Here is a 55,528-nt window from a genome sequence, read left to right as displayed (position 1 = left end):
GCCTGAGCCGGCTGTTCGGCGACAGCACCCTCACCTGCGTCGAAGCGGGCGTGATGGCCCCACTGGTCGGCACTATCGGTACCCTGCAGGCGATGGAAGCCATTAAGCTGCTGGCAGACTATGGTCAGCCGCTGCACGGCAAGCTGTTGATGTTCGATGCGATGAGCATGCAGTTCCGCGAGATGAAACTGCCGAAGGATCCGCACTGCGAGGTGTGTGGCGGAGAATGACGGATAAAAAAAGGGCGGGATAATTCCCGCCCTGATGCGTTGCCGTGAGGGTTACACGATGCCCTGGCTGCGCAGATAGTCTTCGTAGTTGCCGGTAAAGTCGATCACCTTGTTCGGGGTGATTTCCAGAATGCGCGTCGCCAGCGAGCTGACGAACTCACGGTCGTGGGAGACGAAGATCAGCGTGCCTTCGTACATCTCCAGCGCCATGTTCAGCGATTCGATGGATTCCATATCCAGGTGGTTGGTCGGTTCGTCCATCACCAGAATATTCGGGCGCTGCATCATCAGCTTGCCGAACAGCATGCGGCCCTTCTCACCACCGGACAGCACCTTCACTTTCTTCTTGATGTCGTCCTGGCTGAACAGCAAACGGCCCAGCACGCTGCGCACCGCCTGCTCGTCGTCTTTTTCCTGCTTCCACTGGCTCATCCAGTCGAACACGGTCAGCGTATCGTCGAACTCGTATTCGTGATCCTGCGCGTAGTAACCGATACGGGCGTTTTCCGACCACTTCACGGTGCCGCTGTCCGGCTGCGTGTCACCCACCAGCGTTTTCAGCAGGGTGGTTTTACCGATGCCGTTGGCGCCCAGCACCGCAACCTTCTCACCCACTTCCACCATCAGGTTCAGCTTGCTGAACAGCGGGCCGTTGTCGAAGCCCTTGGTGAGCGCTTCCACTTCCAGCGCGTTACGGAACAGCTTCTTGTCCTGATCGAAACGGATGAACGGGTTCTGGCGGCTGGAGGCCTTCACTTCTTCCAGCTGGATCTTGTCGATCTGGCGGGCACGCGAGGTGGCCTGCTTGGATTTGGAGGCGTTGGCGCTGAAGCGGCTGACGAACGATTGCAGCTCGTTGATCTGCGCCTTCTTCTTGGCGTTGTCGGCCAGCAGACGCTCACGCGCCTGGGTGGCGGCGGTCATGTATTCGTCGTAGTTGCCCGGATAAACGCGCAGTTCGCCGTAGTCCAGATCCGCCATGTGGGTGCAGACCATGTTCAGGAAGTGACGGTCGTGCGAGATGATGATCATGGTGCTATTGCGTTCGTTCAGCACCTGCTCCAGCCAGCGAATGGTATCGATGTCCAGGTTGTTCGTCGGTTCGTCGAGCAGCAGAATCTCCGGATCGGAGAACAGCGCCTGCGCCAGCAACACGCGCAGCTTCCAGCCCGGCGCGATTTCGCTCATCGGGCCGTAGTGCTGTTCCACCGGAATGCCGACGCCAAGCAGCAGTTCGCCGGCGCGCGCTTCGGCGGTGTAACCGTCCATCTCGCCGTAGGCGACTTCCAGATCGGCCACTTTATAGCCGTCTTCTTCGCTCATCTCCGCCATGGCGTAGATGCGGTCGCGCTCTTCCTTCACCGCCCACAGCTCGGTGTGGCCCATTATCACGGTGTCCAGCACGCTGTATTGTTCGAAGGCGAACTGATCCTGACGCAGTTTACCCAGGCGCTCGTTCGGATCGAGGAACACGTTGCCGCCGGTCGGCGCCAAATCGCCGCCGAGGATTTTCATAAAGGTGGACTTGCCGCAGCCGTTGGCGCCGATCAGGCCATAACGGTTGCCGCCGCCGAATTTGACAGAGATGTTTTCAAACAACGGCTTGCTGCCGAACTGCATGGTGATGTTGTTGGTGCTTAACACAGCGCTCGCTCTTTATACATAGGGAATGTGATTTGGCGCGCATTATGCCACAACGGGGTGCAGAGATCGCGGGAAGTTTTGGTGACATTTTGAGCGGCGCCGACGGATGAATCATACCTGCGTTGGATAATACCGATGAAAGTCACGGGGAGGCTTCGCTCAGCAAACCGTACAATAGCTCGAACAAATTCACAAAACATATTAATTATCGGTATTAATTAAAATAAAAAATGAAATACATTCTCGCCAGATACCGCACCAGGTAAGAATAAATCGCACCTGAATACCTCTTGAGAATCATTGATACAGTCAACACACTTCTATTTAATTCTATTTCTTGCCGACTATCGCCACATATTCTGCTATACGCGACATTTTGTGACCCCCTTCTTAAATGCCAGGATTTTTTCGATGATTAATGCGCTACAGCTCACTAAATCGGCACTAAATCACCTCACTGCCACACGTTATAAATTCAAAAAAAACATATAAATACAAAATCTTAAAAAAATCAAACCCGCGTTATCCCGTTAACCGCCCTCATATTGCACAGGGTTGTACATACAAGTATATGTAAAGGAGACGTTGCCATTCTGTTGCCGCTTCGGGCGGCGGTTATCGCCGTCCCGGATAATGCCACCACGGCCAGAAAATAATAACAACACACCGTCCACCTATCGCGAGAGATAACGATGAACACTGCTGAAAAAACCTTGCCCAAAAGCCAAACGGCAGAGAAAGGCGCGGTAAATTACAAAGTCATTGTCGGCGCCAGCCTGGGCAACGGCCTGGAGATTTTCGACTTCACCGTATACAGCTTCTTTGCCGCCATCATCGGCAAACTCTATTTTCCCAGCGACAGCGCCTACGGCTCTTTGTTGATGTCGGTGGCGGTGTTCGGCGTCGGCTTTATCATGCGCCCGCTGGGCAGCATGGTGCTGGGCGCCTATGCCGACCGGGTCGGCCGCAAGGCCGCCATGCTGATGACCATCGTGCTGATGGGCGTCGGCACCGCCCTGATTGCCTTCGCGCCAACCCATGCGCAAATCGGCGTTCTGGCGCCGGTGCTGATCGTAGTCGGTCGCCTGATTCAGGGCTTCGCCGCCGGCGGTGAAGTGGGCTCAGCGACTACGCTACTGCTGGAGTCCGCCGGGGCCAATCAGCGCGGCTTTTTCGTCAGTTGGCAGGCGATCAGCCAGGGCGTCAGCGCCCTGCTCGGCGCCTCTTGCGGGCTGGCGCTCACCTATTTTCTGCCGGAAGACGCGCTGTATGCCTGGGGCTGGCGCGTGCCGTTCATCATCGGCTTGTTGATCATTCCCGTCGGCGTGTATATCCGTAAGCATCTGGAAGAGACCCACGGCGGTGAACAACCAAATCCTGCGCAACCGCCGCTGAATCCGGTATGGGATCTGGTGAGCAACCATGCCAAAGACCTGTTGCTGGGGGTGCTGGTCATCATGTCCGGCACCGTGATGGTCTACGTGGTGCTGCTGTATATGCCGACCTACATGATGCAGACCTACCACATTGCCGGCCCGACCGCCTATCTGTTCAGCTGCATCGCCTCTGTGGTACAGATCGTGGCGGTCTATTGCGCCGGGCGCTATGTTGATCGGATACAGAATTACAAAAGACCGCTGCTGTTCTCCATCTTTGCGGCGCTGATCCTGATTTACCCGACATTCTGGTTCCTCAGCACCACGCAAACTCTGTGGTTGGCGATCGTTTTCCGCATCCTGCTTATCGGCGCGCTGGGGATCAATATGCTGTCGAGCACCATGCTGATCGTCTCGGCGCTGCCGCGCCGCGTGCGCGCCACCGGCACCTCGATGATCTACGCCTTTGGCGTGACGCTGTTCGGCGGCTCGGCGCAGCTGATCGTCACTTGGTTGCTGGATGTCAGCGGCAACCCGCTGGCGCCGGCGTGGTACGTAACCGGCATGTTGACCGTCAGCCTGATAGCCACTCTGTTGTTCCGGGAGCGCCACACCAACTAGGGCCCATGGGTGGCCAGTCAGCGCAGTTGCTTCTCCAGCCACGCGCGCATGTCCGCCACCACCCGCTCCATCTCGCTGGCGCCATTTTCGCGCCGCATCACATGGTCCAATGCCGGATAATTCAGGTAGGTGATATTCGTTTTACCGTCGGCCCGCAGCTCGGCGATCATTTTCCCGACCGCTCCCGGCGAAACGGCGCGATCCTGGTCGCCCTGCACGATCAGCACCGGCGTCTTGATGCTGCGCAGGGTGGCGAGCTGATCGATGTTCAGCATGCCATGCCACCAGTCATAGCCATGATCGCTGGCGTTCAGGGCGAACGGCGGCGCCGTCATCACCTGCTGTAAAAATGCGTTCAGCCCGGCCACCTCTTCCTTCGGCGCGCCGGCAGCGCTGTGCCGCACGTCGTCGACAAACCAGCGCCCACCGCCGCTGAACGCGAGGGTGGCATCAACCAGGCCCGAGGAGGCCGTCACCAGATTGGCGATCACCGCCCCTTCGCTGCCCCCCAGCACCGCGACCTTTTGATAGCCGTTGCGCGCAATCACCGCCTTCAGCACCTGAGTGACATCACTCACCCGCCGCTGCGGCGTGTCATGCTGTACAAAAGCGTCCGGGCAATCCTGCCGCGGGACTTCTTCACGGTACGGCAACCGGTCGTCGATGCCGTATTTCTCCACCGTCAGCAGGTCTGCGGCGGGGAACACCTGCCGCAACGGCGCCAGCAGGCGGATATGCCGTACGCTGTTGCAATCCGATCCTTGCAGGATCACCAACAGCGCCGCCGACGATTGCCCGGGCACCGCGGCGTCCAGATAGTAATGAATACTCGAACCGTCTTCCCTGGGCAGCGTCAGCGCCGCAGGTTGCGCCATCGCCAGCCCGCTCCACAGCGCCAATGCGCTCAGCATACCCGTCGCCAGTCTCATTACTTGCTCCTCTTCCCTGTTACGTTCGGTTAATTCGCCTTTTCTGGTCTACGCTTCATGCCAACCACTTTTCTGACAGGGAAGCGCTACCATGCCGCACCTCTATAACACCGCGCTGCTGATCGGCGCCGCGCTGAGCGCCATCGCCGCGCTGCTGCATATCTGGGTGATCGCCGCCGGGCCGCGCGGCTACCGGCTATGCGGCGCCGGCGATCGCTTCATTAAGGCGGCGGAAGCGGGTAAAAAGTTCCCGGCCGTCGTCACCGCCGGTATCGCGCTGGTGCTGTTTATTTGGGCGCTGTATGCGCTTTCCGGCGCGGGCCTGATCGCGCCGCTGCCGCTGCTGCGGCCCGCGCTGTTTATCATTACCTTCATCTACCTGCTGCGCGGCGTCGCCGGCCCCTTCGCCCTGCGCGATACCGGCCGCAGCCAGCGCTTTATCGTCGTCAGCTCGCTGATTTGCCTCGGCTTCGGGCTGGTGCATCTGCTGGGGATGACGCAGCGCTGGGGGGCGTTGGCGTAACGCCCTGTTCCTGCAAGACGGCAATAAACGCCTGCGCGGCGGCGCTGCGGTAAGCGCCTTTGCGCTGCAGCCACACCGCCTGCCGCACCGGCATGGCGTTGGCCAATGCCACTTTTTTCAACTGCCGATTCTCGCGCGCAATGGCGGCCGGCAGCAGCGTGGCGAGCTGCCCGCGCTGCACGATCTCGACGATGGCGCCCAGCGCGTTGGCCTCCACCGCCACCTGCGGCCGAAATCCCAGCTGCGTGCAGTAGCGATCGATAAACTGCCGCGTGGCGAAGTCGCCGCTCAGCAAGGCCAGCGGCAGATGTTGCCACTCCGCCAGCGTCAGCGGCCGGCGATGAGACGCCAGGGGATGGTCGGCGCCGACCATCAGCTCCAGCGTCTCGCTGAACAACGCCGCCGCTTCCACCTCCGCCGACTGCGCCATCTCGAAGGCGATGCCCAGATCCAGCCTATCCTGCGCCAGCAGCGCCTCAATTCGCTCTTGCGCCATCTCCTCAATGCTCAGGGTAATCCCCGGGTAGCGGCGGTAGAACGCATCGATCGCCGGCCCCACCAGATAGGCGGTGAAGGTCGGCGTCATCGCCAGCCGCAAATGGCCGCGCGCCAGCGTCGCCACGTCATGGATCGCCCGCGCGCCGGCGTCCAGATCTTGCAACGCCAGCCGCGCATAGCGCATCCACGCCTCACCGGCGTCGGTCAGGCGCACGGCTCTGCCGCTGCGATCGAACAGCGGCGCCCCCAGAGTGTCTTCCAGCTGCTTGATCTGTTGAGACAGCGTCGGTTGCGAGACGTGCAGCGCTTCGGCGGCGCGGGTGAAGTTGCCCTGTTCGGCAACGGCCAGAAAATAACGGATGTGTCGCAGCAGCATAGCGCCCCAGCTATTAGTAAAACCTATAGCTGGCATTATAAATGGGTCTTAGACCCTATAGCCAGAAGCGTTCATCATGCCGCCATCGCATAACGACACCCAATGGAGAAACGGATGAAAGAGGTGATTGAAGGCTTCCTGAAGTTCCAGCGCGAAGCCTTTGTTGAACGCACGGCGCTGTTTCAGCAGTTGGCGACCCGCCAAAACCCGCGCACCCTGTTTATCTCATGTTCCGACAGCCGCCTGGTGCCGGAGCTGGTCACCCAGCGCGAGCCGGGGGATCTGTTCGTGATCCGCAACGCCGGTAACATCGTGCCTTCTTTCGGCCCCGAACCCGGCGGGGTTACCGCCTCGGTCGAGTACGCCGTCGCCGCGCTGGGCGTGGAGGATATCGTGATCTGCGGCCATTCCGACTGCGGCGCGATGACCGCCATCGCCACCTGCCAGTGTCTGGAGCACCTGCCGACGGTCGCCGGCTGGCTGCGTTACGCCGATTCCGCGAAGGCGGTCAATCAGGCTTATCCGCACGCCTCCGACGAGGCCCGGGTCGCGTCGATGGTGCGCGAAAACGTCATCGCCCAGCTCAACAACATCAAAACGCACCCTTCCGTCGCCCTGGCGCTGGATCAGGGCCGCCTGACGCTGCACGGCTGGGTCTATGACATCGCCAGCGGCGCTATCGAGGCGCTGGACGGCGAAACCCGCCGCTTCGTGCCGCTCGCCACCCATCCCGACGTGACCGCCACCCCGGCGATCGCCCGTTTTTAAGCCAACAAAAGGAGCTAACATGACACACTCTCTGCATAACGCCGCCCCGCGCGAAGCGCTCACCGACACCATTATGGTCGCCAAGATCCGCCATAACCTGACTTTCGACGCGCTGGCCGAGGGCACCGGTCTCAGCCTGGCGTTCGTCACCGCCGCGCTGCTGGGGCAGCATGCGCTGCCGGAACCGGCGGCGCGCACGGTAGCGGCCAAGCTGGGGCTGGACGAAGAGGCGGTGCTGTTGCTGCAAACCATCCCGCTGCGCGGCAGCATTCCCGGCGGCGTGCCGACCGATCCGACCATTTATCGCTTCTATGAAATGCTGCAGGTTTACGGCTCCACGCTGAAAGCGCTGGTGCACGAGCAGTTCGGCGACGGCATCATCAGCGCCATCAACTTCAAGCTGGATATCAAAAAGGTCGCCGATCCGGACGGTGGCGAACGCGCAGTGATCACCCTGGACGGCAAATACCTGCCGACCAAGCCTTTCTGATTGGCCTTGTGCCGGCGGCCCGCGCCGCCGGCAAATTGACAGCCAACCGGCCATTGGCTACATTAACTGCGCTGAAACGCCGCCCTGGCGTTTTTCACTGCCCGAGGCCTGTATGTTGGAGATTGTAACCACCCGATAGTCGCTTCCTTGCCGTATGGCGAGGGACTCTGACGTATCCGACGCGCGTTTGCGCGGGGATGCGCGTATCTGGGGTTATTACAGGATCTCCCAACATGAACATTTCCAAAGCGGAACAACGCGTGCTGCACGTGTTGGCCAAAGGCGGCTATATCGCCTTCACCCGCAACGACGCCGGTCGCGTCACCCACGTCGAATGCTACACCCGCGAAGGGCTCGGCCTGGCCGACTGCTCACTGGCCGTCTTCACCAAACTCAAAACCAAACGCCTGATCCTCTCTCGCCAGGGGCGCCCTTATCGCGTCACCTTCGCCGGGCTCAAGGCCGTGCGTGCGCAGCTGGATAACCGTTAATCATCGATACCGGCCGGGCAGGTAGCCCGGTCGGCTCAGCCTTATTTAATCAGGATACAACCATGAACATCACTTTACGCCACGAAACGCCGGCCGACGTCGACGCCATCGCCACCCTGACCGCCGCCGCGTTCCTGCATGCCGAACACAGCAGCCACACCGAGCAGTTTATCGTCAACGCGCTGCGCGCGGCAGGCGCTCTCACCCTGTCGCTGGTCGCTGAGCACAATGGCACACCGATCGGGCACGCGTCCGTCTCGCCGGTCATACTCAGCAACGGCACCGCCGGTTGGTACGGGCTGGCGCCGGTGTCGGTGCTGCCGGCCAGTCAGAGCCGGGGGATCGGCAGCCGGCTGATCCGCCAGCTATTGGCCGAGCTGCAGGAACGGCACGCCGCAGGCTGCGTGGTGCTGGGCGATCCGAACTATTACGGCCGTTTCGGCTTCCAGGCGCAGACCGCGCTGACCCTGCCGGGCGTGCCGCAAGACTACTTCCGCGCCATTGCCTTCCAGGGCACGCTGCCGTGTGCGGAAGTCGCCTTCCACAACGCGTTTAACGCCGAATCCTAACCCTGTTGCCGGCGCCGTCATGGCGCCGGTTTTCAGTTCTGTTCGCCATAACGCAAGACGGTCATCCCTTCCTCTTCCGCCGGGGGAACAAAGTACTGTGCCAGGCGCTCAAACTCCGCTTCGCTCAGTGTAAACGGGTGCTCACCGCGCGCGTTTCTCAGCGTTATCCGGCTCAGGCACTGCGCATGGCTGACGTCGAGAAAATGCAGGCAGTGCGCGACGCCGGCCTCCTCCGCCAACGCTTTGGCCCAGCGCCGCCTGTCCGGCGTATTCATCGGGAAATCGAGCGCCACGGACCAGCCGCCGCGCAGCAGCTGAACAAGGTGCCCGCCCAGCGCCCGCCGTAACCGTTCGGAACAGCGCGCATAGTCTTGCAGGCTGGCCATCTCCTGTTCATACAGCGTCGCCAGCCACGCATCTTCGACCAGCAACAGCGTTTGCGGTTGCTGCGCCAAACGCTGCGCCAGCGTCGATTTGCCTGCGCCGGCCTTGCCGCACATCAGGTGTAAAACTGCAGGGTAGGCTTTCATGCCGTTCTCCGGTCGTTGCCGGAAGGGGATAAAAAAACCCGCCTTGCCGGCGGGTTTTTTATTGGCGACACACGCGCTATCCCACCCTTTGGAGAAGGGTGATAATAATTTGCGCGAATGGGCGATAGGATCTTTTCATAACTAAGGAATATGACAACCGCGCGCCGTTGTCAATTCGCCGTCATCAATCCCTGTTCTCGCACAAACTCGGTGAATAAACTCACTTTCTGCTGCACATGCCGGCGCGTCGGGTAAACCGCGAAGACCTGATGCGCTTCGGCAATCTGTTCAGGGAACAGCCGCACCAGCCTGCCGGCGGCGATTTCGGGATCCGCCACGAACGACGGCAGCGAACCGATGCCCAGTCCCGCCACCAGCATGTCCCGCAGCATCAGGCTGTTGTTGGCGATCAACCGGGGAGTGAACGTCACGCTCAGGCTCTCCTCGCCGGCGGTGAACTGCAACTGCCCCGGCCTTTCCGCCAGGGAATAGGCCAGACAGCTGTGACGCGGCAAGTCATTCGGCGTTTGCGGCACGCCGTGCTGTGCCAAATAGTCGGGCGCGGCGCAAATTCGCTGGTGCACTTCACCCAGTGCCCGGGCGCTGAGGGAAGAATCCGGCAGCCGTCGGCGAATGCGCAAGGAAATATCGAAACCGGCCGCCACCACGTCCAATACCCTGTCGTCCAGCGTCAGTTCCACCTGCAGCTGCGGGTAGCGTTGCATAAACGGCGGCAGCAGCGGCGACAGCACCGTGAGGCCGAACGAGAGCGGTGCATTGACCCGCAGCGTGCCGGAGACCTGCTGCGCGCTGGCGGCAACCGTCTGCTCCAGCGCGTCGAACTCGCCGAGCAACCGGCAGGCTTCCTGGTAATAGAGCTGCCCGGCTTCGGTCAGGCTCATGCTGCGGGTGGTGCGCACCAGCAACAATGTCCCCAACCGGTTCTCCAACTGCTTAATCTGCTTGCTCAACGCCGCCGGCGTGATCGCCAAATCCTCCGCCGCCTTATAAAAACTGTTGCGCTCAACCACGCGGCGAAAGGCGCGCATCGTCAGTAGCACGTCCACATTATGTCCTATTGGTTAATTATAAATTCAATAAAACACAGATTATTAACCGCAACAACCTCAGTAGACTTTATTCAACCGCTTCCCTGAATGGGAAGTGAATTTAATTCACTGATAATCATGGAGTTAATAATGAAAAAGACCCTGTTCGCCCTGATGCTCGGCCTGAGCGCCGCCACCGCCCCCGTCGCCGCACTGGCGCAATCCCCCGCCGCCGACAGCCGCCAGGCGGGTTATGTGCAGCCGCTGACCGCCGAGAACAGTCTGCTGCTGCTGGTCGATCTGCAGGACATGTTCGGCATGACCATTTCCTCTATCGACCAAACCAATCTGGTGAATAACGCCGCCGGTATCGCCAAGGCCGCCAAGGTGTTTAACGTGCCGACCATTCTGGCCTCGGCCAACGCCAAAAGCTTCGCCGGGCCGGTATTCCAGCCGGTGACGCAGGCACGCCCGGACCTGCAGGTGTACGATCGCACCGCCATCAACGTCTGGCAGGATCGGCGCGTGGTGGATCTGATCAAACAATCCGGCCGCAAGAAAATCATCATCGGCGGGCTGTGGACCGCCAGCTGCGTGATGCTGCCGGCGCTGTCCGCCCTGGGCGAGGGATATGAGGTTTATATTCTGTCGGACGTCACCGGCGACATTACGCCAGACAGCCAAAACAACGCCATGCAGCGCCTGATACAGGCGGGCGCCACGCCCATCAACTGGGTGGCGTTGATGCTGGAATGGCAGCAGGACTGGAGCCGCAAAGCCACGGCGGGAGGCGTATTGCAGATCGCCCGCGACCACGGCGCTGCCTGGGGGATGGGCGCCAGCTACGCCGGGGCGATGAAGGTGGGCAGCGAAGCGAAATAACGGGCGAAGAAAGCCCGCCGGCGGCGGGCTTTCTTCAGGTGCGGTGATAGCCACGGCTATCCTGCGGCGCCTGGTCGCGTCTCTCCAGCCCGTAGTCCCGCACCACCTCCGCCACCCGCAGCCGATACTGCGCCAGCACCTCGCCACGGCCGCGCGCCTGCGCCGCCCGGTGCTGCTCGAGATTGCGCCACTGCTGCACCGCCGCCTCGTCGCGCCAGAAGGAGAGCGACAGCAGGCGCGCAGGATCGGCCAGGCTTTGAAAACGCTCGATGGAAATGAATCCATCGATCTGCGCCAGCAGCGGCTTCAGCTCCACCGCCAGCGCCAGATAGGTATCACGCTGCCCGTCTGCGGCCTGCAGTTCAAAAATCACGGCGATCATTATCGTTTCCTCTCAACGGTAAAACTCAGGTACGCGCGCATTGTAGGAATGGCGCCACCGCACCGATTCCAACGCCCGCTCATCAATATTCAGCGAACACAGATGCGCCACGCCGCAGCGCGCGATAATCCTCGCCCAGCGTTCGCCCGGGCAGCGGTGTGCCCCTGCGCCGAAGGCCAGTTCGCCGTCGGCGCCGAGCAACAGCAAGACGGTCTGCCCCACGCGCAGCGTACAACCGGCAAGCTGCGTCTCGCGTAAGACGAAACGGCGCGTGTTTTGGATAGGTGGCGTCAGCGCCCGCACCCGATCCAGCGCGGTGTCCACTTCGCCGTTCTGTCGTGCCAGCAAATACGCCTGCCCGAGCCAGCCCGCCGTCGCCTCACAGGCCTGAAACAGCAGGCCGAGTGCATTGGCCGACACAAGCCGGGCGTCGCCGATCTCCCGCACCAGGGCCTGGCGCAGCACGCCATTCCCCGTCCCCAGCCGGGCACAGAGCCGCTGCGCCGCCGCAATGCTGCGTGCCGCCGGGCGCGATACAGCGGACAAAATCCAGGCTGTCGTCGATAAGATGTTGCCACTGCGCTTCGGGCACGCCCAACAGTGCGCCGAGGGTGCAGACCGGCAACCCGTAGTTAAAGCGGGTGATCGCCGCCGCCTCGGGGGCCTTTGGCGCTAACCGCGCCGCACAGTGTGCCGCGGTTTGCTGAATCAGAGTATCGTCGCAGGAAGCTAACGCCCGCTGCAGCGCCGCCTTAAGCGTGCGATGCTCCTCGCCGTCGCGCATTCGCGCCAGCCCGGCGAACAGCGGCGCCATCGGCGTCTCCAGCAAGGCCGTCGGCACCGGCTCATCGGCCGGCCGCACGCCGAGATCGGCATTGAGCAGCGCTTCCCTCACCCACTGCGGCGTAGCGGCCACCCAACATTGCCATGCGCTATCCCAGCTCAGGGGCGGCAAGGCGCGATAGTGCATCTGCGGCTCGGCGGCGAGCGCGGCGGCATAAGGACATACGGACATGGTTTTCTCCCTCGGTACCAGATGGCGATAACCACAGGCTAGCGCTGGACGCGCAGTCATACTTCGCCTAACCTCGAAGTATGCATAACATCGACATAGAAGATCGTTTAGCGGCGCTGAGCGCCGCCATCGCCGACCGCACCCGGGCACGCATGCTGTGCCTGTTGATGGATGGGCGCGCCTACACCGCCACCGAGCTCAGCGCGGCGGTCGAGGTCGCCCCGTCCACCGCCAGCGCGCATCTGGCGAAACTGCTGGAGCAGCGGCTGATCGCCTGCGTCAAACAGGGGCGCTACCGCTATTTTCGGCTGGCCGGTCAGCCGGTGGCCGAAGCGCTGGAAGGCCTGATGGCGCTGGCGGGCGTACCGCGCCCGTCGGTGAAAAGCAGCACGCCCACCACGCTGCAATATGCCCGCACCTGCTACGACCACATGGCGGGCGAGGTGGCGGTGAAGCTGCACGATCGGCTGCATGCGCTGAACTGGCTGAACGGTGAGGAAGACTACCGGTTAAGCGACGTCGGTCAGGCCGCGCTGGCGCGGCTGGGCGTCGATTGCTCCCCCGCCCCCAGCCGCCGCCGCTTCGCCTGCGGCTGCCTGGACTGGAGCGAACGCCGCTCTCACCTCGGTGGCGCACTGGGCGCCGCGCTGTTGGCCGCCTTTATTCAACGCGGCTGGATCGTCCGCCGGCTCGACAGCCGCGAGCTGCAGCTAACCCCCGCCGGCAAAAAAGCGCTGGCCGCACATTTTGAGCTCACGGTGTAACCCGGCGGCGGGGTAGTTTTACTGCAATACTCAAGGGGTACGTTTAAGCGACCCCGCCAACCCGAGGAGTTTCCATGCTCGATTCCACCCAATTCCCGATCGTCAAACGCTGGCCGGCTCAGCATCCGGAACGGCTGCAGCTCTATTCCCTGCCGACGCCGAACGGCGTCAAAGTGTCCATCATGCTGGAAGAGATTGGCCTGCCTTATGAAGCGCACCTGATCGACATCGGCAACAACGAAACCTGGACGCCGGAATTTCTGGCGCTGAACCCGAATGGCAAGATCCCGGCGATCATCGATCCCGATGGCCCCGGCGGCCGGCCGCTGCCGCTGTTCGAATCCGGCGCCATTCTGCTCTACCTGGCGGAAAAGAGCGGCCGTTTCCTGCCGCAGGATCCGGCGCAGCGTTATGAAACCATTAAGTGGGTGTTCTTCCAGATGGCCGCCGTCGGCCCGATGTTCGGCCAGCTTGGTTTCTTCCACAAGTTCGCCGGGCGCGAGTATGAAGACAAACGGCCGCTGGAGCGTTACAAGAACGAATCGAAACGCCTGCTCGGCGTACTGGAAACGCGCCTGGAAGGCCGCGACTGGATCATGGGCGCGGACTACACCATCGCCGATATCTCGCTGCTGGGCTGGGTGCGCAACCTGATCGGCTTTTATGAGGCGCGCGAGCTGGTGGCGTTCGACAGTTTCCCGCGCGTCGCGCAGTGGCTGGAGCGCGGTCTGGCGCGGCCGGCGGTGCAGCGTGGGCTGGCTATCCCGGCGCGCGCGGCCTGACGCCAAACGGGGTGGCCGCCGGGCCATCCCGTCTTTCGCTGTCATAAAATTGTCATCCCTCTGCTCTACTCTCCTTACGTAACAATTTGATGTTATTTACATTGTTGTATTACGACAAGGAGCTTACCCCATGCAACCTGCTGTATCCCTGATCGCCGGCGCCGTGCTGTCCGCCCTGCTCTGTTCCTCCGCCATCGCGGCGGAAACTTCAGCCAATGCCGATGGCCTGACCGAGCGCGCCGCGCGCGGCACCCTCACCGAGCCGGGCGGCGCCCGCCGTCTGGCCGGCGATCAGACCGCTGCGCTGAAGGCGTCGCTGTCGGACAAAACGGTGAAAAACGTGATCCTGCTGATCGGCGACGGCATGGGGGATTCCGAGATCACCGCCGCGCGTAACTACGCCGAAGGCGCAGGCGGTTACTTCAAGGGCATCGACGCTCTGCCGCTGACCGGGCAATACACCCACTACTCGCTGGACAAGAAAACCCACAAACCGGATTACGTAACCGACTCCGCCGCCTCCGCCACCGCCTGGGCCACCGGGGTGAAAACCTATAACGGCGCGCTCGGCGTGGACGTGAACGGCAAAGACCAGCCAACGCTGCTGGAGATCGCCAAAGCGGCCGGCAAGGCCACCGGCAACGTCTCCACCGCCGAACTGCAGGACGCCACGCCGGCGGCGCTGGTGTCGCACGTCACCTCGCGCAAATGCTACGGCCCGGAGGAAACCAGCGAGAAATGCGCCGCTAACGCGCTGGAAAACGGCGGCCGCGGCTCCATCACCGAACAGCTGCTGAAAACCCGCGCCGACGTCACGCTGGGCGGCGGCGCGAAGTCCTTCAACCAACTGGCGAAAAGCGGCGAATGGCAAGGAAAATCGCTGAAGGACCAGGCGGCAGCGCAGGGGTATCAGTGGGTGAGCAACGCGGATGAACTGCAGGCCGTTACCCTGGCCAATCAGCAAAAACCGCTGCTAGGCCTGTTCGCCGACGGCAACATGCCGGTGCGCTGGCTGGGGCCGAAAGCCAGCTATCACGGCAACCTCGACAAACCGGCGGTAACCTGCGAAAACAATCCGGCGCGCACCGCGGCCACACCAACGCTGGCGGCGATGACCGAAAAAGCGATCGCGCTGCTGAAAGACAACCCGAACGGTTTCTTCCTGCAGGTAGAGGGCGCGTCGATCGATAAGCAGGATCACGCCGCCAACCCGTGCGGGCAGATTGGTGAAACCGTCGATCTGGACGAGGCGGTGCAAAAAGCGCTGGCCTTCGCCCGCGCCGACGGCAACACGCTGGTTATCGTCACCGCCGACCACGCACACTCCAGCCAGATCGTCGCCGCCGACGCCAAAGCGCCGGGCCTGACCCAGACACTGACCACCAAAGACGGCGCGCCGATGACCCTCAGCTACGGCAACTCGGAAGAGGAATCGCAAGGGCACACCGGCACCCAGCTGCGCGTCGCGGCCTATGGCCCGCACGCCGCCAACGTGGTGGGGTTGACCGATCAGACCGATCTGTTCTTCACCATGCGCGATGCGATGGGCATCAAGTAACCGCCTTGTGAATCCTGGCCGCCCGCAACGGCGGCCATTTATTATTGGTTACCGATAGGTATTTGCCATTTAACCGCAATTATTGTGTGATAACGAAATAACGTTTAATTGCGCGACAATTAACCCCTGGAAATAACGCGGTTATATGGCCTTTCTTCCCTCTCTGTTTATTCCTGCGACAACAACCGACCGATTTTTGCTTATATTCATTTTTTTTAGTTACAAAAGTAGTTTTTAACATTCTCGCAAACAATAATACCCCGCCAGTAACGTGAACCGATCAATTTGCATCCGGACGGCCTGCAATAGTTCACTTTTCGTTAAATACCCTATTAACAAAAAGGCATTATCGCTGCCTATCGGCTCACGCCGGGCGGTCGGCTTCATTATTTTCCAGGGTAACTCCCGCTAAATTCTTTCACCTGCAATGAGTAGAATTTACACACAAGAGATTTAATTCAATGAGAAAATTACTCGTCCTGATTTTCAGTCTCAGCCTGTTTAGCGTTACGCAGCAGGCAGCGGCTGAAGAGAAGAATAAAACCGTCGACGTGGTGTTGATCGGCGGCGGCATCATGAGTGCCACCTTGGGTACCTATCTGCATGAGCTGGAGCCGACCTGGACCATCGACATGTACGAGCGCATGAACGGCGTGGCGGAAGAGAGCTCCAACGGCTGGAACAACGCCGGTACCGGCCACTCCGCCTTCAGCGAAATGAACTACACGCCGGAAAAAGCCGATGGCACCATTGACATCAGCAAGGCGGTGAAGGTCAACGAGTCTTTCGAAATATCCCGCCAGTTCTGGTCTTATCAGGTGAAGAACGCTGTCCTGAAAGATCCGAAATCCTTCATTAACAGCGTGCCACACATGAGCTTCGTGTGGGGTGACGACAACGTCAACTTCCTGCGTAAACGCTACGCGGCGCTGCAGCACAGCACCCTGTTCCGCGGCATGGAATACTCCGAAGATCCTGCGCAAATCAAACAGTGGGCGCCGCTGGTGATGAACGGCCGCGATCCGGCGCAGAAAATCGCCGCGACCCGCATGCCGCTGGGTACCGACGTTAACTTCGGCGTGATCACCCACCAGTTGGTTGACGCGCTGAGCACCAGCGACAAGTTCAAGCTGAACCTGAGCCACGAAGTGCGCGACATCAAGCGCAACGCCGACCAGACCTGGAGCGTGACCGTTGCCGATCTGAACCGCGACGGTAAAGAAACCACCGTTAACGCCAAGTTCGTGTTCATCGGCGCCGGCGGCGCGTCCCTGACCCTGCTGCAGAAATCCGGCATCCCAGAAGCCGACGGCTACGGCGGCTTCCCGGTCGGCGGCCAGTTCCTGGTCACCACCAACCCGGCGATCGCCAACCAGCACCTGGCCAAAGTGTATGGCCTGGCCAGCGTAGGTTCGCCGCCGATGTCCGTGCCGCACCTGGATACCCGCATGCTGGACGGCAAGCGCGTGCTGCTGTTCGGGCCGTTCGCCACCTTCTCCAGCAAGTTCCTGAAGAACGGTTCGCTGTTCGATCTGATGCACTCGCTGAGCACCTCGAACCTGATGCCGATGACCCACGTTGGTCTGGATAACTTCGATCTGGTGAAATACCTGGTCGGCCAGCTGATGATGAACGACGACGATCGCTTCGCCGCGTTGAAAGAGTACTTCCCGGACGCCAAGCAGGAAGACTGGAAGCTGTGGACCGCAGGCCAACGCGTACAGATCATCAAGAAAGACGCGGATAAAGGCGGCGTGCTGCAGTTCGGCACCGAAGTCGTCAGCTCTGAAGACGGCAGCATCGCCGCTCTGCTGGGCGCTTCGCCGGGCGCTTCCACCGCTGCGCCAATCATGCTGCACCTGATGGAAACCGTGTTCAAAGACAAAGTGGCGACGCCGGAATGGCAGAGCAAGCTGAAAGAGATCATCCCGTCCTACGGCCACAAGCTGAACGGCGATATCGAGATGACCAACAAGATCCGCGGCTACACCAGCAGCGTACTGGGTCTGAACTACATTGAAGTGAAGCCGGAAACTAACTGATTTTCCACTCGTTTCCTGCTAAAAAGGCCGCTTTATGCGGCCTTTCTTTTATCCCCCTGCGATTCAAAGAGCATTTTTGGTCACCTTTTTACCCCCGGTTTACCCTTGCGTAACGGCGCACTCACGCCTATTATCAAAGCATATTCTTGGATAATTAAGCTAAGTCACTGTGACCTGAATGTCGTTTTTGCGGGAGAACTAAAACCATGGATCGCGTCAATATCATTCACGATTTACTAGACTGGATTGAAACTCATCTGGACCAGCCGCTGCTGCTGGATAACGTCGCCGCCAAGTCGGGCTACTCCAAATGGCACCTGCAGCGCATGTTCCGCAGCACCACCGGCCACGCGCTCGGCAGCTATATCCGCGAGCGGCGTCTTTCGCAGGCGGCGCAGGCGCTGCGTTCCAGCCCACGCCCGATCCTGGATATCGCCCTGCAATACCATTTCGACTCTCAGCCTTCGTTCTCACGCGCCTTCAAGAAACAGTTTGGCAAAACCCCGGCGGTCTATCGCCGCACCACCCGCTGGGACGTCGCGGAATGGCCGGCGCAGCCGGTAGAGGCGGAGGCCGAACCGCGCCACGATGCCCCTACGCTGCCTCGTTGGTATGCGGGCAAGCCGCCGGAGGGCGTCTGCACCAGTTGGATGGGGCTGCGTTAAGCGATAACGCAAAAAAGCCAATGGATAAACCCCATTGGCTTTTTCGTCGGAACGCGACTTAGTTGTACTCGATGGTAAAGGTGGCGGTCGACTTGATATTGCCGCCTTTAATCGTCGAACCGGTACGATAGTAGCGTGCCTTCAGCGGCAGCGTTAACGTATTGGCCTGGTTGGGAATGGTACGTCCGGCATTGACCGCATCGCCATTCTTGATCGGCTGGGTCGTATTGCCGGTCAACAGCTGGACGGCAACACCGGATGCTGTGTTGGCGCCAGGCTCGGATTTGATCACCCCAGGTGCATTGGAAGCATCCTGCGTATAGTCAAAACGCACATTGACGATCCCTTGTCCCGCACTGCCTGGCAACAGATCCTCGCCAACGCCGCCAACGCAATTGATATTGATATCAAATGCTTTTTCACCCTGTGTTGAACCTACGCCGCCAAACGAAGCTGCAGTGACGGTATCCAGATTAACCACCTTGTTCTTGGAACCGCTGTCCACGTTGCAAGTAGACGTCACGATCGTCAGGCTGTTGGCGTCGACGATCGATTCCAGCATCGGCAACCCCTGACCGGAACCATCCATATAGTAAGTCGTGTACTTGCCTGGGACCAGTTGGCCAGTGCCGGTTTGCGCGGCGGTTTTCACAATGTCGATCTTAAAGTAACCGCCATTCAGGTTGACGGTTGTATTACCCCGTAATGCCAACGTGTGGGGATAATAAGTACTTATTGTCCCCGCTTCACGGTATAAACGAATCCCGATACCTGGAATATTGGTGCTCCAGACATTGCTGAAGCTGGTCCGGCTGCCCTGGAGGATCTGCCCAATCGCGCTACCGCCGTTATAACAACGACCATAACCGGAGACCGGGTTAATCGCGAACTGACCGGTGACCAAGGTGTCTCCAACCTGGCTGCTTGGCGTAACCAGCACGCGCCCAAGCTTCATGTTGATCACCTGCGCCTTGTAGCCATTATTAACGTAACAGGCGGCATAAGCGCTCTGGCCGCCCGCCATCAGCAGTCCGAGCAGCATCAGGCATTTCGCTGAAGCTTTATTCAGCGGTGGAACACGCGTAAACTTTATCATTTGCAACTCGCTTCAATAATTTCGTAGTCAGGATTATTGCTTTGCGCCTTGGCGCTATAGCTGACAGAGCACTGCTGCGTTGGCTGTGTGCCCCACTTAATCTGCAACAAACCTTTCTTAGCTTCGGTACGCAAGTAGATACGACTGCCCTGCCCAACAATGCCGACCACCTGATTACGGGTATCCAGCACTTCAGCACCAAACGGCAGCGCGTTGCCATCAGGGCCGAGCGCATGAATGATCAATGCCTGGCCTTTCGTTGTTTTGAATTCCAGCCGGGCAACCGCGCCGGCATATGGCGCAACCTGTTGGCTGCTACTTTCCAATTCAACATCGCGCGACATGCCGCTCGGATCGAGCGTTACGCTCGTCATGCGATATGGTGCAACATAAGGAACCACAGCATAACCGTTGTCATCGATACGAACGCCTGGCGAGTTGGTCACAATCGCGCCAGCGGCGTCTGGCGCTTCCACCAGCACCATAGTCTGTCCGCGTTGCGGTGTCAGCGTGACGCCGCCGCTATGGGCAACCACGCTGCCCGATGCGCCGATCGACGACTGACGATAATCTTTACCATAGCTGTAGGACCCGTTCATCGTGGCGAAACGGCTACGGTATTCACCGCTCACGCTGCTGTTGGTGCCGCCAGAGCGATCGTTGGCTAACGTAGCGCTATAGCTGATGTTGTTGTCTTCGCCGGTTGAACCGTTCATGCCCACACGGCTGCTGTCGTAACCGTTGTCGGTGTAGCCCAGTGAACTGTTCAGGCTCAGGGTTTGCGAACCGACGCTGAATGGAATCGACAGTGTCAGGTAATAGCGAGTCTCATCTCGGTTGTACATATCCGAAGTACGCATGGCGGAAAGGCCGTAGGTCACGCGACCATAATAGTTGTTATAGCCCACCTGGTACTGCTTGGTGCTCCCGCCACGGTTCCAGTAGTCACGTACCGAACCGGTGATGTACAAGGAACCGTAATTGTCGCCCAGCCCTTGGTTCAGCGTCAGCTGGTATTCGCTACGCTGGCGGTTAACCGCATCTGCGCTTAAACCCTTGCGCTCATTGTCACGGGAGTAGACGGCATCCTGCAAAGAGAGGTAGCCGGAAGTCGAATAGCGATAAGCGGCGATCGTGAAGTTGGTGTTGGTTTCGGTCATCAACTTGCTATAGCTGAGCTTATAGCTCTGGCCCGATTGGTCACCCTGCTTCAAGCGGGTATTGGACTGCGTGACGTCCAGCGCAAATGCGCCAACCGGTGTCGCGACCGCGCTGCCCACCAGCACTGCACCATAGCCATCGCTGACGATCCCGCCTGTGTATCCCGTAAGAATGTTGGTAAAACCGCGCTGATAAGTCGCCTGGAACATGTCGGGTTCCTTGCTTAAATTATCATCGCGTACTCGACCCGCAGTGATGGCATAACGCTGAATACCTGGACGAAGCATCTGCGCTACCGAAGCATAGGGTACGCTGAACTGGCGTTTGCTGCCGTCGGCCTCGTTAATGGTGACATTCAGATCGCCGCCGTAACCCGTAGGGTAGAGGTCGTTGATGATGAACTCGCCCGGAGCGACGGTAGTTTGGTAGATCAGCTGGTTATTCTGACGTACTTCCACCAGGGCGTTGCTTTGCGCGACGCCACGCACAACCGGCGCATACCCGTTCAATGAATCAGGCAGCATGCGATCGTCCGTGGCGATCTGCACGCCGCGAAAACCGATGGAGTTGAAGAAATCACCGCTGGTGTAACTGTCGCCCAACGTCAGCATACCGCGGATAGACGGCATTGCCCGCTGCGCATAAGTCGCGGTGTTTTGCCAATGGGTGCTGTCGTTAGAACGCCAGTTCACGTTGGAATCGTGACGCAGCTGCCAACCCGCCACGTTCAACCCGGCATTCAACGTTAAATATGCATTAGTTGAATCGGAGTTGCTGCCGTTGGCAGAGCTGTGGGTATTGAACGCATTGAAGTTATACGACAGGCTGCCCGCGGTAATACCGCGATCCCAGAAGCGCGGATCGACATAGCCGCGAGCGCTGCGGCGCAGCGCTGCCTGAGGGATGCTGATATCCATGCGCAGCGTACTTGTGTCCAAGCGGTAATAGGCTTCCGGCACCCATTGAGTCAGCGTTTTGCACGTCTCGGTATTAACGGCAGGATCCGTGCTCATTGTGGAGGTATCCACACCGAACTCATCCAACGACAGTAAGCTAAAACAGGTATCGGCGCTGTTTTTCCCCGGCACGTTTTTAAAGTCGATACTTTTTTTGCCTTTCCACTCGCCGTTCACATACACGTCGAGCGAATATTTTCCAGCCAAGATCGGGTTACCATCACGGAATCGTGAAAGATCCACGCCCTGCGCTTCCCCAATCAGGAAGCTGCTGTTAAAAGTCGCTTCAACCGGTGCCGCCGGCTTTTTGCTATCGGCCGCCCCCTCCGCCCAGGACGCCGCAGGAGCCGCCAGACAGAGCGCGCTACCGGTTAACAGCAGAATCGATTTATAATTGGACAGCGCCATTTTAACAGCTGCAGAGATAGGTAACTCTTTCATATCAAGCATTCCTTTACCAAATTAAGCTCGCCCTCTGAAATAAATTGCTCTGGGCCTGAGGCTCTGTTCCAAGAGTTACTTTTGCTTATTCTTAGTACGGGACACGCGTCCGCCAAAATCATTAATAGTGGTGTAGGCAATGTCAGCAATGCGCGCGCTGTCGCCGGAGAAGGACAATGTCTTTTCCTGTCCGGGAGCCAACATGTCGCCGTGCGGGGCCAACGGCACACGCTTTTGGTTTACGACGGCATTAATCTCGGTAAATGATACATAGTACGGCGTTGGGTTTTTCACGCTGACGCCCGCAGCGCTGAAGCGCCACTGCAGTTTTTCCGGCGCATCATTCGCTTCTCCCGCCAGACCGGTCGGCCGATACAGCAGTTTTACGCGGGTACGGAATGCCACCTGTAAAAAGTTTTCAGGTGCGCCATTGTTTGCCCCGGTTGGTGCTGGCGGGATCTCCAGAACGTTCAACCAGAACAAGGATTCTTTGTCTTGCGGCAAACTCGCCGTGGTCAATGAAACGCGCAGCGCTTGGCCGGTAGCCGGTTCAACACGGCTGATTGGCGGTGAAACGATAAATGGCGCTTTGCTGTTTTCTGGTGTGGTTTTTGCGTCGCCTTCATCAATCCAAGACTGAATAAGTGCCGGTGAAGCACCATTATTTGATAATTGGACGGTAACTTCCCGTTGCTTTCCCGGATAAATAATACGAGTACCGTTAATAATGACACTGGAAAAAACGCTGCTACTGAAAAGCATGGCGCTCAGCAATATGCTGTATTTTTTAAATGAGTTCTTCATTATCTTATCGCTACGGTAAGGGAAAACGGTGGGGGTATAACTCCCCCACCCGAATAAGAATATTACTTAAAGAAATATTACTTACTGGTAAATGATGGTGTACTGAACGCTAGAAGTCACATCACCAGCGCCGGCAGCGTTGGTAGCGTAATATTCAGCGTAGTAGTTCAGGTCAGCAGAGTCGCCTTCGTTAGCAACGGTAACCCACTGGGAGTTATTCTGCGCGCCATTAGCACCAGCAGCCAGGATAGGCAGGAATTGGTTGTTGCTGCCCAGCAGCTGGATCTGCACGTTAGTTGCAGCATCAGTCTGCGCCTGGTTGTTCAGACGGCCAGTATTGAAATCAACAGTAGCGCCCGGTTCGAAATAAGTAGCTACCTGGCCTTTAGAGCATTTGGTCAGGTTGATCGCGAACGGAGTACGGCCAGCAGTTGCGCTCTGAGTTGCCAGAGTAGAAGCAGAAACAGTTGGCAGAGTTACGGTGAAATCTTTACCGCCTGGGGTGCTGATAGTACAAGTTTGGTCAGTCACTTTACCGTTAAAAGTAATAGTACCGTCAGCAGCTTGAGCAGAGAAAGAAGAAATAGCAGCGGTGCTTACAGCCAATGCCAATACAGCAGACAGTTTAGAGATTTTCATATTTAGACTCTCGATGAATTAATACGCTTATAAAGTACATTCAGCGATGCTACTCCTTGTCAGGAATGAAGCCCGATGAATCCATTGCCGGACGAAATATAGACTAAGCATATTCTTAATGTTAAATCGTTTAAAACATTCATAAGGCCCCTCTTGATAGGAATAAACTATCGGCGGATACCTATCGATCGATGTTGACGATTCATATGAATAGGAATAATCTGTGTTTGGGAAAGCTGCAGAGTTCAAGATTTTGCATTAAGGCCTGAAAATCAGAATATTATCCCGAATATTTACATTTAGTAACAGATTGCGACGTTTGGACTTTGGCACAAATTACGCGTTAAATGGTCTGTCGACACGCTTCGGCCATCCTGACGTTTTAAATAAGAAATTTACCAATAAACTCGGAGTAACTTTCTTTTTAATCATTTAAAATCAACAAGTTAAATATCAATCCAAGGATTGGGAAATGAGCGGTTCTTTCAGAGAGAAAAATAACGGCATTAATTATGTTTTTCAGCCAATGTTCGCGAAATCGGGACAATTGCTGGCCGTTGAATGTCTGTCTCGCTTTACGTTTAATAGCGAATATGCCCATTTTTCTCCTGAACAGTTCTTTCGCCACGCCGACAGTGCCACTCGGATTGAGATTTTGATGGATCAGATCAATCTGATCGATAAATATAAACACTGGTTTCATGAAAACCAAGTGATAGCCACTTTGAATGTTGACGATTATTCCCTGCAATCGCTGGCGAATACTCACTTTGCCGAAAGAATTAACGCTATGCGCTGTATTCATTTCGAGATCAGCGAGAATTCAACCCGGCTGGTGAAAGATCGCGTGCACGGCGATCCGTCATTGAATAGTTATTCATTTTGGCTCGATGATTTTGGTTCTGGCTATGCGGGTTTTTCCGCGTTGTACAACAGCCAGTTCCGCTTCGTTAAGCTCGACCGTTTTCTGCTTTGGGATTTCATGAAAAAGTCCGGCGGCGAGGGCTTGATGCGCGCGTTACTGCGCTTCTTTTACCTTAATCATTACAAGGTAATTATCGAAGGAGTTGAAACTCCCGAACACAAGAAATGGCTGGATGAAATGCCATATTACGCACTGCAGGGAAAGCTGTGGAAGGAATCCAGCATCAAGGATTTGAACTCGCTTCTTACAGCTGAATACTTTTAACTCGGTATTGGTGTTTGCCCTATGTCTAAAAACAACGTTCTTGTGATTAGTGAGTGTAAGTACAGCTATGTTGGCCTGTCGGTGCTGCTGAAGAAACACTACGGCGCGTACGATATCCGCCTGTTTTCCGATTTCATGCACGGCGGTGCCAAAGCAGAGAAGATCACCAAGCACGATATCGCCCTGATTTTCACCTCGCAAAACCTGGAACAGAGCGTCAATGTGATCGAAAGCCTGGTGTCCCTGCACCAGCAGTACAACAGCAAGACACGCCTGCTGGTGTTTTATGACGACGAGCGCGTGGTGAAACTGTTGTCGATCCTGGGGATTTCCGTCGAGTTGGTCTCCACCCGCATTCCGCTTTATTCGCTGCAGGAAAAAATCCAGCGGCTGCTGGAAAGCAAAGAGCCGGGCGGCATCAAGGTGCAGAAAACCCGCGAGCTCAGCCCGGCGGAAAGCGACGTGATCTTCAATCTGCTGCGCGGCGATAGCCTGCTGCACATTGCGGAAAAGCGCGGCACACACCCGAAAACCATCTTCTCGCAGAAATACAGCGCGATGAAAAAGCTGCGGCTGCGCAGCATGAGCACCATCTTCGTCGCCGGCAAATAACCTGCCCTGGCTTGTTGCGCGGTACGCCGCGCGGCAATCCGCCCTCCTCGCTGGGTTAAATTAATGTAACAACCGGCGACAAAGCAGCAACAGACACACAACATTCTCTCCTGTTGGCTACGATTTGCACACGGATTATCCGTGAGTCATGTCGTGTGGATTAAAATAAACATCAGGAGATGTTATGAAGTCGTCCTTATTCAGCCGCTACACCTGCTTTGTGCTGAGCATCTTGCTCACTCTGGTTTTCTTAATCATGATGCGCAACCATCCGTGGTTCTGGCTGCCGGCCCTGGCCTGCGGTGGCTTGATGGTGCTGGGTATCTACGATCTCACGCAGCAGCGCCACGCCATCTGCCGCAACTACCCAATCATTGGCCGCCTGCGCTTCTTCTTCGAATTCATCCGTCCGGAACTGCGCCAGTATTTCCTCGAGCAGGATAATGAAGAGATCCCGTTTTCGCGCACCCAGCGCACGCTGGTGTATCGCCGGGCGAAAAACGAGATGGGCGACAAGCCGTTCGGCACCCTGCTGGACGTCTATCAAACCGGCTATGAGTGCATCGGCCACTCCATGCGGCCGGTGGAAGCCGCCGACCCGACCAGTTTCCGCATCACCATCGGCGGCGCCGACTGCCGCCAGCCCTACTCCGCGTCGATCTTCAACATTTCGGCCATGAGCTTCGGCGCGCTCTCCGCCAATGCCATTCGCGCGCTCAACCTCGGTGCGGCCAAGGGTAATTTCTACCACGACACCGGTGAGGGCAGCATCAGCCGCTATCACCGTGAAAACAACGGCGATCTGGTGTGGGAGCTGGGCAGCGGCTATTTCGGCTGCCGCACCGCAGACGGCCATTTCGATCCGCGGCGCTTTGCCGAACAGGCACAAAGCCCGCAGGTGAAAATGATTGAAATCAAGCTCAGCCAGGGCGCCAAACCCGGCCACGGCGGCATTTTGCCGGCGAAGAAGGTGGATGCGGAAATCGCCGCCACGCGCGGTGTACCGGAGGGCGTCGATTGCATCTCGCCGGCCTCGCACAGCGCCTTCACCACTCCGCTGGAGATGATGCATTTCATCCAGCAGCTACGCGAGCTGTCGGGCGGCAAGCCGGTCGGTTTCAAGCTGTGCATCGGCCATCCGTGGGAGTTTGTCGCCATCGTCAAGGCGATGCTGCACACCCGCATCCTGCCGGATTTCATCGTGGTAGACGGCAAGGAAGGCGGCACCGGCGCCGCGCCGCTCGAACTCTCCAACTATATGGGCATGCCGCTGCGCGAAGGGCTGCTGTTCGTACATAACACACTGGTGGGCTGCGGCCTGCGCGACCAGATCAAGATAGGCGCCAGCGGCAAGATCATCAGCGCATTCGACATCGCCAGCGTGCTGGTGCTCGGCGCCGATTGGGTGAATTCGGCGCGCGGCTTTATGTTCGCCGTCGGCTGCATCCAGTCGCAAAGCTGCCACACCAACCACTGCCCGACCGGCGTGGCGACGCAAGATCCGCTGCGGCAAAAGGCGCTGGTGGTGCCGAACAAGGCGGAACGCGTCTATCACTTCCATCAAAATACGGTGAAAGCGCTGGCGGACATGCTGGCGGCGGCCGGCGTCAGCCGCCCGGAGCAGCTGACCTCGCACCATATGCTGCGCCGCATCACGCCGACCGAGATCAAAGTGTACGCCGATATCTATTACTACCTGGAACCGGGCGCGCTGCTGCAGCCGGAGATCAAAAGCGAGTTCTACGCCCGCATGTGGCGCATGGCGACGCCCACCAGTTTCGATCAGGCGATCTCGCTGCCGGCGGCATGATGGGATAAGGAATAAAAGGGAGTTGCCCCCTCGCCTTGGGGAAGAGCATATGGAGAGGGGTTGCTTGCTACAGCGGCCCTCCCCCTCAACGGCGAGAGGGCGTGTCGGTTACTGCTTGCGCACCGGCGCATCGCCGGCGACGTAATAGCCGGCGGTGCTGCGCGGCAGCGGCGCGCGCTGACGAATGCGATCGGCAATCTTCTCGGCGATCATGATGGTGGTGGCGTTCAGGTTGCCGGTGATGATCAGCGGCATGATCGACGCATCCACCACCCGCAATCCTTCCATGCCGTGCACCCGGCCTTGGCCATCGACCACCGCCATTTCATCCTCACCCATCTTGCACGAGCAGGACGGGTGGAAGGCGGTTTCGGCATGCTCGCGCACGAAAGCGTCCAGCTGCTCGTCGGTCTGCACCTCCGGCCCAGGGCTTATCTCGCGGCCGCGGTACTCGTCCAGGGCCGGCTGCGCCATGATCTCGCGCGTGATGCGAATGGCGTCGCGGAACTCCTGCCAGTCCTGCTCGGTCGCCATGTAGTTGAACAGAATGCTCGGGTGCTGGCGCGGATCTTTCGATTTCACCTGCACCCGGCCGCGGCTCGGCGAACGCATCGAGCCGACGTGCGCCTGGAAGCCGTGCTCTTTCACCGCGTTGCTGCCGTTGTAGTTAATCGCCACCGGTAGGAAATGATACTGAATGTTCGGCCAGGCGAACTCTGCGCGGCTGCGGATGAAACCGCCGGCCTCGAACTGGTTGCTGGCGCCGATGCCGGTGCCGTTGAACAGCCATTCCGCGCCGATCTTCGGCTGGTTGAACCATTGCAGCGCCGGGTACAGCGACACCGGTTTCTTACAGGCGTACTGCAGGTACATCTCCAGATGATCCTGCAGGTTTTCCCCGACGCCCGGCAGATCGTGCACCACCTTGATATCCAGGCTGTTCAGCAGCGCCGCCGGGCCGACGCCCGAACGCTGCAGGATCTGCGGCGAGGCGATGGCGCCGGCGCACAGCAACACTTCGCGCCGCGCTTTGGCGTGGGTCAGTTGATTGCTGTCGCCCTGCAAATAGTTGACGCCCACCGCACGCTTGCCGTCGAACACGATATGGTCGGTCAGCGCATGGGTGACGATTTTCAGGTTCGGCCGTGAACGCGCCTGATCCAGATAACCGCGGGCGGTGCTGGCGCGGCGCCCTTTCGGCGTCACGGTGCGATCCATCGGGCCGAAGCCTTCTTGCTGGTAGCCGTTCAAATCGTCGGTGCGCGGGTAACCCGCCTGCACCCCGGCTTCCACCATGGCGTGGAACAGTTCGTTGTTACCGGTTTTCGGCGTGGTGACGCTCACCGGGCCCTCGCCGCCGTGGTAATCGTTCGGGCCGATATCGCGGGTTTCCGCCTTGCGGAAATACGGCAGGCAGTCCAGATAGGTCCAGTCTTCCAGACCCGGTGCCTTGGCCCAGTTGTCGAAGTCCATCGCGTTGCCGCGAATGTAACACATGCCGTTGATCAGGGACGAACCGCCCAGCCCTTTGCCGCGGCCGCATTCCATCCGGCGATTGTTCATGTGCGGCTCAGGATCGGTCTCATAGGCCCAGTTATAGCGGCGGCCCTGCAGCGGAAACGCCAGCGCGGCCGGCATCTGGGTACGGAAATCCATCCGGTAATCCGGGCCGCCGGCTTCCAGCAGCAGGACGCTGACGTCGGCGTCCTCGGTCAATCGGGTGGCTAACACGTTGCCGGCGGAACCGGCACCGATAATGATGTAGTCAAATTCCATTCATTATCTCCTTACTTTATAGAGGCCTGGTCAGTCAAAGACGCGCAGCGCGGCTTGGCAACAGGCTGTGTATTTTGGCGCTCTAGAGATTGTCGGCCGCAGTCAACGCGGCTGCGGCTCGAAAGACGACGGGAAGATCAGAATACCGAGGCGTATTCGCCCAGCTCGACCTGCACCGATTTGATCTGGGTATAGTGTTCCAGCGTCGTCAGGCCGTTCTCGCGGCCAACGCCGGACTGCTTGTAGCCGCCGACCGGCATTTCCGCCGCCGACTCGCCCCAGGTGTTGATCCAGCAAATGCCGGCTTCCAGCTGGTGGATCACGCGGTGCGCGCGAGCCAGATCGTTGGTCACCACGCCCGCAGCCAGGCCGAAGGTGGTGTCGTTGGCGCGGCGCACCACTTCCTCTTCGCTCTGGTAGCTGAGAATGCTCATCACCGGCCCGAAGATCTCCTCACGCACGATTTCCATGTCGTCGCGGCAGTCGCTGAATACCGTCGGCGCCACATAAGCGCCCTTGGCGAATTCGCCGTGGGTGACGCGTTCGCCGCCGCACAGCAGGCGCGCGCCGCTATTCTTGCCGCTCTCGATAAAGCGCAGCACCGATTCCATGTGCGCGAAGCTGACCAGCGGCCCGAAGTTGGTCTGCGGATCGGTCGGATCGCCCAAGCGAATGCGCTTCACGCGCTCGAGGATTTTCGCCTCAAACTGCGCCTGCAGCGGGGCCGGCACGAAGACGCGGGTGCCGTTGGTGCACACCTGGCCGGAGCTGTAGAAGTTGGCCATCATGGCGATGTCGGCGGCGCGATCCAGATCGGCGTCGTCGAAAATAATCAGAGGCGACTTGCCGCCCAGCTCCATAGTGACTTCCTTCAGCGTCGACCCCGACGCGTTGGCCATCACCTTCTTGCCGGTTTTCACCCCGCCGGTGAAAGAGACTTTGGCGATGCCCGGATGGTCGGTCAGGTACTGCCCCACCTCCGCGCCGCTGCCGGTCACCACGTTGAATACGCCGTCCGGCAAGCCGGCTTCGGTGTAAATTTCCGCCAGCTTCAGCGCCGTCAGCGACGTGACTTCGCTCGGTTTGAAGATCATCGCGTTGCCCGCCGCCAGCGCCGGCGCGGACTTCCACAGCGCGATTTGAATCGGGTAGTTCCAAGCGCCGATGCCGGCCACCACGCCCAGCGGTTCGCGGCGGGTGTAAACGAATGAGGTTTCGCGCAGCGGGATCTGTTCGCCTTCAATGGCCGGGATCAGGCCGGCGTAATACTCCAGCACGTCGGCGCCGGTGACGATGTCTACCGCGGTGGTTTCCGACATCGCTTTGCCGGTATCCAGCGTTTCCAGCGCCGCCAGCTCATCGTTGCGCTCGCGCAGAATATCCACCGCGCGACGCAGGATGCGCGAACGCGCCATCGCCGTCATCGCCGCCCACACCTTCTGCCCGCTGGCCGCGCTGGCCACCGCACGATCGACGTCTTCAGCGCCGGCGGACTGGACTTCAGCCAGAACTTCGCCGTTCGCCGGGTTAATGGCGTTGAAGGTTTTTCCAGCGGTGCTGTCTACATAGGCGCCATGAATATAGAGCTTCTGCAAGCCAAAACGGGACATAGGATCTCCTTGGGTTATCCTCCGGGCAGCGTCTGCCCCCGGAGTTGGAACGTGATGTATTCGGTCGTGAGCGCCAGCGCCTGCGACTGATTGAACGCCGAGCCGCGCAGCGCGCTGCGCAGCCACAATCCGTCGATCAGCGCCGCCAGCCCCTTGGCCGCCAACCGCGCCTGCGGCTGCGGCATGACGCGGCGAAACTCGGCGCACAGGTTGGAATAGAGCCGGCGGCCGTTCACCTGCTGCAGCCGATTGAGCTGCGGTTGGTGCAGACTGCTGGCCCAAAAGGCCAGCCAGGTCTTCATCGCCGCGCTGTTGATTTGGCTGTCGTCGAAGTTGCCGGCGACGATAGCCTGCAGCCGCGCCGCCGGGCTGTTATCGGTCAGCGCCTGCAATCGCAGCTTCACCGCCTCGCCCAGATGGCTGATCAGATAGCGCATCGTGGCTTCCAGCAGGCCGTTCTTGTCCTTGAAATAATGGCTGATGATGCCGTTGGAAACGCCGGCCCGCCGCGCGATCTGCGCGATGGTAGCGTCATGCATTCCCACTTCGTTTACCGCGGCGAGCGTGGCATCAATCAACTGCTGCCTTCTGATTGGCTGCATTCCTACCTTTGGCATATTTCGACTCTCACAAAACCGACTTCGGCCTTATCTCAGCGGGCAAATTTCACTGCCGTTTCGCCCGTGATTCAGGTCATCATGAGGACTATTAAACTTTTTTTTGATTGAACGTTCAATAAAAATTGCATATATTTTATTGCCGCCTGGTTAAAAATTTGTACTATCTGGTTGTGGAACTGGCTGATTTTTGTGAGGTAATTAACGAATCTGACCAAAATCAGTGGCTGTAAGCGGTTCCCGCCGCGAAGCGCTCCGGCGCTTCGTTGACAGGCGAAAGCGGCGTTACTCAGGCCATTCCCGCAGGGATGGTCGCCGCCTTCATTCGCCCGTATTCCGGCAGCGCTAACGCGCCACGGAATACGGAGCGGCACGATTTTACTCAGTTCAGAGGATGACGATGACAACACGCGAAACCTCCTCCAAACCGCAGCAGGACCGCCTCAACCCTGTGGTTTTCTTCACCTCGGCGGGGCTGATCCTGGCCTTCTCGCTGATGACCATCTTTTTCACCGACTTCTCCGGACAGTGGATTACCCGCACGCTGAATTGGGTGTCGACCACCTTCGGTTGGTACTACCTGCTGGCGGCGACGCTGTACATCGTGTTCGTGGTGTTTATCGCCGCCTCGCGCTTCGGTTCGATCAAGCTCGGGCCAGAGCAGTCCAAGCCGGAATTCAGCCTGATGAGCTGGGCGGCGATGCTGTTCGCCGCCGGCATCGGCATCGACCTGATGTTCTTCTCGGTCGCCGAGCCGGTGACCCAATACATGATGCCGCCGGAAGGCGACGCGCAAACGCTGGAAGCCGCGCGCCAGGCGATGGTCTGGACGCTGTTCCACTACGGCCTGACCGGCTGGTCGATGTATGCGCTGATGGGTATCGCCCTCGGCTACTTCAGCTATCGCTACAACCTGCCGCTGACCATCCGCTCGGCGTTGTACCCGATCTTCGGTAAGCGCATCAACGGCCCGATCGGCCACAGCGTGGACATCGCCGCGGTGCTCGGCACCATCTTCGGCATCGCCACCACGCTGGGCATCGGCGTGGTGCAGCTCAACTACGGCCTCAAGGTGCTGTTCGAGATCCCGGAAAACCTGACGGTGCAGGGATCGCTGATCCTGCTGTCGGTGATCATGGCCACCATCTCGGTCACCTCGGGCGTCAACAAGGGCATCCGCATCCTGTCCGAGCTGAACGTACTGCTGGCGCTGGGCCTGATCCTGTTCGTGCTGTTCTTCGGCGACACCGAATTCCTGCTCAACGCCCTGGTGCTTAACGTCGGCGATTACGTCAACCGCTTTATGGGCATGACGCTCAACAGCTTCGCCTTCGATCGACCGGTGGAGTGGATGAACAACTGGACGCTGTTCTTCTGGGCCTGGTGGGTGGCATGGTCGCCGTTCGTCGGTCTGTTCCTGGCGCGCATCTCGCGCGGGCGCACCATTCGCCAGTTCGTGGTCGGCACGCTGATCATACCGTTCGTGTTCACCCTGCTGTGGCTGTCTATCTTCGGCAACAGCGCGCTGTACCAGATCATTCACGGCAACGCCGAGTTTGCGCAGGAAGTGATGCAGTTCCCGGAGCGCGGCTTCTACAGCCTGCTGGCGCAATACCCCGGTTTCACCTTCAGCGCCTCGGTGGCCACCATCACCGGCCTGCTGTTCTACGTCACTTCGGCGGACTCCGGCTCGCTGGTGCTGGGTAACTTCACCTCGCGCCTGGCCGACATCAATAATGATGCGCCAAACTGGCTGCGGATTTTCTGGTCGGTGGCCATCGGCCTGCTGACCATCGGCATGCTGATGACCGACGGCGTGCCGGCGCTGCAGAAAACCACGGTGATCATGGGCCTGCCCTTCAGCTTCGTGATCTTCTTCGTGATGGCCGGGCTGTACAAATCGCTGCGGGTGGAAGACTACCGCAAGGCCAGTGCGCTCAGCACCCTGGCGCCGGTGCCGGTCTCCAGCCACGACGTGCTCAACTGGAAACAGCGCCTGTCGCGGGTGATGAACTACCCGGGCACCCAGTACACGCAGAAAATGTTGGATAAGGTTTGCCGCCCGGCGATGCAGGACGTGGCGCGTGAGCTGGAGCTGCGCGGCGCGAAAGTGGAATTCAGCGAAGTACCGCCGACCGAAGACGAGCGTCTGAACCACTTGGAGCTGCTGGTGCACCTTGGCGAGGAACAGAACTTCATCTATCAGATCTGGCCGATGCGCTACTCGGTGCCGGGCTTCACCTATCGCGCCCGCTCCGGCAAGTCGCACTACTACCGGCTGGAAACCTTCCTGATGGAAGGCACCCAGGGCAACGACCTGATGGACTACAGCAAGGAACAGGTGATTGGCGATATCCTCGACCAGTACGAGAAACACCTGAACTTCCTGCACATTCATCGCGAAGCACCGGGGGGCACCCTGACCTTCCCGGATATGTGACGGTCGATAAATCACGAGAGGGCGTAGCCAGGCTACGCCCTTTTTTATGCCTGCTCGGCCGGCAAGTCGGCTTTCAGCAGCACCAGGGAACCGGCCAGCAACACCAGATCCTTGATTAAAAAGCTGGTGGCGCCGGCCATGGCCGGAAAACCGCCGGCGGAAGGCTCCCAGGCCCCCGGCGTGGAAAAGATCAGCGTCAGCGTAGTCAGGTAGGTTACCGTCGAACCGATCGCCCCCAGTAACCCCAGCCGCCGCGACCAGAATCCCACCAGCAGCAGCAAGCCGAAGCTCCACTCGGCGACGCCCAGCGCATAGCTGGCGCCGCGGATGCCGAACGCCTGATGCATCCAGCTCAGCAGCGGGCTGTTGCCGATCAGCGGTACCAGCCCCTGCGCCTCGTAATCAAACCACTTGGCGTAACCGAAGGCGGCGAAGATCACCACCAGCGCCGCGCGCATAAAGATAACGTCCCCGTTCGAGCGCTGAAAGCGCCGCAGCCATGTCGCCAGCATCATCCTCTCTCCTTATGTTGCCCACGGCCGCCGCGGATCGCCCGCTTGCGGCCGCGGGGTGCGGCGGCTTAGTGCCCCATCGCGTCCTTCTTCATTTCGTCTTTCTTCATGCCGTCTTTGGCCATACCGTCTTTCGCCATGCCATCCTTTTTCATGGCGTCTTTGCCCATCTTGTCTTTCTTCATGCACTCCTTGCCCATGCACGCTTTCTTCATGCCGTCTTTGGCCATGCCGTCGTGCGACATCTGGCTCATGCCGTCCTTTTTCATCGCGTCTTTGCTCATGCCATCGGCGGCGTTGGCGCCGGCCACGCCCAGCATCAGCGCGCTGCACATCATCATTGCGAATAACTTTTTCATGGTATTTCCTTCCGTCATGTCAAAGGCACCAGAGTGCCGGAGAATGGCCGGCGGCCGCCTCAGCTGCCGCCAAACCAGTTGTAACCCTGGTCTTCCCAGTAACCGCCCGGGAAGCGGTTGGTGACCTCGATCACCTGAATGTGTTTTGGGTTCTTGTAGCCCAGCTTGGTCGGCATGCGCAGTTTCATCGGGTAGCCGTACTTGCGCGGCAAGATCTGGCCGTCATAGGTCAGCGCAATAATCGTCTGCGGGTGCAGCGCGGTGGCCATGTCGATGCTGGTGTAGTAATCGTCGGCGCATTTGAAGCTGACGTAGCGGGCGCTCAGATCCGCGCCGATCGCCTTGAGAAAGGTCGCGAACGGCACGCCGCCCCACTTGCCGATGGCGCTCCAGCCCTCGACGCAAATATGGCGTGTCACCTGGCTGACCTGCGCCATCCGGTGCAGCTGCGGCAGGCTCCAGGCACGTTTGTCCTGCACCAGTCCCGCCACCTCCAGCCGGTAGTCGTCGCCGTTGATGTCCGGCGCGTCCTCCTCGGCGTAGAAAGCGTTGAACGGGAACGGCCGGGTGATCATCGATTCCGGGTAGACCGGCGCCAGGCGATCGCCATTGAACAGCCAGCCCTGTACCCGATCGTTGAAGCGCGAGATGCGGCTCAGCGCCTGTTCGACGTTGGCGTTATCGCTGAGATCGCAGCCGGTGAGCATGGCGATGCCGCCCAGCGTCAGGCCGTTGCGCAGAAACCGGCGGCGCGAAGGCGCGCTCAACAGCCGCTGCGCTTCTTTGACGATCGCCTGCCCTTCAATGATCGTCATGATCTGTTTATCCTTTTCCATCATTCACTCCTTAGCGTCCGCGCAGCATGGCCAGCAGCGTCCGCGGCACCAGCGCCACCATCACCAGGTGAATCGCGACGAAGGCCACCAGCGCCGACATGGCAAAAAAGTGGATATAGCGCGCCGCCTCATAGCCGCCGAGCAGCGTGCGCAGCAGCGGAAACTGCACCGATTTCCACAGCACCAGCCCGGACAGCGCACTCAACGCGCCGAGGATCATCACCGACAGATAGGCCACGCGTTGCACCATGTTGTAGTGGCGCAGGTCGGCGTGTTGCAGCCTGCCGCGCAGCGCGGCGCCTGCATCGGCGAGAAACTGCCGTGGGCTGAGCGGCCAATACTTGTGTTTGAAACGCCCGCTGGCCAGGTTGATCAGCAGGTAGCACAGCCCGTTGACGCCGAACAGCCACATGCCGGCGAAGTGCCACTGCAGCGCGCCGCCCAACCACCCGCCGAGCGTCAGCTCATTGAGAAAGCTGAAGTTGAACAGCGGCGAGGCGTTGTAGATGCGCCAGCCGCTGGTCACCATGATCAGCATCGCCAGCGCATTCAGCCAGTGCGTCAACCGCAGCCACAGCGGATGCACCGTCTGTCGTTGTTCCGGGGTGAGAGTGAGGCTCATGCGAACTCCTGGCGACCAATGAGGCGATGAGCCGAGTATTCCCCGGATTTGTTCCCCAAGACCTCACGCAAAGTTAAATAAAATGTGATAACTCCGCCGGTGGGGGTTGTGTAGACTTCAGAGAGAAACGGGCAATCAGCGGTAATGAGAATGGACAAGCCAAAACGAATTTTGATCGTCGAGGACGACGGCGACATCGCCGAACTGCTGCAGCTGCACCTGCGTGACGAGGGTTACGCCATCAGCCACGCCGCCGACGGCAACCGGGGCATGGCGATGCTGGAACAGGGCGGCTGGGACGCCCTCATCCTCGATCTGATGCTGCCGGGCGTGGACGGATTGGAGATTTGCCGCCGGGCGCGCACCATGACGCGCTACACGCCGATCATCATCACCAGCGCGCGCTCCAGCGAGGTGCACCGCGTGCTGGGGCTGGAGCTGGGCGCCGACGACTATCTGGCCAAGCCCTTCTCCATGCTGGAGCTGGTGGCGCGGGTCAAGGCGCTGTTTCGCCGTCAGGAAGCGATGAGCCGCAACCTGCGCATGGACGCCGGCGTGCTCAGCTTCAACGATCTGACCATCGACCCCATCGCCCGCGAAGTGCACCTGCATCAGCAGCCGGTCGAGCTGACGCCGCGCGAATTCGACCTGCTGTACTTTTTCGCCCGCCACCCGGGCCAGGTGTTCTCGCGCCTGAGCCTGTTGAATCAGGTCTGGGGCTATCAGCACGAGGGATATGAGCACACCGTCAACACCCATATCAACCGGCTGCGCATCAAGATCGAGCGCAACCCGGCGGAACCCGAGCGCATCCTCACTGTGTGGGGCATGGGCTATAAATTCGCGGCCGCGCCGCAAGAGTGAGCCATGAAAAACCTTACGTTAGCGCAACGCCTCACGCTGATCTTCGCGCTGCTGATCGTCGTCGGCTGCGCCTTTTCCGGCTGGATGCAGGTGCGCAGCAGTACCCAGTACAGCCAGGCGGTGATCCAGCGCCTGTCCGGCAACCTGGCGCAGCATATTGCCGACAGCAACCCGCTGCTGGGGGTGAACGGGCCGGATCCGCAGGCGGTGCATACCCTGTTCGATCAGCTGATGGCGGTGAATCCCAGCGTTGAGGTTTACCTGCTCGACAAACAGGGCGAGATTATCGGCAACGCCGCGCCGGCCGGGCATCTGAAACGGCAGCGGGTCGCGTTGCCGCCGCTGCAGGCGCTGCTCGGTGGCGCGTCGATGCCGGTGTATGGCGACGATCCGCGCAGCGTGGACGGGCGCAAGGTGTTCAGCGTCGCGCCGCTTAAGGTCGATGGCCGGGTCGAAGGCTATCTGTACGTGGTGCTGCTCGGCGAAGAGTACACGGCGCTGGCCAGCAACGCCCAGTTCAACTCGGCGGTCAGGATGGCGCTGTGGACCTCCGGGCTGATGGTGCTGTTCAGCCTGCTGGCCGGCGGTTTCGCGTTTTATTGGGTGACGCGCCCTATCCGTCGCCTGACCCGGCAGGTCAGCACGCTGGACAGCGGCGGCATCGAGGCGGTGCAGGCCTACGCGGCGCTGCCGGCGGTGCAAGCCGGGCACGACGAAGTCAGCCAGCTGCAGCAGGCCTTCCACCGCATGGCGCAGCGCCTTGCCGAACAGTGGCAAACGCTGGCGCAGCAGGATCGGCTGCGGCGTGAGTTCATCGCCAACGTCTCGCACGATCTGCGTACCCCGCTCACCTCGCTGCACGGCTATCTGGAGACGCTGTCGGTCAAGGCCGCCACCTTGAGCGAGGCCGATCGGCGGCGCTATCTGGAGATCGCGCTGGCGCAGAGCCGCAAAGTAGGCAAGCTGGCACAGGAGCTGTTCGAGCTGGCGCGGCTGGAGTACGGCGTGGTGAAACCGCAGAAAGAGCCTTTTTCCCTCAGCGAGCTGTTGCAGGACGTGTTCCAAAAGTTCGAGCTGGCGGCGGAGGCGCGCAACCAGCGGCTGCACGCCGACATTCCCCCCGGCATTCCGCCGGTGTTCGCCGATCTCAGCATGATTGAGCGGGTGCTGACCAACCTGTTGGACAACGCCATTCGCCATACGCCGCCCGGCGGCGACATCGGCGTGCGGCTGTGGCGGCAGGGCGATCGGGTGATGGTGCAGGTCAGCGACAGCGGCCCCGGCATTCCGCAGACGCTGCGCGCCGATCTGTTCGTGCGCCCGTCTGTCCTGAGCGACGCCCGGCGCCCTTCCGGCGGACTGGGCCTGATGATCGTGCGACGCATTCTGCAGCTGCACGACAGCGATATTCAGCTGATCGAACAAGCGCAAAGCGGCGCCTGCTTCCGCTTTGCCATTCCGCCGCGTTAATCGAGGCAGCTGCGATCGACGCTGATAAATTTGTCGTTATAGATAATGAATTTCTGCCCCTTCAGCCGAATACCGGCATGGGTCAGCGTATCGCCGGGGCGCAGATATTCGGTGACGCCCTCTTCATCCGTGCTGTTGCAGCCCCGCTTGAGCAGGAACTTGAAGTAGGTGTTGCCGGTGTTGGTGAGCGTACCGAGCTGGGTATCGAGCCGATAGGCAAAGTTTACCTGACGCGGGCGCACCACCAGAATGGTGTCCATCACCACGATCGGCTCCAGGTTGACGCCGGCGCCCCGACGCGGCCCCGGCTCGAACAATCGGGTCGGCACTTCGCGGAATGATACCCGGTAATAACGCTCGCGATTATCCTGCGGCCCACGGTAGAAAAACTTATAGTACTCCGCCTGCCCGGCCTGCAGCGTCAGCTGGCGTGGCGCGAACAGCAGCTCGCCGTCCGCCGGCCGGCTGCGCACCTCGCGCTCTCCCGGCCGATCGATGGCGCGAATGCTCACCTGATACAGGCGCGCGCCGCGGTTGTTATTCAACACCCGCTTGGCGGTGAATGAGCGATCCTGATCCATGGCAAACGTCAGGGTACCGACATTGATCGCGGCGGCGGTAAAGGGGAAGGACAAACACAGCAACCCTATCAGCACAAGTTTCACGCCCTGCCCTCAATTGATGTTGCGCCAGGTGGCTTCGACATGAATTTCACCGGCGGCGCTGACGTCGCCATACCAACCGTTGCCGTCGACGGTTCTCAGCGAGATCGGATTGTTCATCGGAATGCTAAAGGTCACGTGGGTCTTGTTCAGCACCCCCACTTCACCGGAGATATCATTCCACGGCGTGCTGCTCCAGAGCGCATTGGTCATGTCGTGCCACTGGCCATCGCAGCCGGCGGCGAAGCTCTGCTGACCGTTGGTGCTGGTGGTGATGCCGAGGGTGGCGGGGAACGGCACCTGGGTAGTGTTATCCGCAGAAGAAAAGAGGCAATAGTTCACCCCATTGATCGCCTGAGTCGGCCCGGTCGCCATCACCCTCACCTGATCGGCGGCGGTTTTGCCGCTGGTGGTCACGAAGTAGCCGAACTCCAGCGCCGGCTCCGCCGGGCCGACATAGCCTTCACGGTGTGGGCTGTTGTCGTAATCATCGGAAATAATGCTGATGCTGAAATCGCGCGGCTTGATAATCAGCTGGTTTGAAGTGGAAAACTCATACCATCCCGACTCCGGCGAGGTGGTGTTCTGAAAACGGAAATTGATCAGATCGCGGGTGCCGCTGTCGGAAATCCCCAGCGCGACCATCTGTTTGAAGAAGTTACTGGAGAAGAACACATAGACGGCGTTGCTGCTCTTCAGCTCGTTAAACGTATAGTAGCTGCCGGTGCCCGACGTGTTTTTCCAGGTGTTGCCGTTCAGACTGAACTGCAGATCGGCGGCGTTCACCGCTGAGGACAGCGCCGCATGGTTAATCGCCGGGAAAATATGAATCGAGGTATTGCTCACGCTGCCGTCGGTCTGCAAATCGTAGCTGACCATCTTGCACATGATGCCTGAGCGAGCGCCGATGGTCTGGTTCTTGCAATCGGCATTGCCCTCGCCGATGATCGGCACCCCATCGCTGTTGACGAACACCTCCGATACGGCGTTGGTATTGATAAAGCGCAGGTGGGCCGCCTTGCTGTGCGTGACGGTGCGCTTGTACCAGCTGCCGCTGGCCTGATCCCGACAGCGGCCGCCGGCCGCGGCGTCGTAAGCCACCGACGTTTGGCAGCCGTTGATCTGCATGCTGAAAGCTTCGCCCGCCGCCATCTGCTTCAGATATTGATAGAAGCTCGGCGACATCATGCCGTGCATCCATTTTGCGCCGCCGGGCGTGACCACGGCGCCGTAAAATCCCTTTTCGTCGGTGGTCTGCGGCAGAATCAAGCTGGTATCCATATTGCAACCGGCATACCAGTTGATGCAGCGCAAGCCGAGGAACGGGTTCTTTATCGGCGCATTTTCCAGCCACATGTCATAGCGCCAGTTGGCATTCAGCCCCGTGTTGTAACCATTATCTACGTACCCCAGGCTTTGCTGATAGACAGTGCCGGAACCGCCGTATTTCAGCCCGGTCCACTTATTGGCGCCGGTCATGCGCGGATCCAGCCCGCCGGCCGGCGTGACGAAAAAGTTGTCGTCGGCGTTGTTCTCCACGAAGACAAATTTCATGACCGCCGCATCCGGCCAGTTGGTCTGGCTGACCGCCGCCTGCAGCGCGGGGGCGACCAGCGCCAACAACAACAGCGCAACGTTAGCTCTCATGGTCAGACTCCCCGGATGACATATTGCCCGCATAGGTTTTCAGCCCGGTGCAAATCACGTCGCCGACCCACACGGCGCCTTGCGCCTTGCTGAGATCCAAATCCACTTCGCATGTCTGATTGCCGCCGTGGGTAAAATCGATAACCGGGAATTTCTTGTCGACGTCCATGATAAATTCGCCTTTCTCATCGGTGCGGGTGCGGCCGATATGGTTCTTGATATAGGCGTTGGCCAGCAGCGTGCCGTCCTCCGCTTTGATGCGGCCAAACACCGTCACCATCTGTTTTATCTCCGGCGAGATCACCGCCACGTTGCCCGGATACAGGGTAAGCTTGCTCTTGCGCTTGGTGACGATGTCGAAGCTCTCAGCCGAGTTTTTGTTGTTCATCAGCTCAACGTCGTACTGACCGTAAGGCGACAAAGGCAGGTAATTCTTATTGCCGCTCAGCTTCACCATCCGGCCGTCAACCCGTGCGGTCAGCAGGCCGTCGTTTTCAATGCCGGTATTGAAGATAATCCCAGCGTTGCCTTCGTTGCGGCCGCTGATGGCAATATCACGCCCTTGCCAACCCATGCTGCCGCTCGCGGTCAAGCTGCTGTTAACGTAGCCGTCGGCGGAGCTGCTGACGTTGAGCGTGCCGGCCGAATACTTGGTGTCGAAGCGCGCATAGCCACCACCGTTGAAGCGGTTGTCGCCGCGGGTATCACCGGAAATAGCTCGCGACAGGTTGGCGCCCAGGGTGCGGATCGGCCCGTCCTTGATGTCCTTGCGCGCCGCCAGGTTGGCGGTGGTGTAACCGTTTTGATTGGAAACGCCGGCGCTGAGCCAGTTGCCCATCGGCAATGAAAAATCGAGCGCGATGTACTTGCCGGTATTGGCGTTGCTGCTGCCGTTGTTGTAGCGTTGCACGCCCGCCCGGACGCCCAGCGTGCCGAAGCGGCCGGTAAAGATGTTCTGGTAATAGTCGGCGTTGTAATAGTGACTGTCGTTCTTCTTATCGTCGTTGTAGCTGGCGCTCAGGGTGCCCAGCGGAGACCACAGCGCCCCCAGATTAAGGCTGCCGCCAACGGCGCGGTTATAGGCGTCATTTTGCAACAGACGATCGCCAATCTGCGTTTTCTCCTGATTGATCCATACGCTGCTGAAGCCGCCGGGCAACGCGGCGCTGACGCTGTTGACCAGGCTCCAGGAGCGATCGGAGGCCGCCATGTTTTGCAGGTTGATCTGAATCGACTCGGTCACCGGCAGGCTGACGCGGCTCTCGCCGACGGCGTTGCCGTCAAACGAATACCCCGACAGCGCCCAATTAAGCGTTTGCAGATTGCCGGTAGCCGAAGCGCCAAGCAAATAAGAGTCCTTTGCCGGGCGGTGGCGTTCCCGTTCGCCGCGCCAGTCGTCCATGCGCAGCATCCCGCCCCAGAATTGCCAGGCCAGCGGCGCATTCGCACCGCGATTAGGGCTGAACAATTTATTCACTCGCTGCATGCGTTTATCGACCACTTTGCCGTTGACCACGACCTCCACCTCTACGTCATAGATACCGTAAGGCAAACTGCCGGTGTCCACTTCATGGTTGCCCATCGTGAAGTTTTGTACGCTGAGCAGCCGCCCGTCGCGCGACAGATGCACCTCGCCGGCCGAGGGGAAAAAAACCACGATCGGCGTCAGCGATTGGGAATTATCGAATACCGTCGAGTTGGCGCGGTTGCCGTAGGACAGGCCATAAATCTTGCTCGAGTTGATGGTCGTGACCGGCCCCAGCGACTGCAGATTCCAGCTGTCCAGCATGCCGGCGGCGAAACGGCGGCCGGCGAAATCACGCTCGTACATCGCTTTGTACAGCGTGGCGTTTTCATCGCCGCTGCCGATACCGTAGATGGAACCGTTCAACTCCACGTGGTGTTCACGCAACGCCGTGACGCTGTTGAGCGATAAATAACTGGAGGTATTGCCTTCGCTGGCGCGGGCCCGGTTATCGTAGACCCCGAGGTTATAATCCAGCGTGCTGCTTACGGCATCCACGCTGGACGCGCCGATGTCGCTGGAGCGGGCGCGCAGCACCGTCCCCAACGCGGATTCCTTCACCACCAGCTGCAGGTTGAGCTGCCGGAAATCCAGCGCCAGCCAGGCGTCGTCCGCGATCCGAATATGCTGCTGCCGATCGAATGGCGCATCCTGCAAAGCCTGCAGCTGGCCGGCAATCGCCGCCGTCAGCCGGGCGCCGTCGTCGTTATCCTCCAGCGTCACCCGACGAATCTTTAGCCTGTCTTGATCCAGGTAGAGAAAGGCATGGCCGATGCGGCTGTCGTCTTTGACGCCATCGCTCTTTTCATAATGCAACAACAGCGGAATACTCATCCCCTCGCGCAACGCCAGGCTGAAAGTGTGCGGGATCAGCACGCCGTTAATCTGCGTCAAACCGGCCGCCATCGCCATCCGGCCAGGCAACAGCGTCGGGAGCGCCAGCGCACCGGCAGCCAAAAGCGTTCTCAACAGCACAGCGTTCACATGCCACTCCTTGCGTGATTGTTTTGCATCCATCGTGGATAACGCGCGCATTACTTCACCGGGATAAACTGTTCGCCGTGCCACAGCGCGACGCGTCCTTTTTTATCGTTGACGTCAACCTTGCTGAAGGCGCGATCCTTCCCCGGCATCACGAAATAGTTTTCCTTGCAGTCGCTGCCGTCTTGCTTGTTCCTGCAATTGCCGTAGGCCACCACTTTGAACGTGGCGTTGCCGGTGTTTTTGATCCGTCCGTTGGCGAACTGATAGGCGAAGCGATCCTGCCGAGGCGCCACCACCAAAATGGTGCCGATGCGCGCCGACGTGGTGGCCACGGCATTACGCCGAGCCGAATTTTGCCCCGCCTCGCTCAACGCCTGATCGAACCAAACGATGCGGTAGTAACGCTCCTGGGCATCATTCGGCCCCTTGTAGTAAAAGCGGATCACATCGCTGGCGTTGGCCGGCAAGATCAGGCTGGCGGGCGACAGCAGCATTTCATCCCGACTGCTCATCGGGATCACCGTACCGGAGGCCAGGGGACTGGAAATGCGTTCGATCTTGATGGTCACCAGCCGGCCGCTGTCGGTGGTGTTTTTGATTTCCTTGCTCAGGCGCGCGCTGTCGCCAGGCATGAAGGCGCTGATCTCACCCACATCGAGCGCCAAAGCCGGCCGCAGCAGCATTAACATCAGGGTGACGGCGAGAGAAAAGCGTGTCATTGCGGTATTCCACTGGCGTTGATGAGCGATAAATAGCAGGAGGTCTCCCCCCTGCCAGATGCAGATCGTTCGGGGGATTAGGAAGTCCAGGTCGCGTTGAATTCGACGCTGACGTCGCCGCTCCAGATACCTTCCGGCAGCGTGCTGAAATCCGTGACGGCGGTAGTGCCGTTTGACGTCGCGCCGATGATGCTGAAGGTGAACTGATCCTGCGCGCTGGTGCGGCCGGCCTGGTTGTAGGCGTTGGACAGGGCGCTCAGATTGCCGCCCAAAATGCCGGCGGTGGTGTCGATCATGGTGGTTTCAGCCGTTTTCCCGACCACCGCACCGTTATAGTTCACCCCGACTTCCAGCGTAGAACCGGAAGTATCCAGCTGAGTCAGCGTATTGGAGACCAGTTTTGAGGTCAGTTTGAAAGCGGTGGCCGTGGTATCGCCTTCCACGGTGACGTCAAACAGGCCTTTCTGGCTGTTGAAACCCTTAATGCCTTCTGCATAGTTGAAGGCCAGGCTGCCAATCGGCGTCACAACCAGTTTGCTGGTGGTGTCTTTCTTGGCGGTCGCAGACCAGGTTGCCAGCGCCTGAGCGGTAACGTCGGCGGCTTGAGCAGTGCTGACCGCTGCAAAGGCGGAAACGATCGCCAGAGCCAGTGTCATTTTCTTCATGGTGTAACTCCCTTCAATGTTGAATATGTTTTCTTTCTTTCGTCCATTCTCAGCCAGCCGTTTGCATCACTGCGTTTAGCCAGTCTGCTTGACGCCACAAGAATATCCCTGGTCGATCAAAAAAGAATCATTAACTATTAAAGTTCAAATATTTAGATTTAAATCCCGCAATTAATATTTTAACCCCCATCAATCACATTAAAAAGCGGGTTAAGCCTTTGATGAAAGCACAATCACATTGTGGTTTAACCCCTGCAAGCCGGGTATTGTTTAACCACAAATACGCTCTGTTCGCCCTTCCCATGGCCGTGCAAAATTTCAGCGCCGGCGTTGTTCGGTGAGGGAAAAGATTGATTGGATTTACGCAGGGGGCAGCAGCCAATCCAGATCGGCCGCTGTAGAGAAAAAGGGGGCTTCTCGCCCTGTGTCAGGAAGGGTATCGGGTTCTCAGGGAAAGAATAAGCCGCATAAAGCCGGCCTGATTGAGGCCCAGTTTTCGCATAATATTCAGTTTATGGGAGCTTATGGTTTTGTAACTTCGCCGGGTCACATTGGCGATGCTGCCTGGAGATGCACCGGCAACCATCATGGCCAAAACTCGCCATTCACTGTCAGATAATGCGGCTGCCGAATGCACCAGCCGGGCGCGAATATGCGGGGAACGATAGCTGGAGAACTCACCCGCAGCCGCAATGGCGTCATTCAGGCAATGCAATGGCTCCTCCTTTGCCACTATCGCTATGCGCGCATCCGCCGCCAACAACGCTAATATACCGGGGTGTTCTACCGCGGTGAAAATCACCAAGGGAATTTCCGGCCAAACATTTTTTGCCGTCAGAACGAATCGTAATACATCATACAAATATTCTCTCTGATGATATAACTCCATAATAAGCGCGCGAGGCTTTCCCTCTTTCAATACCCCCTCCAGCTCCCTCAAGGTGTCGATAAAATAGCTGTCACTTGATTGGGTAACGAGAAATGCTTCCATTCCTCTTCTCACTAAATAGCTGGGTTCAAAAAATAGCAGCGCATCACCGAAATCGGCTTTAACCATACATAATCACCATAATGAGGTAGAAAGCGGTAGAGAAAGGGAAATACCTCTCGTAAGCGCCACACGGCAACCCGCCAAATGAAAGTCGAACGTTCTATTTCAACACTGTAATATTTTTGTCATATCCACCGCCCTTCAATCGCGTTGGGCAGCGGCGATCAATGGTCAATTAATAAACTCAGCATTGTCGCTTTCCAATCCTGAACAGATCTCCATTTTATGTTCGCGCAAGATCTTGCAGCGCAGCAGGAATAAGCGGGAAATGCCGGAAATGTAAGCCCTGACCTGATTGCTGCGCACCACCAGCAAAAACTCATCGCCGCTGCATTCTCCCGTTTGGTGCGCGGCGTAAGCCAGAATGTCCCGATTCAGGCTGGCGTTGACCGTCGCCGAGGCATCAGGCAACGACATGAAAACCTTACAGTTGCCCGACTTTCCCAGGTAGCTCTCCTGCCGGGCCCCCGAGCCGCTGAAATAGGCCGTGACAGCAATAGCCATGAGGATCCCCCCCAGAACCATCGCACTGAACATCAGCCACCCACGGCGGGAATAACCAAGATGAGAAGAGGCCCCGCCGATGACGGTGTCGGACGCCGGATTGACCGCCGCTGCGGGCGCAGATCCCGGCACAGCCGCGGCAGGCTCCGCGTCGTGAATATCTTCCGCGTCCTCATAAGACTCGATGGTAATCTCATCACGCAACATAAAACCCACTTTAGGAACCGTAACAATGACCTCATCCTCGACGCCAAGGTTTTTAATCACACGACGCAATTTGCTGACACACTGATTAAGATTATTATTGCTGGACACCATGCCGTAATCGTCCCAGACCTTCTTGAATATCAGCTCACGCCCTACGGCCTCGCCATGGTGGGCAATCAACAACAGCAACAACCGTTTGGAAGGACTGGATATGGATATGGGATCGTCAGAAAAATCTGTTGGGCTAAGGGTTCTGGTGTCTGCGTCAAAGAGAATATGGTCATTAAATCTATATTTCATTTTATTCACATGTTTTCACTATAGCGATCATTTATAGTTTGGCGTCAAATGTTAATGAAATATTAAATAAATATTTAATCAGGTAATTCGCGAAAATACCCAAGCACAGGCAAGAAAAACCACGCAATTAACGCCACGAAATACGCTTTGTCACCTCACCATCGTTTATATAGGATTTTTCTTGCAAACCATAACCAAAGGTTAACCAATCACCACATTCATTGATATATTGACGCGACAAAAACCACAAAGTTAGTTTTTTGTGTCGCAAATTATCAATTTTAAGGAAAATCATCTCAAAAAAAGACCGCAGAACTAAATTTTAATAAAAAAATAATAACACGTGAATGTTGAGCGTAATCACAAACCGCAGTCCATCCGCATTAGCCCGATGAATTAACGCGTTTGCCGCGTCGCAAATGTTAAATTTTAGGTTCAGCCAAGGCGCTGGGAAACAATAATGAAAGGAAAAACTTACGAATGACGCCTGTCGCGTTTTCCGCAACAGGCGAAAATATTCGCGGTAGCTCATTGAACTGATGAAGGGAATATCAGGCTAAAGGTCAAGCAAGCAGAACCCCGGCCATCGGAACACTGCGCGCGAACTTCACCGCCGTGCAGCGTCATGATGGCGCGCACGATAGACAGCCCCAGCCCACTGGCATGATTGCCGGCGCTGCGCGCGGGATCGGCGCGATAGAAGCGATCGAACAGCTTTTCCAGCTGTGCCGGCGCGATCGGCGGCCCCTGATTGATAACCTGTACCCACCAGGCATCGGCGCGCCGTTCAGCCCGCAGGACGATCCGGCTGTTCTCGTCGGCATAACGTACCGCGTTAGCCACCAGGTTGCTCAACGCGCGCTGGAACAGCATCGCGTCCGCCTTCAGCGTTCCCTCACCTGCGCAGCTCAGCGCGATGCCGCGTTCTTCCGCCAGCCCCTCGAAGTAATCCGCCACCCGCCGCAGCTCCAGCGCCACATCCAGCCGACTGTAGTTCAGCGCAGACTGCGCCTCGCCGGCGCGCGCCAGAAACAGGATATTTTCCACCATGCGGGAAATGCGCTCCAGCTCATCCATATTGTTCGACAGCAGGGTTTCGTACTCCTCCACGCTGCGGGGCTGGTAAAGCGCCACCTGGCACTGGCCCATCAACGCCCCTACCGGGGTGCGGATCTCATGGGCCAGATCGGCGGAAAACTGCGTCAGCCGCTGATAGCCTTCATTCAACCGATCGAGCATCGCATTGAACGAACGGGTCAGTTGCTGCAACTCCTTCGGCGCCCCCTGCTCGCTGAGGCGTGTCGACAGCGTATTGGGTGCAATCTGCGCCGCCTGCGCCGCCATGCGCCATAACGGCTTCAATCCTCGGCGCATGACCCCATACCCCAGGAGCGCAATCAGCAGGAAAGCCACCGCCACCGCCGCGACGATGCGCCACAGGTAGCGCGCCAGCATCTTCTGTTCGTTGACCATCACGTGCGCGGCGGAGATCTGCAACAGGCTGCCGTCTTCCAGGCGCACCATCGCGGAAGCCGCGCGCAGCGGCACCCCCTGCGCCGTTTCCCCGCTGCGCACGGCGGCCAACGTCTGCGCCTGACCGGCCGGCGTCGGCACGATCGGCGGCAATGCCACCCCGGCCGGGTTCACGTTGATGAGCGGTTTTTGTCCCGGGATTTGGAAAATCAGCACGTCCTGTTCATTGCCCAGCATGTTTTCAAACAGGCCGTTATTGGCGGTCAGGCGAGCCAAAGGAAAGCGCTGCCCCAGCAGATGGCGGAAATACTCTACGCGCCCGGTCACCTGCAGATCGCTGCGCAGCGTCATTTCCTGGCGCATGGCGCTATACAGATACCCGCCCGTCCCGCTCACCACCAACGCGGCCACCAGCGCGAACAGCGTGGCGGTGCGCAGCGTCAGCGATACCGGCCGACGTGACGTGCGCCCGCTCACGAGCGTGGCTCGCAAACATAGCCGATACCGCGCACGCTGTGGATCAGCTTGACGTCGAACGGCCGGTCTATTTTGGCGCGCAGGCGTTTGATGGCCACGTCAACCACATTGGTGTCGCTGTCAAAATTCATGTCCCACACCTGAGAGGCTATTTGCGTGCGCGACAGCACTTCGCCCTCGCGCCGCACCAGCAGATGCAGCAGCATGAACTCCTTGTTGGTCAACGGGATCACCTGATCCTGGCGCACCGCCCGGCGGCGCAACACGTCCAGCTGCAGATCGGCGATGGCGTAATGATCGGCTTCGCGCGCCGGCCCGCGGCGCAGCAAGGTGCGTAAACGCAGCACCAGTTCGGTAAACGAAAACGGTTTAATCAGATAATCGTCCGCGCCCAGCTCCAGGCCGTGGATGCGATCCTGCACGCCGTCGCGGGCGGTGAGAAACAGAATTGGCACGTCGCTTTTCTTGCGCAGCACCTCGATAATCTGCCAGCCATCCAGCCCCGGCAGCATCACATCGAGCACGATCGCATCGTAATCCTGCTCCAACGCGCGAAACAGCCCGTCGGTGCCGTTGCGCGCCAAATCGACGCCGTACCCCGCTTCCCCCAGCCCTTTCTTCAGGTAATCCCCTGTGCCGATATCGTCTTCAACTACCAGTATTCGCATGCTCGCCACCTCGTTACGTCTGCAAAAATACTAGCAGCTTCGGCGGACAAACTTGATGACATTAATGTCATCAAACGGCCATGGCGCTGACCCAATGGCTCAACCATGCTTAACTGGCAAACTCATTTCAGGAGAACGTTATGATTACTCGTCATCGTATAGCCGGTTTACTGTTATCCACCTTGCTGCTGTCCAGCGGCCTGGCCGCCGCCGCCCAAACGCCGGGCAAAGTCATCGCGCCGCTGCGCGGCACCATCAGCCAGGTGGCCGACGGCAATCTGCAGCTGACCGATCGCAAAGGCGAGACACTCAGCGTCAAGCTGAACGATCAGACCAAAGTGCTCAGCGTGTCCAAAGCCACGCTGGACGACATCAAACCGGACAGCTTTATCGGCACCGCCGCCGTGCCGCAGCCGGACGGCACGCTCAAAGCGCTGGAGGTGCACGTATTCGCCGCCAGCCTGCGCGGCACCGGCGAAGGGCACTCGGCCTGGGAATCCGCCGACGGCAAAGTGGACACCATGACCAACGGCACCGTCGGCAAACTGGTGAAATCCAACGGTCGCACCCTGACCGTCACCTACGGCAACCAGCAGAAAACCGTCATCGTGCCGGAAGACGTGCCGATCGTGACGCTGGATCCGGGCGATTTGAGCCTGCTGAAGCCGGGCGTACACATCGTGCTGTTCTCCGCCGTCAACGATAAGGGCGAGCGCATCGCCACCCGCATCTCCGCCGGCAAAGACGGCACCGTGCCGCCGATGTAACCGGAGAAAGCCATGAAAACCAACGCGTCGCGGCCGGTGCATCGCTGGCCGGTTCGAATCACTCATTGGATCAACCTGTTCGCCATGGTGTGCATGTTTATGAGCGGTTGGGAGATCTATAACGCCTCGCCGCTGTTCGATTTCCGCTTTCCGCCGCAGATGACGCTGGGCGGTTGGCTGGGCGGCGCGATTGGTTGGCATTTGGCGGTGATGTGGCTATTGGCGCTCAACGCCGTCTGCTATCTGCTGTGGAGCCTGTTCAGCGGCCATTTTCGCCGCGATCTGTTGCCGCTGCGCGTTGGCGCGCTGCGGCAGGATATCTGGCTGGCGTTGACGCTGCGCCTGCGCCACCGGCATGGCCACTACAACGCCATTCAAAAGCTGATGTACCTCGGCGTACTGGCGCTTGGCCTATTGCTGGTGCTGTCCGGGCTGGCTATTTGGAAGCCGGTTCAGCTGCAGGGATTGGTCGCCCTGTTTGGCGGCTTCGATTTCGCGCGCTACGTGCATTTCTTCGCCATGGCCGGTATCGGCCTGTTCGTGGCGATCCACGTCTTTATGGTGATCGTCGTGCCCAAAACGCTGTGGGCGATGATAACGGGTGGCAAACATGAATGAGAAAAAGTCGCGGGCAACCGCGCCAAAACTGGAACCGGACCAAAAAAAGCAGTTGGTCAATCTGCAGCGCCGCCTGATGCTGCGTTCCGGCCTGACGCTGGGCGGCATCGCCATGCTCACCGGTTGCAATCTGCAAGACGGCGATCGGGTAGATAAGGTGCTGTGGGCCATGTCACGCTGGAACGACCGGGTGCAGGCCTGGTTGTTCAGCGGCCAGCGGCTGGCGCAAACTTACCGGCCCGATCAGATTACCCACCCTTTCCCTTTCAACGCGTTTTACCCGGAATACAACGTCCCCGAGATCGATCTCACCGGCTACCGGCTTGAGGTCGCCGGGAAAGTGGAGAAAAAAGCGCCCTGGACGCTGGAACAGCTGCAGCGGCTGCCGCAGCAAAGCCAGATCACGCGTCTGATCTGCATTGAGGGCTGGAGCGCCATCGGCCAATGGGGCGGCGTGCCACTGCGCACCTTTCTGCAGCATGTCGGGGCGGATCTGAATGCCGGTTACGTCGGCTTCAAATGCGCCGATCGCTACTACTCCAGCCTCGACATGGCCACCGCGCTGCACCCGCAGACCATCCTGGCGCTGGATTTCGGCGGCAAGGCGCTGCCGGCGGACTATGGCTACCCGCTGCGGCTACGGGTGCCAACCAAGTTGGGGTTCAAAAACGCCAAACATATCGCCGCGATCTTCGTCAGCGACGTCAATCCGGGGGGGTATTGGGAAGATCAGGGCTACAACTGGTTCAGCGGCATTTAGTTTTGCGCGACGCTGCGCATAAGCCTCATCGGCGGCTGGCGGATCTTCTCCGCCGCGGTTAATAATCTGTTCGTCACAACGGGGGTAACTATAGGAAAAATAATAGTAAAAAGGATTTTATCATGGAGATTGATGTGAGGGAGTCACACACAGGGATAGCAGACACATACAGGTATCAGATTACAGTAAGAAAAGGTGATGATAAAACGGCCATCTATCATTTGGATTTCAAGAAAATTGGGCAAAATATGCACCATTGGTTTGCCCCTGTGTATGTGGACACTGCTCTGCTCAATAATGCTTTCTCTCTGGAGTTTTATGATGTTAAGGCACTGAGCGACGCATGCAGGCATCAGCGTTCTGCTTTCGATACCTATACCGCAATGCATTATACCCTTCTCCAACGCGAACGCTTATTCGTAGTTGGCATCGGGGAAACCCTTCTCAAGTTTGCTTATCAGTATCATGCCAGGATCATCTTCAGTGCACCGTTAAGGCCAGCATTAGCTAAAATTTATGATTTTCTGTTGAAAAAACACGCCAAAAAAGGGCATTATTCATACAAAATAGAGTTTATAAAGGACGGCCTCTATGTCATCGAAATTCCGCGTAGCCCCCATAACACCCCATACTTACCAGCAGCACGTTAAGGAACAGCGCCTGAAAGAGATGCAAGCCTTCCACGAAGAGTGGTGGGAACAAAGGCGCCGCGAATGGCGTGAACGCGGCGGCGTTGAAGCAAGTGAAGCGCCCGCACGTGGCATCGATACCGAACTTTCATCCTGATTCCGGTTCGTTCTTACTCTTTTTCCCTGCCGTCAACAACGCAAGCCCCGCTTGCTCGATGGCCTCCCGCGCGGCGGCGGGCAGCCCCTCGTCGGTAATAACGGCGTCAAAGGCGGCGATCGGCAGCGCCAGGTAGGTCGCGATCTTGCCGTATTTCGAAGTGTCGCTGAGCAGAATGCAGCGGCGGCTGGCCTCGACGATGGCCTTCTTTACCATCACTTTGTCTTCGTTCGGCGTCGACAGACCGCGCATGCTCCACGAAGAGGCGGAGATAAACGCCAGATCGATAAACAGACCACGCAGCGCCTGCGCCGCCGCTTCGCCGACGCAGGAGCGGTTTTCCCGGCACACGGTGCCGCCAGTGTGGATGATTCTGCACAGGCTGTGTTCGATCAGGAATCCGGCGATAACGAAGTCGTTAGTCACCACCGTCAAATCGTCACGTTCACCGATCTGTTTCGCCAGCGCCAGCGTGGTGGTACCGGCATCCAGGTAGATACAGCTATTAGCGGGAATTTGCCGCGCCGCCAGTCGGCCGATGGCGATTTTCTGCTGGCTGAACATCCCTTCTTTGGCCTGGTGCGAAGGTTCGCTCGCCACCCGTTCGGGCGCCTGTACGCCGCCCGAAACCGACTGCACCGCGCCCTGTTCCTCCAGCTTTTGCACGTCACGGCGGATAGTCATGTGCGACACCCCCAGCCTTTCGGTCAGCTCGGCGATGCTGACGACGCCGCGTTCGGATACCAGCGCAAGAATTTGTTGATGGCGTTCTACAGGTATCACGGTTCCCTCTCGTTACTGCGGTGATAATAATTGTGATTTTACGTCAATTTTCGTTCGCCGATAGCCCTAATTTTTCGCAGCGTGACGGTGCGCGCAGTTACGCCAGGCAAGCATAAAATTATTTAAAAACATAACAGTAATATTGGTACAGGCCAGAAACCGCACGAAAAACTCGTTCTATACATTGTTAATTATTGTGATAACGATCGCGGATAAACGGCCGCCAAGCGCTTACATTTAACACAACAAAACAAATTATCACTAAAATTAACAGGAGTGCATTATGACACACCCGGGGAATTATGCCGTCTGCATTATTGGGCTGGGCGCGATGGGCATGGGCGCGGCGCGCTCGTGCCTACGCGCCGGATTGACCACCTATGGGGCGGACCTTAATCCGCAGGCGCTGGCGGTGCTGCAACAAGCCGGGGCGAAGCAAACGGCGCCCAACGCGCGCGACTTTGCGGCCGAGCTGGACGCCGTACTGCTGCTGGTGGTAAACGCCGCGCAGGTGAATCAGATCCTGTTCGGCGAACAAGGCCTGGCGCCACAGCTCAAGCCAGGCACGGCGGTGATGGTTTCTTCGACCATTTCCGCCGATGACGCCAAACAGATCGAGCAGCGGCTGCAAGCCTTCGGCCTGGCGATGCTGGACGCGCCGGTTTCCGGCGGAGCGGCCAAGGCGGAAGAAGGCCAGATGACGGTGATGGCCGCCGGCGCCGACGCCACCTTTGAGCGCCTGCAACCCGTGCTGGACGCCATCGCCGGCAAGGTTTACCGCATCGGTGAGGCGATCGGCCTGGGCGCGACGGTAAAAATCATCCACCAGCTGTTGGCTGGCGTGCACATCGCCGCCGGAGCGGAGGCCATGGCGCTGGCCGCCCGTGCCGGCATCCCGCTGGACGTCATGTATGACGTCGTCACCCATGCCGCCGGCAACTCCTGGATGTTCGAAAATCGCATGCGCCACGTGGTCGACGGCGACTATGCGCCCAAGTCGGCGGTGGATATCTTCGTCAAGGATCTGGGTCTGGTGACCGATACCGCCAAGGCGCTGCGTTTCCCGCTGCCGCTGGCCTCCGCCGCCTTCACCATGTTTACCGCCGCCAGCAACGCCGGTTACGGTAAAGAAGACGACAGTGCGGTGATCAAAATCTTTGCCGGCATCGATCTGCCGCAGAAAAAGGAGACGCTCTGATGCTGCTCGGCGTAATCGCAGATGATTTTACCGGAGCAACCGACATTGCCAGTTTTCTAGTGCAAAACGGCCTGTCGACGGTACAGTTGAACGGCGTGCCGCAAGACGAGGCACCGGTCAGCGCACAGGCCGTGGTCATCAGCCTGAAATCGCGCTCCTGCCCGGCAGAGCAGGCGATCGAACAGTCGTTGCAGGCGCTGGCCTGGTTGCAAAAACAGGGCTGCCGCCAGTTCTATTTCAAGTACTGCTCCACCTTCGACAGCACCGCACAGGGCAATATTGGCCCGGTGACCGATGCCCTACTCGCCGCGCTGGGGGAACGTTTCACGGTGATATCTCCGGCGTTGCCGGTAAACGGCCGCACGGTCTATCAGGGCCACCTGTTTGTCGGGGAACAGCTGCTGTCGGAGTCCGGCATGCGTCATCACCCGGTCACGCCGATGACAGACAGCAACCTGCTACGCCTGATGGCATCTCAGGCCGCCGGGCACTGCGGCCTGGTGACGGCGGCGGAAATGGATCGCGGCGCCGAGGCGGTCAGCGAGAAACTGCAGCAATTGGCGCAGGAAGGCGTGCGCTACGCGGTGTTGGACACGCTCAACGAACGGCATTTGCTCACCCAGGGCGAAGCGTTGAAAACGATGAAGCTGGTGACCGGCGGTTCGGGCCTGGCGATCGGTCTGGCGCGGCAATGGGCGCAGAGCGGTGAACGTTCGGCAGAGGCGGCCGGTGCGCCGCAGGGGCAAAAGGCGGCGGTGCTGTCGGGATCCTGTTCGGTCATGACTAACCGGCAGGTTAAGCACTATCGCGAACGCGCTTCGGCGCAGGCCATCGATATCGACCGTTGCCTCGAACCACAGGCGCGCGCCGCCTACGCCGCCGAGTTGGCGCACTGGGCGCAGCGTCACGCCGGGGAAGCGCTTGCCCCGCTGATCTACGCCACCGCAACGCCGGAGGCGCTACAGCAAACGCAACAGCAGCACGGCGCCGCAGCCAGCGAAGCGGTGGAAGCACTGTTCGCCGAACTGGTTGTGCAACTGCACCGATTGGGATTCAGCCGCTTTATCGTCGCCGGCGGCGAAACCTCCGGCATAGTGACGCAGGCGCTGGGCATTCGCGGCTTCTATATCGGCCCCAGCATTTCCCCCGGCGTTCCGTGGGTGCGCGCCAGCGATCGCGCGATTTCCCTGGCGCTGAAATCGGGCAATTTTGGCGATGAAGCCTTCTTCGCACGCGCGCAAACGGAGTTTCCAGTATGAGCATGACGACCGAACAGCAAGCGCGCGAAGAAATGGTGCGCCTGGGCGCCTCATTTTTCCAACGCGGCTACGCCACCGGCTCTGCCGGCAACCTCTCGCAGCTGCTGCCGGACGGCGCACTGCTGGCGACCCCCACCGGCTCCTGTCTCGGCGAGCTGCAGGCCGATCGCCTGTCTAAAGTGAGCCTGAACGGCGACTGGCTCTCCGGCGACAAGCCGTCGAAAGAGATCAGCTTTCACCGGGCGCTGTATCTGAACAACCCGGAATGCAAAGCGGTGGTGCACCTGCATTGCACCTACCTTACGGCGCTCTCTTGCCTGCAGGGGCTGGACGTCGATAACGCCATCAAACCGTTTACCCCCTATGTGGTGATGCGTGTCGGTAAGGTGCCGGTGGTGCCCTACTACCGCCCCGGCGACGAAAGGCTGGCACAGGATCTGGCCCGCCTGGCGCCAACTCACCGCGCCTTTCTACTGG

The 55,528-nt window shown here is 59.0% G+C and carries 56 protein-coding genes (2 of these 56 running past the window's edge); 26 read left to right on the top strand and 30 right to left on the bottom strand.

All coding sequences use genetic code 11. The features are described 5' to 3' along the window. Positions 1-230: the final stretch of a molybdopterin-synthase adenylyltransferase MoeB gene (gene moeB / locus ACJ8HT_RS13420; protein WP_197652130.1), read on the top strand. 526 nt of this gene lie to the left of the window's left edge; 230 of the gene's 756 nt are visible here — the last part of the coding sequence; its start codon lies off the left edge, out of view; its stop codon occupies positions 228-230. A gap of 51 nt (positions 231-281) precedes the next feature. Here moeB and ACJ8HT_RS13415 read toward each other — a convergent pair whose 3' ends face one another. Next, on the bottom strand, positions 282-1,874 hold the full coding sequence (locus ACJ8HT_RS13415) for an ABC-F family ATPase (protein ID WP_197652131.1): 1,593 nt from the start codon (positions 1,872-1,874) through the stop codon (positions 282-284). Positions 1,875-2,566: 692 nt separating this feature from the next. Between ACJ8HT_RS13415 and ACJ8HT_RS13410 the strand changes: the two genes are divergently transcribed. Then, positions 2,567-3,871 carry an MFS transporter gene (locus ACJ8HT_RS13410; RefSeq protein ID WP_197652132.1) on the top strand — a complete coding sequence of 435 codons (1,305 nt, stop codon included), beginning with the start codon at positions 2,567-2,569 and terminating at the stop codon, positions 3,869-3,871. A gap of 17 nt (positions 3,872-3,888) precedes the next feature. Here ACJ8HT_RS13410 and ACJ8HT_RS13405 read toward each other — a convergent pair whose 3' ends face one another. Then, positions 3,889-4,800 (bottom strand): alpha/beta hydrolase family protein, encoded by a 912-nt coding sequence (locus ACJ8HT_RS13405; protein WP_194571230.1) that lies wholly within the window; start codon positions 4,798-4,800, stop codon positions 3,889-3,891. A gap of 91 nt (positions 4,801-4,891) precedes the next feature. Here ACJ8HT_RS13405 and ACJ8HT_RS13400 point away from each other — a divergent pair, with 91 nt between their 5' ends. Next, positions 4,892-5,323 (top strand): hypothetical protein, encoded by a 432-nt coding sequence (locus tag ACJ8HT_RS13400; RefSeq protein WP_033640893.1) that lies wholly within the window; start codon positions 4,892-4,894, stop codon positions 5,321-5,323. On the opposite strand, the gene cynR is transcribed toward ACJ8HT_RS13400, so the two are convergent. Continuing rightward, positions 5,247-6,197, bottom strand: a complete 951-nt coding sequence (gene cynR / locus ACJ8HT_RS13395; protein WP_197652133.1) for a transcriptional regulator CynR — start codon at positions 6,195-6,197, stop codon at positions 5,247-5,249. The two genes, ACJ8HT_RS13400 and cynR, sit on opposite strands and share 77 nt — an antisense overlap. A gap of 114 nt (positions 6,198-6,311) precedes the next feature. Here cynR and ACJ8HT_RS13390 point away from each other — a divergent pair, with 114 nt between their 5' ends. The 4 genes from ACJ8HT_RS13390 (at position 6,312) to ACJ8HT_RS13375 (ending at position 8,515) form a co-directional block, all read left to right on the top strand. Continuing rightward, positions 6,312-6,965, top strand: coding sequence for a carbonic anhydrase (locus ACJ8HT_RS13390; RefSeq protein WP_048233124.1), 654 nt, complete (start codon positions 6,312-6,314; stop codon positions 6,963-6,965). Positions 6,966-6,984: 19 nt separating this feature from the next. Further along, a complete protein-coding gene (gene cynS / locus ACJ8HT_RS13385; RefSeq protein WP_060421366.1) occupies positions 6,985-7,455 on the top strand; it encodes a cyanase in 471 nt (156 codons plus the stop codon). 233 nt (positions 7,456-7,688) lie between these two features. Continuing rightward, on the top strand, positions 7,689-7,946 hold the full coding sequence (locus tag ACJ8HT_RS13380) for a YjhX family toxin (RefSeq protein ID WP_004939031.1): 258 nt from the start codon (positions 7,689-7,691) through the stop codon (positions 7,944-7,946). Positions 7,947-8,008: 62 nt separating this feature from the next. Continuing rightward, entirely contained in the window at positions 8,009-8,515 is a 507-nt protein-coding gene (locus tag ACJ8HT_RS13375; protein ID WP_169318183.1) for a GNAT family N-acetyltransferase, read from the top strand. Between the two features lie 32 nt (positions 8,516-8,547). Here ACJ8HT_RS13375 and ACJ8HT_RS13370 read toward each other — a convergent pair whose 3' ends face one another. Continuing rightward, positions 8,548-9,045: an AAA family ATPase gene (locus ACJ8HT_RS13370; RefSeq protein ID WP_197652134.1), complete on the bottom strand. Its 498-nt coding sequence runs from the start codon at positions 9,043-9,045 to the stop codon at positions 8,548-8,550. 170 nt (positions 9,046-9,215) lie between these two features. After that, positions 9,216-10,112, bottom strand: a complete 897-nt coding sequence (locus ACJ8HT_RS13365) for a LysR substrate-binding domain-containing protein (protein ID WP_197652135.1) — start codon at positions 10,110-10,112, stop codon at positions 9,216-9,218. Between the two features lie 132 nt (positions 10,113-10,244). Here ACJ8HT_RS13365 and ACJ8HT_RS13360 point away from each other — a divergent pair, with 132 nt between their 5' ends. Further along, positions 10,245-10,976: an isochorismatase family protein gene (locus tag ACJ8HT_RS13360; protein ID WP_197652136.1), complete on the top strand. Its 732-nt coding sequence runs from the start codon at positions 10,245-10,247 to the stop codon at positions 10,974-10,976. Positions 10,977-11,010: 34 nt separating this feature from the next. Here the strand turns inward: ACJ8HT_RS13360 and ACJ8HT_RS13355 are convergent, their stop codons facing one another. From ACJ8HT_RS13355 to ACJ8HT_RS13345, 3 genes are read right to left on the bottom strand one after another with little or no spacing between them, the layout of a single operon-like run. Next, on the bottom strand, positions 11,011-11,358 hold the full coding sequence (locus ACJ8HT_RS13355; protein ID WP_197652137.1) for an antibiotic biosynthesis monooxygenase family protein: 348 nt from the start codon (positions 11,356-11,358) through the stop codon (positions 11,011-11,013). A 12-nt stretch (positions 11,359-11,370) separates the two neighbouring features. Further along, entirely contained in the window at positions 11,371-11,778 is a 408-nt protein-coding gene (locus ACJ8HT_RS13350; protein ID WP_350429754.1) for a hypothetical protein, read from the bottom strand. Further along, on the bottom strand, positions 11,738-12,373 hold the full coding sequence (locus ACJ8HT_RS13345; RefSeq protein WP_350429753.1) for a hypothetical protein: 636 nt from the start codon (positions 12,371-12,373) through the stop codon (positions 11,738-11,740). The genes ACJ8HT_RS13350 and ACJ8HT_RS13345 overlap by 41 nt, the downstream gene beginning before the upstream one ends. Before the next feature lie 80 nt (positions 12,374-12,453). Here ACJ8HT_RS13345 and ACJ8HT_RS13340 point away from each other — a divergent pair, with 80 nt between their 5' ends. From ACJ8HT_RS13340 to ACJ8HT_RS13320, 5 genes are all read left to right on the top strand, one after another. Next, positions 12,454-13,137 (top strand): ArsR/SmtB family transcription factor, encoded by a 684-nt coding sequence (locus ACJ8HT_RS13340; RefSeq protein WP_197652138.1) that lies wholly within the window; start codon positions 12,454-12,456, stop codon positions 13,135-13,137. Positions 13,138-13,211: 74 nt separating this feature from the next. Then, positions 13,212-13,919, top strand: coding sequence for a glutathione S-transferase N-terminal domain-containing protein (locus tag ACJ8HT_RS13335; protein WP_197652139.1), 708 nt, complete (start codon positions 13,212-13,214; stop codon positions 13,917-13,919). Between the two features lie 130 nt (positions 13,920-14,049). Next, positions 14,050-15,477 carry an alkaline phosphatase gene (gene phoA, locus ACJ8HT_RS13330; RefSeq protein WP_033646822.1) on the top strand — a complete coding sequence of 476 codons (1,428 nt, stop codon included), beginning with the start codon at positions 14,050-14,052 and terminating at the stop codon, positions 15,475-15,477. 461 nt (positions 15,478-15,938) lie between these two features. Further along, complete coding sequence (locus ACJ8HT_RS13325) at positions 15,939-17,519, top strand: malate:quinone oxidoreductase (protein ID WP_047728189.1); 1,581 nt, start codon at positions 15,939-15,941, stop codon at positions 17,517-17,519. 206 nt (positions 17,520-17,725) lie between these two features. Further along, entirely contained in the window at positions 17,726-18,184 is a 459-nt protein-coding gene (locus ACJ8HT_RS13320) for a helix-turn-helix domain-containing protein (protein ID WP_019454454.1), read from the top strand. Between the two features lie 58 nt (positions 18,185-18,242). Here ACJ8HT_RS13320 and ACJ8HT_RS13315 read toward each other — a convergent pair whose 3' ends face one another. The 4 genes from ACJ8HT_RS13315 to ACJ8HT_RS13300 form a co-directional block, all read right to left on the bottom strand. Continuing rightward, a complete protein-coding gene (locus tag ACJ8HT_RS13315) occupies positions 18,243-19,280 on the bottom strand; it encodes a fimbrial protein (protein ID WP_047568552.1) in 1,038 nt (345 codons plus the stop codon). After that, positions 19,277-21,838 carry a fimbria/pilus outer membrane usher protein gene (locus ACJ8HT_RS13310; protein ID WP_195873594.1) on the bottom strand — a complete coding sequence of 854 codons (2,562 nt, stop codon included), beginning with the start codon at positions 21,836-21,838 and terminating at the stop codon, positions 19,277-19,279. The genes ACJ8HT_RS13315 and ACJ8HT_RS13310 overlap by 4 nt, the downstream gene beginning before the upstream one ends. A 75-nt stretch (positions 21,839-21,913) precedes the next feature. After that, positions 21,914-22,642 (bottom strand): fimbrial biogenesis chaperone, encoded by a 729-nt coding sequence (locus ACJ8HT_RS13305; protein ID WP_154870604.1) that lies wholly within the window; start codon positions 22,640-22,642, stop codon positions 21,914-21,916. Between the two features lie 81 nt (positions 22,643-22,723). Beyond that, complete coding sequence (locus ACJ8HT_RS13300; RefSeq protein ID WP_041034152.1) at positions 22,724-23,281, bottom strand: fimbrial protein; 558 nt, start codon at positions 23,279-23,281, stop codon at positions 22,724-22,726. Positions 23,282-23,753: 472 nt separating this feature from the next. Here ACJ8HT_RS13300 and ACJ8HT_RS13295 point away from each other — a divergent pair, with 472 nt between their 5' ends. The 3 genes from ACJ8HT_RS13295 to ACJ8HT_RS13285 all read left to right on the top strand — a co-directional run bounded on the left by ACJ8HT_RS13295 (position 23,754) and on the right by ACJ8HT_RS13285 (position 26,892). Continuing rightward, positions 23,754-24,470 carry an EAL domain-containing protein gene (locus ACJ8HT_RS13295; RefSeq protein WP_033637688.1) on the top strand — a complete coding sequence of 239 codons (717 nt, stop codon included), beginning with the start codon at positions 23,754-23,756 and terminating at the stop codon, positions 24,468-24,470. 21 nt (positions 24,471-24,491) lie between these two features. Further along, positions 24,492-25,082 (top strand): LuxR family transcriptional regulator, encoded by a 591-nt coding sequence (locus ACJ8HT_RS13290; protein WP_049198960.1) that lies wholly within the window; start codon positions 24,492-24,494, stop codon positions 25,080-25,082. A gap of 184 nt (positions 25,083-25,266) precedes the next feature. Beyond that, positions 25,267-26,892: an FMN-binding glutamate synthase family protein gene (locus tag ACJ8HT_RS13285; RefSeq protein WP_049198958.1), complete on the top strand. Its 1,626-nt coding sequence runs from the start codon at positions 25,267-25,269 to the stop codon at positions 26,890-26,892. Between the two features lie 108 nt (positions 26,893-27,000). Here the strand turns inward: ACJ8HT_RS13285 and betA are convergent, their stop codons facing one another. The 4 genes from betA to ACJ8HT_RS13265 all read right to left on the bottom strand — a co-directional run bounded on the left by betA (position 27,001) and on the right by ACJ8HT_RS13265 (position 31,305). After that, entirely contained in the window at positions 27,001-28,668 is a 1,668-nt protein-coding gene (gene betA / locus ACJ8HT_RS13280; RefSeq protein ID WP_197652140.1) for a choline dehydrogenase, read from the bottom strand. Positions 28,669-28,805: 137 nt separating this feature from the next. Beyond that, a complete protein-coding gene (gene betB, locus ACJ8HT_RS13275) occupies positions 28,806-30,278 on the bottom strand; it encodes a betaine-aldehyde dehydrogenase (RefSeq protein ID WP_197652141.1) in 1,473 nt (490 codons plus the stop codon). 14 nt (positions 30,279-30,292) lie between these two features. After that, positions 30,293-30,895, bottom strand: a complete 603-nt coding sequence (betI, locus tag ACJ8HT_RS13270) for a transcriptional regulator BetI (RefSeq protein WP_197652142.1) — start codon at positions 30,893-30,895, stop codon at positions 30,293-30,295. A 71-nt stretch (positions 30,896-30,966) separates the two neighbouring features. Then, complete coding sequence (locus ACJ8HT_RS13265) at positions 30,967-31,305, bottom strand: hypothetical protein (RefSeq protein WP_197652358.1); 339 nt, start codon at positions 31,303-31,305, stop codon at positions 30,967-30,969. Between ACJ8HT_RS13265 and ACJ8HT_RS13260 the strand changes: the two genes are divergently transcribed. Further along, positions 31,296-33,335 (top strand): choline transporter, encoded by a 2,040-nt coding sequence (locus ACJ8HT_RS13260; protein ID WP_004939112.1) that lies wholly within the window; start codon positions 31,296-31,298, stop codon positions 33,333-33,335. The two genes, ACJ8HT_RS13265 and ACJ8HT_RS13260, sit on opposite strands and share 10 nt — an antisense overlap. Before the next feature lie 44 nt (positions 33,336-33,379). Here ACJ8HT_RS13260 and ACJ8HT_RS13255 read toward each other — a convergent pair whose 3' ends face one another. The 4 genes from ACJ8HT_RS13255 to ACJ8HT_RS13240 all read right to left on the bottom strand — a co-directional run bounded on the left by ACJ8HT_RS13255 (position 33,380) and on the right by ACJ8HT_RS13240 (position 35,664). Further along, positions 33,380-33,850, bottom strand: a complete 471-nt coding sequence (locus ACJ8HT_RS13255; protein WP_197652143.1) for a YkgB family protein — start codon at positions 33,848-33,850, stop codon at positions 33,380-33,382. 65 nt (positions 33,851-33,915) lie between these two features. After that, entirely contained in the window at positions 33,916-34,206 is a 291-nt protein-coding gene (locus ACJ8HT_RS13250; protein ID WP_049272450.1) for a pentapeptide MXKDX repeat protein, read from the bottom strand. Between the two features lie 59 nt (positions 34,207-34,265). Beyond that, a complete protein-coding gene (locus tag ACJ8HT_RS13245) occupies positions 34,266-35,042 on the bottom strand; it encodes a molybdopterin-dependent oxidoreductase (protein ID WP_070914007.1) in 777 nt (258 codons plus the stop codon). A 10-nt stretch (positions 35,043-35,052) separates the two neighbouring features. Next, positions 35,053-35,664, bottom strand: coding sequence for a cytochrome b/b6 domain-containing protein (locus ACJ8HT_RS13240; RefSeq protein WP_197652144.1), 612 nt, complete (start codon positions 35,662-35,664; stop codon positions 35,053-35,055). Positions 35,665-35,814: 150 nt separating this feature from the next. Between ACJ8HT_RS13240 and ACJ8HT_RS13235 the strand changes: the two genes are divergently transcribed. Together ACJ8HT_RS13235 and ACJ8HT_RS13230 are read left to right on the top strand one after the other, a co-directional pair. Further along, complete coding sequence (locus ACJ8HT_RS13235) at positions 35,815-36,528, top strand: response regulator transcription factor (protein ID WP_047728196.1); 714 nt, start codon at positions 35,815-35,817, stop codon at positions 36,526-36,528. 3 nt (positions 36,529-36,531) lie between these two features. Further along, the gene (locus ACJ8HT_RS13230) at positions 36,532-37,998 is read left to right on the top strand and encodes a sensor histidine kinase (RefSeq protein WP_197652145.1); all 1,467 of its coding nucleotides are present in this window, start codon (positions 36,532-36,534) and stop codon (positions 37,996-37,998) included. On the opposite strand, the gene ACJ8HT_RS13225 is transcribed toward ACJ8HT_RS13230, so the two are convergent. From ACJ8HT_RS13225 to ACJ8HT_RS13185, 9 genes are all read right to left on the bottom strand, one after another. After that, positions 37,995-38,663 carry a fimbria/pilus periplasmic chaperone gene (locus ACJ8HT_RS13225; protein WP_197652146.1) on the bottom strand — a complete coding sequence of 223 codons (669 nt, stop codon included), beginning with the start codon at positions 38,661-38,663 and terminating at the stop codon, positions 37,995-37,997. The two genes, ACJ8HT_RS13230 and ACJ8HT_RS13225, sit on opposite strands and share 4 nt — an antisense overlap. 9 nt (positions 38,664-38,672) lie before the next feature. Continuing rightward, complete coding sequence (gene ecpD / locus ACJ8HT_RS13220; RefSeq protein ID WP_102984058.1) at positions 38,673-40,307, bottom strand: fimbrial adhesin EcpD; 1,635 nt, start codon at positions 40,305-40,307, stop codon at positions 38,673-38,675. Further along, complete coding sequence (locus ACJ8HT_RS13215; protein ID WP_208523622.1) at positions 40,297-42,849, bottom strand: CS1-pili formation C-terminal domain-containing protein; 2,553 nt, start codon at positions 42,847-42,849, stop codon at positions 40,297-40,299. Before ACJ8HT_RS13215 ends, ecpD begins: the two co-directional genes overlap by 11 nt. Before the next feature lie 17 nt (positions 42,850-42,866). Beyond that, complete coding sequence (locus ACJ8HT_RS13210; RefSeq protein ID WP_038880871.1) at positions 42,867-43,535, bottom strand: hypothetical protein; 669 nt, start codon at positions 43,533-43,535, stop codon at positions 42,867-42,869. A 77-nt stretch (positions 43,536-43,612) separates the two neighbouring features. Then, a complete protein-coding gene (gene ecpA, locus ACJ8HT_RS13205) occupies positions 43,613-44,200 on the bottom strand; it encodes a common pilus major fimbrillin subunit EcpA (RefSeq protein ID WP_004939148.1) in 588 nt (195 codons plus the stop codon). A gap of 427 nt (positions 44,201-44,627) precedes the next feature. Then, complete coding sequence (locus ACJ8HT_RS13200; RefSeq protein WP_197652147.1) at positions 44,628-45,257, bottom strand: helix-turn-helix transcriptional regulator; 630 nt, start codon at positions 45,255-45,257, stop codon at positions 44,628-44,630. Between the two features lie 165 nt (positions 45,258-45,422). Continuing rightward, positions 45,423-46,262 (bottom strand): winged helix-turn-helix domain-containing protein, encoded by an 840-nt coding sequence (locus tag ACJ8HT_RS13195; protein WP_194572301.1) that lies wholly within the window; start codon positions 46,260-46,262, stop codon positions 45,423-45,425. A gap of 528 nt (positions 46,263-46,790) precedes the next feature. Continuing rightward, a complete protein-coding gene (locus ACJ8HT_RS13190) occupies positions 46,791-48,212 on the bottom strand; it encodes a heavy metal sensor histidine kinase (protein WP_070914009.1) in 1,422 nt (473 codons plus the stop codon). Next, complete coding sequence (locus tag ACJ8HT_RS13185; protein ID WP_033650568.1) at positions 48,209-48,880, bottom strand: heavy metal response regulator transcription factor; 672 nt, start codon at positions 48,878-48,880, stop codon at positions 48,209-48,211. The genes ACJ8HT_RS13190 and ACJ8HT_RS13185 overlap by 4 nt, the downstream gene beginning before the upstream one ends. A gap of 140 nt (positions 48,881-49,020) precedes the next feature. Between ACJ8HT_RS13185 and ACJ8HT_RS13180 the strand changes: the two genes are divergently transcribed. From ACJ8HT_RS13180 to ACJ8HT_RS13165, 4 genes are all read left to right on the top strand, one after another. After that, positions 49,021-49,647, top strand: coding sequence for a hypothetical protein (locus tag ACJ8HT_RS13180; RefSeq protein ID WP_049272456.1), 627 nt, complete (start codon positions 49,021-49,023; stop codon positions 49,645-49,647). A 12-nt stretch (positions 49,648-49,659) separates the two neighbouring features. Beyond that, the gene (locus tag ACJ8HT_RS13175; protein ID WP_063988827.1) at positions 49,660-50,265 is read left to right on the top strand and encodes a cytochrome b/b6 domain-containing protein; all 606 of its coding nucleotides are present in this window, start codon (positions 49,660-49,662) and stop codon (positions 50,263-50,265) included. Next, a complete protein-coding gene (locus tag ACJ8HT_RS13170) occupies positions 50,258-51,025 on the top strand; it encodes a molybdopterin-dependent oxidoreductase (RefSeq protein WP_197652148.1) in 768 nt (255 codons plus the stop codon). Before ACJ8HT_RS13175 ends, ACJ8HT_RS13170 begins: the two co-directional genes overlap by 8 nt. A 122-nt stretch (positions 51,026-51,147) precedes the next feature. Further along, positions 51,148-51,675, top strand: coding sequence for a hypothetical protein (locus tag ACJ8HT_RS13165; RefSeq protein WP_197652149.1), 528 nt, complete (start codon positions 51,148-51,150; stop codon positions 51,673-51,675). Positions 51,676-51,802: 127 nt separating this feature from the next. On the opposite strand, the gene ygbI is transcribed toward ACJ8HT_RS13165, so the two are convergent. After that, on the bottom strand, positions 51,803-52,594 hold the full coding sequence (ygbI, locus tag ACJ8HT_RS13160) for a DNA-binding transcriptional repressor YgbI (protein WP_197652150.1): 792 nt from the start codon (positions 52,592-52,594) through the stop codon (positions 51,803-51,805). Between the two features lie 283 nt (positions 52,595-52,877). Here ygbI and ltnD point away from each other — a divergent pair, with 283 nt between their 5' ends. The 3 genes in view from ltnD to otnC are tightly spaced (each overlapping or abutting the next) and all read left to right on the top strand, a layout consistent with a single transcriptional unit that may run on beyond the window. After that, entirely contained in the window at positions 52,878-53,792 is a 915-nt protein-coding gene (gene ltnD, locus ACJ8HT_RS13155) for an L-threonate dehydrogenase (protein ID WP_049198912.1), read from the top strand. Next, the gene (gene otnK / locus ACJ8HT_RS13150; protein ID WP_274611582.1) at positions 53,792-55,051 is read left to right on the top strand and encodes a 3-oxo-tetronate kinase; all 1,260 of its coding nucleotides are present in this window, start codon (positions 53,792-53,794) and stop codon (positions 55,049-55,051) included. Before ltnD ends, otnK begins: the two co-directional genes overlap by 1 nt. After that, positions 55,048-55,528 carry the 5' portion of a 3-oxo-tetronate 4-phosphate decarboxylase gene (otnC, locus tag ACJ8HT_RS13145; RefSeq protein WP_197652151.1) on the top strand. It continues 152 nt past the right edge of the window, so the window shows 481 of its 633 coding nt (coding positions 1-481); it begins with the start codon at positions 55,048-55,050; the stop codon falls past the right edge of the window. Before otnK ends, otnC begins: the two co-directional genes overlap by 4 nt.

Origin of the sequence: Serratia sp. CY44782 (genome assembly GCF_052168715.1) — a bacterium.
GTDB classification, from domain to species: Bacteria; Pseudomonadota; Gammaproteobacteria; order Enterobacterales; family Enterobacteriaceae; genus Serratia; species Serratia nevei.
Note: the sequence above shows the minus strand (reverse complement) of the source record. Positions and strands in the feature narration are given on the sequence as shown.

Excerpts from the sequence above, each read along its gene's own strand:
- ACJ8HT_RS13175 (WP_063988827.1), top strand. The coding sequence starts at position 49,660 with ATGAAAACCAACGCGTCGCGGCCGGTGCATCGCTGGCCGGTTCGAATC.
- ACJ8HT_RS13380 (WP_004939031.1), top strand. The coding sequence starts at position 7,689 with ATGAACATTTCCAAAGCGGAACAACGCGTGCTGCACGTGTTGGCCAAA.
- ecpD (WP_102984058.1), bottom strand. The coding sequence starts at position 40,307 with ATGAGAGCTAACGTTGCGCTGTTGTTGTTGGCGCTGGTCGCCCCCGCG.
- ACJ8HT_RS13290 (WP_049198960.1), top strand. The coding sequence starts at position 24,492 with ATGTCTAAAAACAACGTTCTTGTGATTAGTGAGTGTAAGTACAGCTAT.
- ACJ8HT_RS13240 (WP_197652144.1), bottom strand. The coding sequence starts at position 35,664 with ATGAGCCTCACTCTCACCCCGGAACAACGACAGACGGTGCATCCGCTG.
- ACJ8HT_RS13400 (WP_033640893.1), top strand. The coding sequence starts at position 4,892 with ATGCCGCACCTCTATAACACCGCGCTGCTGATCGGCGCCGCGCTGAGC.
- ACJ8HT_RS13300 (WP_041034152.1), bottom strand. The coding sequence starts at position 23,281 with ATGAAAATCTCTAAACTGTCTGCTGTATTGGCATTGGCTGTAAGCACC.
- ACJ8HT_RS13180 (WP_049272456.1), top strand. The coding sequence starts at position 49,021 with ATGATTACTCGTCATCGTATAGCCGGTTTACTGTTATCCACCTTGCTG.
- ACJ8HT_RS13245 (WP_070914007.1), bottom strand. The coding sequence starts at position 35,042 with ATGGAAAAGGATAAACAGATCATGACGATCATTGAAGGGCAGGCGATC.
- otnK (WP_274611582.1), top strand. The coding sequence starts at position 53,792 with ATGCTGCTCGGCGTAATCGCAGATGATTTTACCGGAGCAACCGACATT.
- ACJ8HT_RS13185 (WP_033650568.1), bottom strand. The coding sequence starts at position 48,880 with ATGCGAATACTGGTAGTTGAAGACGATATCGGCACAGGGGATTACCTG.
- ACJ8HT_RS13335 (WP_197652139.1), top strand. The coding sequence starts at position 13,212 with ATGCTCGATTCCACCCAATTCCCGATCGTCAAACGCTGGCCGGCTCAG.
- ACJ8HT_RS13360 (WP_197652136.1), top strand. The coding sequence starts at position 10,245 with ATGAAAAAGACCCTGTTCGCCCTGATGCTCGGCCTGAGCGCCGCCACC.
- ACJ8HT_RS13340 (WP_197652138.1), top strand. The coding sequence starts at position 12,454 with ATGCATAACATCGACATAGAAGATCGTTTAGCGGCGCTGAGCGCCGCC.
- ACJ8HT_RS13230 (WP_197652145.1), top strand. The coding sequence starts at position 36,532 with ATGAAAAACCTTACGTTAGCGCAACGCCTCACGCTGATCTTCGCGCTG.
- ACJ8HT_RS13165 (WP_197652149.1), top strand. The coding sequence starts at position 51,148 with ATGGAGATTGATGTGAGGGAGTCACACACAGGGATAGCAGACACATAC.
- ACJ8HT_RS13215 (WP_208523622.1), bottom strand. The coding sequence starts at position 42,849 with ATGGATGCAAAACAATCACGCAAGGAGTGGCATGTGAACGCTGTGCTG.
- ACJ8HT_RS13375 (WP_169318183.1), top strand. The coding sequence starts at position 8,009 with ATGAACATCACTTTACGCCACGAAACGCCGGCCGACGTCGACGCCATC.
- cynS (WP_060421366.1), top strand. The coding sequence starts at position 6,985 with ATGACACACTCTCTGCATAACGCCGCCCCGCGCGAAGCGCTCACCGAC.
- ACJ8HT_RS13315 (WP_047568552.1), bottom strand. The coding sequence starts at position 19,280 with ATGATAAAGTTTACGCGTGTTCCACCGCTGAATAAAGCTTCAGCGAAA.
- ACJ8HT_RS13370 (WP_197652134.1), bottom strand. The coding sequence starts at position 9,045 with ATGAAAGCCTACCCTGCAGTTTTACACCTGATGTGCGGCAAGGCCGGC.
- ACJ8HT_RS13170 (WP_197652148.1), top strand. The coding sequence starts at position 50,258 with ATGAATGAGAAAAAGTCGCGGGCAACCGCGCCAAAACTGGAACCGGAC.
- phoA (WP_033646822.1), top strand. The coding sequence starts at position 14,050 with ATGCAACCTGCTGTATCCCTGATCGCCGGCGCCGTGCTGTCCGCCCTG.
- betA (WP_197652140.1), bottom strand. The coding sequence starts at position 28,668 with ATGGAATTTGACTACATCATTATCGGTGCCGGTTCCGCCGGCAACGTG.
- ecpA (WP_004939148.1), bottom strand. The coding sequence starts at position 44,200 with ATGAAGAAAATGACACTGGCTCTGGCGATCGTTTCCGCCTTTGCAGCG.
- ACJ8HT_RS13405 (WP_194571230.1), bottom strand. The coding sequence starts at position 4,800 with ATGAGACTGGCGACGGGTATGCTGAGCGCATTGGCGCTGTGGAGCGGG.
- ACJ8HT_RS13235 (WP_047728196.1), top strand. The coding sequence starts at position 35,815 with ATGGACAAGCCAAAACGAATTTTGATCGTCGAGGACGACGGCGACATC.
- cynR (WP_197652133.1), bottom strand. The coding sequence starts at position 6,197 with ATGCTGCTGCGACACATCCGTTATTTTCTGGCCGTTGCCGAACAGGGC.
- ACJ8HT_RS13320 (WP_019454454.1), top strand. The coding sequence starts at position 17,726 with ATGGATCGCGTCAATATCATTCACGATTTACTAGACTGGATTGAAACT.
- ACJ8HT_RS13305 (WP_154870604.1), bottom strand. The coding sequence starts at position 22,642 with ATGAAGAACTCATTTAAAAAATACAGCATATTGCTGAGCGCCATGCTT.
- ACJ8HT_RS13355 (WP_197652137.1), bottom strand. The coding sequence starts at position 11,358 with ATGATCGCCGTGATTTTTGAACTGCAGGCCGCAGACGGGCAGCGTGAT.
- ACJ8HT_RS13310 (WP_195873594.1), bottom strand. The coding sequence starts at position 21,838 with ATGAAAGAGTTACCTATCTCTGCAGCTGTTAAAATGGCGCTGTCCAAT.
- ACJ8HT_RS13410 (WP_197652132.1), top strand. The coding sequence starts at position 2,567 with ATGAACACTGCTGAAAAAACCTTGCCCAAAAGCCAAACGGCAGAGAAA.
- ACJ8HT_RS13210 (WP_038880871.1), bottom strand. The coding sequence starts at position 43,535 with ATGACACGCTTTTCTCTCGCCGTCACCCTGATGTTAATGCTGCTGCGG.
- ACJ8HT_RS13195 (WP_194572301.1), bottom strand. The coding sequence starts at position 46,262 with ATGAAATATAGATTTAATGACCATATTCTCTTTGACGCAGACACCAGA.
- ACJ8HT_RS13285 (WP_049198958.1), top strand. The coding sequence starts at position 25,267 with ATGAAGTCGTCCTTATTCAGCCGCTACACCTGCTTTGTGCTGAGCATC.
- ACJ8HT_RS13200 (WP_197652147.1), bottom strand. The coding sequence starts at position 45,257 with ATGGTTAAAGCCGATTTCGGTGATGCGCTGCTATTTTTTGAACCCAGC.
- ACJ8HT_RS13325 (WP_047728189.1), top strand. The coding sequence starts at position 15,939 with ATGAGAAAATTACTCGTCCTGATTTTCAGTCTCAGCCTGTTTAGCGTT.
- ACJ8HT_RS13250 (WP_049272450.1), bottom strand. The coding sequence starts at position 34,206 with ATGAAAAAGTTATTCGCAATGATGATGTGCAGCGCGCTGATGCTGGGC.
- ltnD (WP_049198912.1), top strand. The coding sequence starts at position 52,878 with ATGACACACCCGGGGAATTATGCCGTCTGCATTATTGGGCTGGGCGCG.
- ACJ8HT_RS13390 (WP_048233124.1), top strand. The coding sequence starts at position 6,312 with ATGAAAGAGGTGATTGAAGGCTTCCTGAAGTTCCAGCGCGAAGCCTTT.
- ACJ8HT_RS13295 (WP_033637688.1), top strand. The coding sequence starts at position 23,754 with ATGAGCGGTTCTTTCAGAGAGAAAAATAACGGCATTAATTATGTTTTT.
- ACJ8HT_RS13255 (WP_197652143.1), bottom strand. The coding sequence starts at position 33,850 with ATGATGCTGGCGACATGGCTGCGGCGCTTTCAGCGCTCGAACGGGGAC.
- betI (WP_197652142.1), bottom strand. The coding sequence starts at position 30,895 with ATGCCAAAGGTAGGAATGCAGCCAATCAGAAGGCAGCAGTTGATTGAT.
- ACJ8HT_RS13260 (WP_004939112.1), top strand. The coding sequence starts at position 31,296 with ATGACAACACGCGAAACCTCCTCCAAACCGCAGCAGGACCGCCTCAAC.
- betB (WP_197652141.1), bottom strand. The coding sequence starts at position 30,278 with ATGTCCCGTTTTGGCTTGCAGAAGCTCTATATTCATGGCGCCTATGTA.
- ACJ8HT_RS13345 (WP_350429753.1), bottom strand. The coding sequence starts at position 12,373 with ATGTCCGTATGTCCTTATGCCGCCGCGCTCGCCGCCGAGCCGCAGATG.